The 57,671-nt window shown below is 53.4% G+C and carries 17 protein-coding genes and 1 tRNA gene (1 of these 18 running past the window's edge); 14 read left to right on the top strand and 4 right to left on the bottom strand.

Features of this window, described 5'->3' with window-relative positions; genetic code table 11:
• Positions 1–164: 164 nt before the first annotated feature.
• Together MMC1_RS11250 and ppdK are read left to right on the top strand one after the other, a co-directional pair.
• Entirely contained in the window at positions 165–530 is a 366-nt protein-coding gene (locus MMC1_RS11250; RefSeq protein WP_011713818.1) for a translation initiation factor Sui1, read from the top strand.
• Between the two features lie 386 nt (positions 531–916).
• Complete coding sequence (ppdK, locus tag MMC1_RS11245; protein WP_011713817.1) at positions 917–3,577, top strand: pyruvate, phosphate dikinase; 2,661 nt, start codon at positions 917–919, stop codon at positions 3,575–3,577.
• 507 nt (positions 3,578–4,084) lie between these two features.
• Here the strand turns inward: ppdK and MMC1_RS11240 are convergent.
• Positions 4,085–5,911 carry a SulP family inorganic anion transporter gene (locus MMC1_RS11240; protein WP_011713816.1) on the bottom strand — a complete coding sequence of 609 codons (1,827 nt, stop codon included), beginning with the start codon at positions 5,909–5,911 and terminating at the stop codon, positions 4,085–4,087.
• Between the two features lie 881 nt (positions 5,912–6,792).
• Here MMC1_RS11240 and tnpA (MMC1_RS11235) point away from each other — a divergent pair.
• The 3 genes from tnpA (MMC1_RS11235) to tnpC (MMC1_RS11225) are packed head-to-tail and all read left to right on the top strand — an operon-like array spanning position 6,793 to position 9,109.
• A complete protein-coding gene (tnpA, locus tag MMC1_RS11235; protein WP_011712018.1) occupies positions 6,793–7,134 on the top strand; it encodes an IS66 family insertion sequence element accessory protein TnpA in 342 nt (113 codons plus the stop codon).
• On the top strand, positions 7,134–7,493 hold the full coding sequence (gene tnpB / locus MMC1_RS11230) for an IS66 family insertion sequence element accessory protein TnpB (RefSeq protein ID WP_011712019.1): 360 nt from the start codon (positions 7,134–7,136) through the stop codon (positions 7,491–7,493). The genes tnpA (MMC1_RS11235) and tnpB (MMC1_RS11230) overlap by 1 nt, the downstream gene beginning before the upstream one ends.
• Positions 7,494–7,528: 35 nt before the next feature.
• On the top strand, positions 7,529–9,109 hold the full coding sequence (gene tnpC / locus MMC1_RS11225) for an IS66 family transposase (RefSeq protein ID WP_011712020.1): 1,581 nt from the start codon (positions 7,529–7,531) through the stop codon (positions 9,107–9,109).
• A gap of 499 nt (positions 9,110–9,608) precedes the next feature.
• On the opposite strand, the gene MMC1_RS11215 is transcribed toward tnpC (MMC1_RS11225), so the two are convergent.
• A complete protein-coding gene (locus MMC1_RS11215; protein ID WP_011713815.1) occupies positions 9,609–9,854 on the bottom strand; it encodes a FeoA family protein in 246 nt (81 codons plus the stop codon).
• Positions 9,855–10,557: 703 nt separating this feature from the next.
• Between MMC1_RS11215 and MMC1_RS11210 the strand changes: the two genes are divergently transcribed.
• The 5 genes from MMC1_RS11210 (at position 10,558) to tnpC (MMC1_RS11190) (ending at position 14,618) form a co-directional block, all read left to right on the top strand.
• Positions 10,558–10,866: an STAS domain-containing protein gene (locus MMC1_RS11210; protein WP_041641179.1), complete on the top strand. Its 309-nt coding sequence runs from the start codon at positions 10,558–10,560 to the stop codon at positions 10,864–10,866.
• Positions 10,867–11,190: 324 nt separating this feature from the next.
• Positions 11,191–12,198, top strand: coding sequence for a lysylphosphatidylglycerol synthase transmembrane domain-containing protein (locus MMC1_RS11205; RefSeq protein WP_011713813.1), 1,008 nt, complete (start codon positions 11,191–11,193; stop codon positions 12,196–12,198).
• A gap of 103 nt (positions 12,199–12,301) precedes the next feature.
• A complete protein-coding gene (gene tnpA / locus MMC1_RS11200; protein ID WP_011712018.1) occupies positions 12,302–12,643 on the top strand; it encodes an IS66 family insertion sequence element accessory protein TnpA in 342 nt (113 codons plus the stop codon).
• Positions 12,643–13,002: an IS66 family insertion sequence element accessory protein TnpB gene (tnpB, locus tag MMC1_RS11195; protein WP_011712019.1), complete on the top strand. Its 360-nt coding sequence runs from the start codon at positions 12,643–12,645 to the stop codon at positions 13,000–13,002. Before tnpA (MMC1_RS11200) ends, tnpB (MMC1_RS11195) begins: the two co-directional genes overlap by 1 nt.
• A 35-nt stretch (positions 13,003–13,037) precedes the next feature.
• A complete protein-coding gene (tnpC, locus tag MMC1_RS11190; protein WP_011713624.1) occupies positions 13,038–14,618 on the top strand; it encodes an IS66 family transposase in 1,581 nt (526 codons plus the stop codon).
• Between the two features lie 382 nt (positions 14,619–15,000).
• Here tnpC (MMC1_RS11190) and MMC1_RS11185 read toward each other — a convergent pair whose 3' ends face one another.
• Together MMC1_RS11185 and MMC1_RS11180 are read right to left on the bottom strand one after the other, a co-directional pair.
• Positions 15,001–15,387, bottom strand: a complete 387-nt coding sequence (locus tag MMC1_RS11185) for a sulfur globule family protein (RefSeq protein ID WP_041641178.1) — start codon at positions 15,385–15,387, stop codon at positions 15,001–15,003.
• Positions 15,388–16,273: 886 nt separating this feature from the next.
• Complete coding sequence (locus MMC1_RS11180) at positions 16,274–16,585, bottom strand: MTH1187 family thiamine-binding protein (protein ID WP_011713811.1); 312 nt, start codon at positions 16,583–16,585, stop codon at positions 16,274–16,276.
• Between the two features lie 384 nt (positions 16,586–16,969).
• Here MMC1_RS11180 and MMC1_RS11175 point away from each other — a divergent pair.
• The 4 genes from MMC1_RS11175 to MMC1_RS11160 form a co-directional block, all read left to right on the top strand.
• Positions 16,970–17,045 (top strand) — tRNA-Glu (locus MMC1_RS11175).
• A gap of 481 nt (positions 17,046–17,526) precedes the next feature.
• On the top strand, positions 17,527–18,249 hold the full coding sequence (locus MMC1_RS11170; protein ID WP_011713810.1) for a SapC family protein: 723 nt from the start codon (positions 17,527–17,529) through the stop codon (positions 18,247–18,249).
• Positions 18,250–18,565: 316 nt separating this feature from the next.
• Positions 18,566–21,190 carry a TolC family outer membrane protein gene (locus MMC1_RS11165; RefSeq protein WP_011713809.1) on the top strand — a complete coding sequence of 875 codons (2,625 nt, stop codon included), beginning with the start codon at positions 18,566–18,568 and terminating at the stop codon, positions 21,188–21,190.
• Positions 21,191–21,545: 355 nt separating this feature from the next.
• Positions 21,546–57,671, top strand: partial view of a pentapeptide repeat-containing protein gene (locus MMC1_RS11160; protein ID WP_041641177.1) — the 5' portion only. It continues 8,607 nt past the right edge of the window; 36,126 of the gene's 44,733 nt are visible here — the first part of the coding sequence; its start codon is at positions 21,546–21,548; its stop codon lies beyond the right edge, outside the window.

Raw genomic sequence — 57,671 nt, 5'->3', positions numbered from 1 at the left:
GCGGATGGCTGCGTGGTAGGGTCAAGCCCATCACGGTGGATAAGGTTTTTGCCTTTGGCCAAGGCAAAAAAAAGGGGTCTGTGCTGCGTGGTGGGGCTTTCAAGCCTGTTACTGCGGGCATACTGTCTTTAGTGGTTTCGATGGATGGTAAGGGCGTTTTTTCTATGTCTTCCAAATACCGAGCTGAGGATAGGGTTGTCTATTCTACGGAGCAGGGGCGGCTTTGCCCGCAGTGTCATCAGACGGTGGCGGCCTGTTGCTGCCGTCAAGCGCGTAGCCCTGTTACCAGTGATGGGGTGGTGCGGGTCTCCCGCGAGACGAAAGGGCGCAAGGGTAGGGGGGTGACCCTGATTAAAGGGTTGCCCTTGAGCGCAGAGGCATTAATGACACAGGCTAAACATCTTAAAACCCTCTGCGGCTCGGGTGGCACCGTGAAGGATGGGGTTGTTGAGATTCAGGGGGATCATGTGGAACAGATTATGGATCTATTAAAAAAACAAAATTATACAGTAAAACGGGCAGGGGGGTGATCATACTCTACCCGTTTGGAGCCCGTGTTCCATAAACGCAGGGGGATCCGTTTAAACCCCGTGAATGACGGTTCACCCCGCCCGCCCCAGACCGATAAAATCCACATAAATTTTTTGTCCTTTTGTGGGCAGCCAGGGTAGGGAAAAGTGGATTATCAAAGGGTTTTGGTTGTTGAGAGTAGGTCGGCCCTCTGGGGTTGGTGCGCCTGCGGCAGTGAATTTTTTTTCACAAATCGGCTGTGGATGTTAGTAACCTTTCTATTGTCATGAGGCGGGTTAAGGCGCACATTACACGGTTGAGCCTCCTTGCATATCAAAATATACATTTATCTGTAACTGCATGGGGTGCGACGTCCATTCTGGGATGACCACAGGAGATAAAATCCATGTCTACAGAGAAGTTTGTCTATGTTTTTGGTAACGGCCAAGCCGAGGGCGACGCTGGAATGAGTCACTTACTGGGCGGAAAGGGCGCCAACTTGGCAGAGATGACCCGTTTGGGGATTCCTGTTCCTGCTGGGTTCACCCTATGCACCGAGGTTTGCGGACTCTATTTACAGAAACGTCGCTATCCCGAACTTCTCAAAGAACAGGTGAACGAGGCGCTGCTCAAGGTGCAAAGTGCCATGGGGGCCGGTTTTGGCAGTGGGGATGATCCACTGTTGGTTTCGGTTCGCTCTGGGGCGCGGGTCTCTATGCCGGGTATGATGGATACCGTGCTCAACCTAGGGCTTAACGATCATACCGTGCAAGGATTGATTAAGCGTACCGGTGATGCTCGCTTTGCTTATGACTCCTACCGGCGGTTTGTGCAGATGTACGCCGATGTGGTGTTGGGGGTGGATCATCACCATTTTGAGGCCATGCTCAACGCCTTAAAACAGCAGACCGGTAAAGTGCAGGATACCGATATTACGGCAGATGAGTGGAAAAGTCTGGTTGCCCAATATAAAAACAAAGTGCTGGAAGTGACCCAAAAACCCTTTCCAGAAGAGCCTCAAGACCAACTATGGGGTGCCATTGGCGCTGTGTTTGACTCTTGGACCATCCCCCGCGCCATTACCTATCGGCGCTTGAATGAGATTCCTGAATCCTGGGGAACCGCTGTTACCGTGCAGGCCATGGTGTTTGGCAACATGGGGACAGATTGCGCCACCGGTGTGGCTTTTACCCGTGATCCCAGCACCGGCCATAACCGCTTTTTCGGTGAGTATCTGATTAATGCGCAGGGCGAGGATGTGGTGGCAGGCATTCGCACCCCGCAACAGATCACGCTGGAGGGTAAACGCCTCAATGGCTCCACGCTACCCGCCATGGAAGAGGCAATGCCGGAACTCTATAAAGAGTTGTATGCGGTGCAAAATCGCCTGGAGATGCACTATCGCGAGATGCAGGATATTGAGTTTACCATCCAGCGCAACAAACTTTGGCTGCTGCAAACCCGTACCGGAAAACGGACCGCCAAAGCCGCGCTGAAAATCGCCGTGAACATGGTACACGAAGGCTTAATCAATACCCGTGAAGCGGTCTCGCGGGTCTCGCCAGAATCCCTCAACCAACTGTTGCACCCGACTCTGGATCCAAAGGCCGACAAGCGGATTATCGCCAAGGGCTTGGCCGCTTCTCCTGGGGCTGCCACCGGGCGTGTGGTCTTTGAGGCCGACGAAGCCGAGCAGTGGGCCGCCACCGGTCAAATGGTGATCTTGGTGCGCGATGATACCAGTCCGGAGGATATTCACGGTATGCACTCCGCCAAAGGCATCATCACCGCGCGGGGAGGCATGACCTCCCACGCGGCGGTGGTGGCGAGGGGTATGGGGCGTCCGTGTGTCTCTGGCTGTGCGGGGCTCTCTATTAATATGGAAAATGAGCAGTTTAGCGTGGGTGGTGTGACGGTCGCCAAAGGGGATTGGGTCACGATTGATGGTTCTACCGGTGAGGTGATGTTGGGGCAGGTGCCCACCGTACCGCCAGAACTTTCTGGTGATTTTACCGCCTTTATGGAGTGGGTGGATGGCTTTACCCGCATGAAGGTGCGTGCCAATGCCGACACCCCCGACGATGCCCGCATGGCGCGCTCCTTTGGTGCTCAAGGGATTGGTCTGTGTCGTACGGAGCATATGTTTTTTGGGGCAGAACGCATCATCCATGTGCGGGGGTTGATTTTGGCACAAACCGAATCTGACCGCATGCGCGCCATTGATAAAATTCTGCCGCTTCAGCGTAGTGATTTTGCTGGACTGTTTCGCGAGATGAAGGGTTACCCAGTCATGATCCGACTGCTGGATCCACCGTTGCATGAGTTCATTCCCCATGATGAAGAGGGGCAAAATGAGGTCGCCTTGGTTTTTGGCATGCCCATTGACAAGGTGCGTGAGCGGGTGGCGAGTCTTAAAGAGTTCAACCCCATGCTGGGCCATCGGGGATGCCGATTGGGCATTAGCTTTCCAGAGATCTATGAGATGCAGGTACGGGCCATTATGGAGGCCGCCTGTCAATTGGTTAAAGAGGAAGGCTTTATCATTACCCCTGAGATTATGATTCCGCTGGTGGGCTTAGAGAGTGAGCTATCCTATCTACGGGAACGTGTGGTGGCTGTGTGTGAAACGGTGATGGGGGAGAACAGTGTACGTATTCCTTACATGATTGGTACCATGATTGAGCTACCACGGGCAGCTTTGATTGCCGATCAGTTGGCTAAGAGTGGTGAATTTTTCTCTTTTGGTACCAATGATCTGACCCAGACCACCATGGGTATCTCACGGGATGATGCCGGCCCCTTCTTGCAGGAGTATGTGCAGAAAAACTTGTTACCCAAAGATCCCTTTATCAGCATTGACCAAGATGGTGTTGGGCAGCTGGTACGGTTGGCGGCAGAAAAGGGGCGTTCCACCCGCCCAGAGATTAAGCTAGGTGTCTGTGGTGAGCACGGCGGTGACCCAGAGTCGATCCACTTCTTCGAAAAGGTAAAATTGGATTATGTCTCCTGTTCGCCGTTTCGGGTACCCATTGCGCGGTTGGCTGCGGCCCAGGCTGTGTTGGCATAAGTTAATATTCGTGGCGTAGGCTCGTCTGCTTAGCAGGCTGGAGTATGGCATAGGATAGGGGTACATAAGGGTTTTTCTCCTGATGGGCAGAGGGAGAAAAACCCTTTTTGCTTAATGCCACCGTAGATGTGCATCTGTGCTTAGCCATAACCCGCGTAAGCGAGCCTAAAGGCTGTCCTGTCATTGTACTCCCCCGCTTCTCCTCCAACTTGCCTGATGGGTCACACTCCTCCACCGCGGCCCTGTTATGTTGTCTCGTAGCTCGATGTGCGCCATGTTGTAAACCGGTGTCGCAGCAGCCCATCGCACGACCGTTGTGTTGTCTCGCGTCGCATTGTTCCCTTGGCACGAAGCCTGGTTAAATGAGGGTGCTTGGGGGTGGCTTTGTCTAACGCATACTCGTTTGTATGGTCCTGTCCCCCACCTAAAAAATAGGCAACATAAGTGCAAAAAGCGCGCTCAACATAAGCGCGCTTTTTGGTCAAAACAGGGGATCTTACAAACAGATTATTGAGGGTTGGTTACCGGCTTTTCGCGATAGAGGTCATCGAGAGAGTTAAGGCTATCGGTACTATGCTTGGACGGTTTACCACCACACTCCAAAAAGATATGAGACGAGCATTGGCTGCAAATATCCTTGTCAAGCAATTGGTAGACTTCGTGGATCGCCTCCCCTTTGCTTTCAAAAATATTCATCGCGCTAATCTCATCCAGATAAGGACCCTTGCTAATGGGTTCACACACACCGGGTTTAATACGTAGCAGGTAGAGCCCTCCCCCCATTTTGCGGCGCGTATGGGCCTCTTGAGCCAGCAGTTCCGCACCCGCAACATCCAAGAAATTAATGCCAGAGGCAACCAGCATGAGATGCTTTTGTTCAGGCGATTCCGTTCTGAGCCTGATAAAGGTCTCCTGAATATGGCTCACGGCACCAAAGAACAGCTCACCATCAATACGGATGATTTTCATCTGAGGGCAGGTGGGCAGATTGGGGTCAGTATTAAAGCGGCGCTTGGGCAGACGAGGATCCGGCACCCGCTCCAGCACACGGGGTTGGGAGGTCTTGAAGAGGAAGATAACCAAGGAGAGCAAAACCCCCAACAAAATGGCAAACTCTAATTCCAAGAACAGGGTGCCGCCAAAAGTTGTCACTAAAACGACACTATCGGAGTGACTGGTTTGGAAAATATTGCGGATATGGTGAAAGTCAATCAACCCCCAGGCCACCAAAAACAGGATAGCGGCCATCACAGCTTTGGGCATAAAGCTGGCCAAAGGTGCCGTGAGAGGGATGGTTGCCAGCAATACTAAGCCCCCAACGATAGCCGACAACTGGGTTTTAGCGCCGATCTGATAGTTTAAACCGCTACGGTTAAAGGAGCCCGTGGCAACGTAGGCAGAAAAGAAGCTGCCAACCAGATTAGAGAGCCCTTGGCCGATAAACTCTTGGTTACTATGCACATGCTGACCGCTTTTAATGGCCAGTGAGCGACCAATAGAGACCGCCTCCGTGAGCGCAAACAGGGTGGTCGCTAAGGCCAGTGGGGCAAGCTGTTTAAGGGTGTCCAGGCTCAATTGGGGCATGGCAAAGATGGGAAAATTGCCTGGGACATCCCCAGCCAAGATGATCTTAGCATTTTCGATATTGCTGTTAAAAAAGTAGGCCAATACCGAGCCAAACAGGATAGCCACGATCATATAGGGCACGCGGGGGAAGAATTTTTTGGTCAAAATACTGACCACAAGGGTGGATAAACCGACCACCAGGACGTAGAGATTGGTTTCATCCAAACGGGAGAAAATCTCTTTGAGCAGATCAAAAAAGTGGCCGCCGTGCTCCAGGTGAATCCCAAGAAAGTGCTTCAATTGGTGGCTGGCGATCAACAGTGCAGCCCCAGCGGTAAACCCAACCACCACCGAATGGGAGATAAAGTTAACCAGAGCCCCTAAGCGAGCAAAGCCCATAGCTAACTGAATGATACCAACCATAAAGGTCAAGGTTATGGCCAGTGCAACATACTGTTCCGATTCTGGCGTGGCAAAGCTGGAAAGTCCGGCAAAAATCACAATGGATGCTGCGGTTGTCGGTCCTGAGACCAAATGTTTGGAAGAGCCAAACAGGGCTGCAATAATGGCAGGGACCATACAGGTATAAAGACCATATTGGGGCGGTAGACCAGCGATGGCGGCAAAGGCCACCGCTTGGGGCAAGGTTACGATGGCACCAATCAAACCGGCTTGTAGGTCGGCATTGATGGTGGATCGGTTCATCTCCTTCATCCAGCTTAGGAAGGGGAATAGGAGGGTAAGAAAAGAAGCGCGAGAGGATTGCATGGCTAAGCCGTTCTGTTAATTTGATGCGAGGTTCGAGATAAAAAAACGGTTCGTAGGATGGTTAGGCCAGACACAGGGGTAAAGCCGCGTCATCCCCACAGCGTAGAAGCGCCTAAGTTACAAAGCGCGTGTACTTTTTTGCCATACTGTTTAAGAACCAGTGCAGCGATCTTAGGGGTTGCCATTGGTCGAACCGAAAAGATTTTCTCTATTTACAAGAGGGGACTGCCTAGTAGTCTTTGCAGTAAAAACGAGCATGTGTTGGTGTTTGTTGAAGAGCCAACTTGGTGCCCAAGCCTGGTCGGTTGGGGAAACTCGCTTCATATCACATCACCTTTGATAGGCGGATGCTTGGGTAGAATGTGTGGCGGGTGACAACATCGTTCACAAGCAGGTGTCAATTTATACGACGATTGAGCGTGCAAGTCAATAGTTGTAACGCACTGCGTATAATGACGAGGTTGGTATTTGAAAACCAGATAAAAACAATAAAAAGTGTAATTACACCAAAATATGGTGATAGTTTGGTTGTTTATGTGATTGTCTATGGGGGTTGCTATCACCCTTTTTGTTTCATTTGGCACCTTCTATAATTCAGGTAACTTTTAGGGGTAGGCTGTTTTGCTAAGCCCAGTTGAATCTTATTTATGGAGAGTGATCACCATGCCCTTATGGCGGCCATACCAGCGTGTTTGACGGTCGTAACCAGCCTGTGCGGCGTGTTACCAAGACGTTGTAAAGCCGTTTACAAGCGGTTCGTGATGCGGCTATTTCAGATAAAAGGGGGGTGGGCTGTTTGTAAGCGCCCATTTATCCCCAGGGTTCAGTTTGATCTGAAGGTATGTCACGCTTTCTGAAATTCAAAATTTTAGGAGGCGAACATGGAAGACAAATCAATTGAGGCGTCTGTGCTGAGTGAGAAGCAGCGGTACTGGCTGGATCATTTACGCAGTTGTCGTTCTGAGGTCGGCACCATTAAGGAGTACGCTGAAGTCCATAAGCTGAGCCTTCCATCGTTGTATTTTTGGAAGCGCAAGCTGACGCAAATGGGTTTTCTGGAAGAGTCAGGATCAGGCAAGCGACGTTTTCAGCGATTGGAATTGAGTTCAAAGTCTTCAGCAGGGGTCTGCCGGATTCAGTTCCCAAATGGTATGACGGTGGAGTGGTCAGGGAATGGTGGCGAGAGCTTGCTCTCTGTCCTGCGATCTGTGGCAGCCTTGTGATGATGCGCCCATCGCCGGATATTTCTGTCGTCCATCTTTGTTTGGAGCCGGTGGATTTCAGGAAGGGGATCAACGGACTGGCTGCATTGGTGGAGGCAGAACTGGAGTTGAATCCCTTTGATGAGGCTCTGTTCGTGTTTCGCAATCGATCATTGGACAAGGTGAAAATCCTTTACTGGGAACGTAATGGCTTCTGCCTGTGGCAAAAGCGGCTGGAAAAGGACCGATTTCACTGGTTGCGCCAGGGAGGTGCCGCAGAAATCCAAATCACGGGGCGGCAGCTGAATTGGCTACTTGATGGCTACAACCTGGCGGCAATGAAGGGTCACAATAAACTGCATTTTTCTTCGATTGTATAGAGTGTTAAGGCGGTTTTTTTGGTATAATTTCGGCTATGAAAACGCTACCAAAGACACTCCCTGATGACCCTGCCGCTTTGCGGGAAATAATACTTTCCTTGCAGGCTGAAAATGTCCTTTTACAGGACAAAAGCAAGCGTATGGAGCATGAAGCCCAGCTTCTGAGGGAGAAGCTGAATATTCTCATTGCCAAGCGGTTTGGGCGTTCCAGTGAGAAGAGCGATCCCCGTCAGTTGGGTCTGTTCGATGAGGCAGAAGTGACGGCTGCCGAGGAACCTGAAGAGGATGCCGAAGAGATCCAGGTTCCTGCCCATAGCCGCAAAGTGAAGTCCAAAGGGCGCAAGCCATTGCCAGAGTGGCTACCCCGGGTGGATATCATTCATGAGTTGCCTGAGTCGGCATTGGTTTGTGGCCTGGATGGTCACCATTTGGTCGAGATTGGCCGTGAGACCAGCGAGCAACTGGATATTATTCCGGCCAAGGTGCAGGTATTGCGGCACATCCAGATCAAATATGGCTGTCCTCATTGCAAACAGGGCGTGAAGACGGCCCCTACACCCAAACGTCCCATTCCCAAGGCGTTGGCTACAGCTGCTCTATTGGCCCATGTGGCGGTATCCAAGTATGCCGATGGGTTACCGCTCTATCGACAGGGCGCCATTCTGACCCGTGCAGGGATTGATGTCTGTCGAACCACGCTGGCCAATTGGATGATCCAGTGCGGCCAACTGGTGCAGCCGTTGATCAATCTGATGCGGGACAAGATGCTGGATTACGATATCCTGCAGATGGATGAAACTACGATTCAAGTGCTTAAGGAAAAAGATAAAGTTGCAGCCAGCAACTCCTATATGTGGGTACAGCGAGGTGGTCCCCCGGGTAGTCCGGTGATTTTGTTTGATTACGATCCCACACGCGGTGCCGAGGTTCCGAAACGGCTGTTGGCGGGCTATAAAGGCTGGTTGCAAACGGATGGGTATGCAGGTTATCTGGGTGTGGGTGCGCAGGAAGATGTGATCCTGATGGGGTGTTTTGCGCATGCCCGTCGTCAATTCGACGAGGCGATCAAAGCGTTGGGAAAATCCAAAAAAGGCAAGATAGGCAAGGCTGGGCAGGCACTGTCGCTGATCCGGAAACTGTACGCTGTGGAAAAGGATCTGCGTGAGGAAGAGGCTACTCCAGAGCGACGTTACAAGGTGCGCCAGGAGCGTTCCCGCCCCATTATCGATGAGTTGAAAACCTGGCTGGAAGATAATCGAGCAGGGGTGTTACCGAAAAGCAAACTCGGCGAAGCGATGGGATATCTGACCAATCAGTGGTCCTCTCTGATTCGATATCTTGATGATGGACGCCTGGAAATTGACAACAACAGAGCCGAGAACGCCATTCGCCCCTTTGTGATTGGCAGGAAAAATTGGCTCTTCAGCAACTCTGTTCGAGGTGCAAAGGCCTCGGCAAACCTCTACAGTTTGATTGAAACGGCCAAAGCCAATGGTTGGGAGCCCTTCGTCTATCTCACAAAGGTCTTTGAGGGCCTCGCCACAGCGCAAACCGTGGATGAGTTCGACTTGTTGCTCCCGTGGAATTTGAAATCTGCTGCTGAACCGGCAGGGTAGTTGATGGGGATAAATGGGCGCTTACGGCTGTTTTTGCCCTTAATACCAGTTTACGAGGTTTTTTTGGTGGGAGAGGGTAGGGGTTGAGGCGTGATTTTTTCAGGTTTTGCTACGCCACCGCATGATGCAAACGGGGCAGGCGTGCTACAGCTGCACCCACCTTTGCCGCACCCTTGCTGCTTGGGGTGCAAGGTGCGCTGTAGGCCACGCCAAAAATAGAAGAGTAGCCAGAGCCCAATGGGGATAAAAATGAACCATTCCCACCAACCGATCGAGTTCATGTCAAATCCCCCTAGTAAGCGTGCTACATTCTCTCCCCGAACACGGCAATCTATCGTCAAACCAGATAGAGTGGCGTGGCCCATCATTAATGCAACGCCATTCTTACACGTTCTCTTTAATTGGCGTGTGACGGGTCAAAGACCGATAGTATCCCGCAATAGATGTTCTGTAAAGTGCGGCGAAAATGTGCGCGATGGTGGGGTGCCGATTTTTAATGTCAGGGGTTAGGTGGCGTCAGCTCCAGGGGTTCGACCTTGATCTTTTCAGCGTCTTTATTGCGAAGGGAGAGCTCATACCCCATGATAACGTAGATGCGTGGGTCGCCAAAAGGGGCCTGATTGCGCAGCATGACCTGTTTGCCCGGAATGAGCCCCATGGAGGTAAAACGGTTACGCTCTTCTGCACTACCATGCACGCCAGAAATACGAGCGATATGACCTTTTTTTAACTCAAGCAGTGTCATGATTTACCCCAAAAAAAGTGATCATAGGTTGTTTATTCCACATCGTTTACCGCAAGAGTAAGGCATTGACTCAATAACAGCACTGCCTAGAGCTTGTGGTCGATGTAGCTTGGCCATTCTACAGAGCGAAGCACCTGCAAAGTCAGAAAAATAGACTGCTCAATATGATGTTTCAGAATACGGAAAAATGTATGATCCTTTCACAACAAAAAAATAGGAGATTGACCTTGTCAAAGCACATGGCAATAATTGAGAACGGTTTTCAATGTTGGGATTGGTTATGAATGGCACTCATTTGGCATAAAACACGCTTTTGTCCCTGTGCGCAAATGTTTATGGTCTCTATTGAGTGATGAGATTTTATAGGGAGACATTTCGGGACGGTTTGCCGACGCGAAACATAAAATGATCAGCACCTATCACTGAGTGGGCGAACTGGCCTAAAGTTGCACGGTTTCTGTCAAGAGGGTGAAAAAAATTTGGTTCCATAAAGTGTCCGTCTGGCAAATATGCATGGCGTTTAGATCTTTCATCGTGGCCACAGTAGCTGTGAAGAGTTGTTGGAAAAAGCGCTTGTAGCGTGCTAAGCTTCGGCCAATGGAGCATATAAAGGGAGCTGTGCGGGGGCGCCGGGTAAGATCCAAATATTGTTTGTTTCTTGAATGCGTGCGATCATTATACATATGGTATAAAGGATGCGGTGATGTTTTCATCCGAGGATATTGAAATTAATGAAGTTGGTTCGACAACCCACCTTAAATTAAACAAGCTGCTCTCTTTTGAGCACGCCGATCTGATGCGCCAGCTTGCTCTGAATGCTGCCAAACAGAGTTGTGTTCAAGTTGATTTTTCCAGGATCGCCATGCTGGATAGTGCCACCCTGGGTCTTCTGTTGATTTTAAAGAACAGTTTAAATAATGGCAGTTGTAACATCAGATTGGTCAATTTAAGCCCAGATCTTAAACGCATGATAAAAATCGCAGCTTTCGACAGTTTTTTTGAGTTAGGATGATGTTTTGAGTCGATAAAGTATTGTATTTTTGTTGTATTTTTTAGCGCGCAGTTTTTTATGCCGTTTGTGATCGTTTTATAAGCGCAACGTCGCCCACGGTGCCGTGATGGGGTAAATCAGGCCGATTTTTACCCCCCCCATGGTGTCGATTTAGCCGGTATGGATAACACCCTTAACTCTCGACGAGGCGCAGCCTCTGTGTGGTGTGATGCTTCTTACGACCGGCATCCCGTTTATATCCCCCGTTGTTTTGTCCAACCATTTGTACCCATCATTACGCAGGCCCATGTGGTGAAAATCGTCGTTCATGGTAAAGGGGCTGTAATGCTCAAGTTGATTTTGGTTACAACGCTGTTTTTAGCCCCTTTGCTGGTGTTTGTGGGGCTAGACTTGCAACAGGTTGCCCATTATTTTGAGCGGGTTGGGGTGGGGCATCTGCTGCTGTTTGTTTTGCTGGTCCTGCTCTCTACACTCATGCGTACCCTGCGTTATCGCTTGGTGCTGCGCATCCCTATCGCCTTCCGCACCCTATTGGGTATCCTGCTGCTGCACCAGTTCTATGTTACCTTTCTACCCATGCGTATAGGGGAAATAAGCATTCCGCTGCTCCTAAAACAGGAGGGGGTGCGCATTTCAAAATCAATCGGCCACGTCATTTTTTTACGCGTGGTTGATTTGATGAACATTTTGCTGTGGGTGGTGGTGCTAGGGCTGCTGTTTCGCAGCGAACTTTCTGCCCCATTGGCGCACGGTGTCGAGGTGTTGGTCTCGATTGGGGCGCTGCTGCTGTTGGTTATCCCGGTCTTTATCTTGTGCATGCCGCACATCAATAGGCGTATTGCTTGGCAAACATGGTTACCCATGGCCTTTAGGCAAAAACTCGCGCCGTTGCTCGTCTCCATGGGGCGCGTTTTTTACCGTCAGTCCCCCAGAACGCTTGTGTGGGTTATCGCGCTGACCACTGCTGCGACAGCGTTCAGTATCCTCTTCATCGTACTGCTGGCGCAGTTATGGATACCCGAAATAAGTTGGTCGCTGATCTCTATGGCCGCAAGCTTTGGTGCTTTAAGCTCGATTTTGCCAATCAATGGTCTGGCCGGGTTGGGTGGGCAGCAGGTGATTTCGGTGGCTATGTATAGTCAAATGGGCTTAAGCGCGCAGGAAGCGCTGGCTTTTACCATGGCGGCTTCTGTACTGGTTCTCTTTATTATTATGGGTACAGGCTTTTTGGGGGCGTTCTTGATCTATAAGCCAGGGCCGGGTAAAAGCATACTTGATCTGTTCAAACTCAGGCGTGCTTCTGTTTCTTCCAAAGATGGATCAACGGCCTAAGCTCTTTGGGTGCTTTTTATGTAAGCGCCCATTTATCCCCAGGGTTCAGTTTGATCTGAAGGTATGTCACGCTTTCTGAAATTCAAAATTTTAGGAGGCGAACATGGAAGACAAATCAATTGAGGCGTCTGTGCTGAGTGAGAAGCAGCGGTACTGGCTGGATCATTTACGCAGTTGTCGTTCTGAGGTCGGCACCATTAAGGAGTACGCTGAAGTCCATAAGCTGAGCCTTCCATCGTTGTATTTTTGGAAGCGCAAGCTGACGCAAATGGGTTTTCTGGAAGAGTCAGGATCAGGCAAGCGACGTTTTCAGCGATTGGAATTGAGTTCAAAGTCTTCAGCAGGGGTCTGCCGGATTCAGTTCCCAAATGGTATGACGGTGGAGTGGTCAGGGAATGGTGGCGAGAGCTTGCTCTCTGTCCTGCGATCTGTGGCAGCCTTGTGATGATGCGCCCATCGCCGGATATTTCTGTCGTCCATCTTTGTTTGGAGCCGGTGGATTTCAGGAAGGGGATCAACGGACTGGCTGCATTGGTGGAGGCAGAACTGGAGTTGAATCCCTTTGATGAGGCTCTGTTCGTGTTTCGCAATCGATCATTGGACAAGGTGAAAATCCTTTACTGGGAACGTAATGGCTTCTGCCTGTGGCAAAAGCGGCTGGAAAAGGACCGATTTCACTGGTTGCGCCAGGGAGGTGCCGCAGAAATCCAAATCACGGGGCGGCAGCTGAATTGGCTACTTGATGGCTACAACCTGGCGGCAATGAAGGGTCACAATAAACTGCATTTTTCTTCGATTGTATAGAGTGTTAAGGCGGTTTTTTTGGTATAATTTCGGCTATGAAAACGCTACCAAAGACACTCCCTGATGACCCTGCCGCTTTGCGGGAAATAATACTTTCCTTGCAGGCTGAAAATGTCCTTTTACAGGACAAAAGCAAGCGTATGGAGCATGAAGCCCAGCTTCTGAGGGAGAAGCTGAATATTCTCATTGCCAAGCGGTTTGGGCGTTCCAGTGAGAAGAGCGATCCCCGTCAGTTGGGTCTGTTCGATGAGGCAGAAGTGACGGCTGCCGAGGAACCTGAAGAGGATGCCGAAGAGATCCAGGTTCCTGCCCATAGCCGCAAAGTGAAGTCCAAAGGGCGCAAGCCATTGCCAGAGTGGCTACCCCGGGTGGATATCATTCATGAGTTGCCTGAGTCGGCATTGGTTTGTGGCCTGGATGGTCACCATTTGGTCGAGATTGGCCGTGAGACCAGCGAGCAACTGGATATTATTCCGGCCAAGGTGCAGGTATTGCGGCACATCCAGATCAAATATGGCTGTCCTCATTGCAAACAGGGCGTGAAGACGGCCCCTACACCCAAACGTCCCATTCCCAAGGCGTTGGCTACAGCTGCTCTATTGGCCCATGTGGCGGTATCCAAGTATGCCGATGGGTTACCGCTCTATCGACAGGGCGCCATTCTGACCCGTGCAGGGATTGATGTCTGTCGAACCACGCTGGCCAATTGGATGATCCAGTGCGGCCAACTGGTGCAGCCGTTGATCAATCTGATGCGGGACAAGATGCTGGATTACGATATCCTGCAGATGGATGAAACTACGATTCAAGTGCTTAAGGAAAAAGATAAAGTTGCATCCAGCAACTCCTATATGTGGGTACAGCGAGGTGGTCCCCCGGGTAGTCCGGTGATTTTGTTTGATTACGATCCCACACGCGGTGCCGAGGTTCCGAAACGGCTGTTGGCGGGCTATAAAGGCTGGTTGCAAACGGATGGGTATGCAGGTTATCTGGGTGTGGGTGCGCAGGAAGATGTGATCCTGATGGGGTGTTTTGCGCATGCCCGTCGTCAATTCGACGAGGCGATCAAAGCGTTGGGAAAATCCAAAAAAGGCAAGATAGGCAAGGCTGGGCAGGCACTGTCGCTGATCCGGAAACTGTACGCTGTGGAAAAGGATCTGCGTGAGGAAGAGGCTACTCCAGAGCGACGTTACAAGGTGCGCCAGGAGCGTTCCCGCCCCATTATCGATGAGTTGAAAACCTGGCTGGAAGATAATCGAGCAGGGGTGTTACCGAAAAGCAAACTCGGCGAAGCGATGGGATATCTGACCAATCAGTGGTCCTCTCTGATTCGATATCTTGATGATGGACGCCTGGAAATTGACAACAACAGAGCCGAGAACGCCATTCGCCCCTTTGTGATTGGCAGGAAAAATTGGCTCTTCAGCAACTCTGTTCGAGGTGCAAAGGCCTCGGCAAACCTCTACAGTTTGATTGAAACGGCCAAAGCCAATGGTTGGGAGCCCTTCGTCTATCTCACAAAGGTCTTTGAGGGCCTCGCCACAGCGCAAACCGTGGATGAGTTCGACTTGTTGCTCCCGTGGAATTTGAAATCTGCTGCTGAACCGGCAGGGTAGTTGATGGGGATAAATGGGCGCTTACCTTTTTATGACCTCGGTGAGCGGGGGGTGTGGTGTTTCCACGCTATCATTCCTTACTGTGCTAAGCGAATCGACTTCACACAATCACTCTGACAGGTGCTCTTTTCGGTGAACGGGTGATACGCCAAAGCCTAACCATTACGGCGTTGATGTGTGGCCCATTACGTGGGTTGGTAGGGGTGATGCCCATGGCTGGGCTTGCGGGGTTATTGTGGTGAAGTTGCGATAGGTGTTCCGCGCTTGCTCAAGCAGATGCCGGGTGTGGTCGCAAACAAAAACACGGGTGAGCGTAGAGCAAAAAAAAGCCCCCGCTTGCGCGGGGGCTTTTTAATTTAAACCCAAAAGGGTTCAGCAAACCTTACTTAGCAGCAGGTGCTGGTGCAGCAGGTGCTGTAGGCATGACGGGGTAGCCGCCCATGGGGTAACCGCCCATGGGGTAGCCGCCCATGGGGTAACCATAACCACCCATAGGATAGCCACCGTTGTAACCATTGTAGCCATTGTAACCGTTGTAGCCACTGCCGTTATAACCGTTGTAGCCGTTGCCGTTACCAGCAGCGTTGCCACTCATGTTAAAACCAAAATTACCAGAACCGGTGCCGTTACCAGCGCCATTGCCCCAACCGTTACCGTTATTGTTGCCCCAACCGCCATTGTTGCCCCAAAAAGCGTTGGCGTCAGAAGCTTGAGCCATGGAAAGAGCGCCAACCAGGGCAGCAACAGCCAGCATGTTAATTTTTTTCATGGTGATCTCCAGTATAAATAGGTCTGACAAACAGACCGAATTATGATCGTTAGGAGCCATGCTGGCTTGCAGTCATGACGACGATCAGAAAACGCTATATGGGTAGTGTTACCCTAAAAGCGTATAAAAACGTATAAAAAGCATTACGTTGTAGTGGATTAAGATCTGTAAGCTCGATCATTCACCACGGTTGATGCCGGGGCGAAGGGGGTATGGCGCACGTGTCTTAGTGTGCCAAGCGCACTTAGCATCATGCTAAGCGGTGTGCGGAAACGGGCTTGTGTTTGTGTGCTGCTTTTAGGCATGCCCGCCGTGAATAAGTGATATTTTAATAACAGATCGAATGTATGCTTGCAATCAAATTCCAAGATCTCATTGAAATTAATTGTAAAAATAGTGTTACAGATCCTGTCATTGTTGTAGCTTGTGTGTGATAACTTCCTATAATCCACATGTTTTTGTAAAAATAGCCCGAGAAAATCAAACAAAGTAGGTGGTGTGTCGAATTTATTTTGGATTTATAGAAAATACAAGGTTAAGCCTGAGACAGGTTAGACATCATGAATTGACCTGCCCTACCTCCCCAGCACTGAGGGTGTGCATGGACGATCTATGCTGTCGAGGCTCTTAACTAGGAAAGGGGGGCTCGGTTAGCTGTGAGCGCCCATGGAACCCATGAGCCAAGGGGGTGACGATCTAAGTTTGAGCCGTGTGGTGTGCTGGAGGAGCCCTTTGTTAAAAGCGTTGTTAGGGAGAACTTGGTCGGAGGGGCTGCCTACAAGCGCTTATGGCGTGGGGATCGCAGATGCGCCTGACACGTAAGACCATGCCTCAAGTGTAAGCGCTTGCGGCAGACAGCACTTAAAACGGGATGGTTGGGCGCGGTCTAGTGATTGACTGTACGGCCAAGTTTGGCCTCTACGGACTGAATTTTGCCCTCTAACCGGCCTGTTTTGCCGCTGCGAACATCCGCTTTTATTGAAATAGAGATGCGGTTACAATCGCTATTCATTTTTTCATAGCATTGTTTGATCACGGCCATAACCTCGTCCCACTCTCCTTCAATGCAAGTACCCATAGGGCCAAGCTTGTAGGGCAGGCCGCTGTTGCTAATGATCTCCAGAGAGCGTGCCACATAGGTGCTTACACTCTCGCCTTTATCTAATGGGGTCATGGAAAATTCCACCAAAACACTCATCGTTGGCTTCCTCGTTGGTTGCAGTTATCGAGACCCTGGATGATTGAACGCTATGGCAAGGTAAGGTGGCGTCTTCCTCTAGCCCAGAACGGCAAGTGCGGTTTGCTTAGGCTGCGCATCATCCAACATAGAGATCCATACTATAAGGAGCGCTGCAACCATGTAAAGTAAGGCTGAGCATGGTGGATTTCCTGGTCATGCTTGGCAGGGTTAACGGTGGAAAAAATTTAAAGCCCGTAGAAATGAGCATGGTTTGGACGTAGCGCGGGAAAATGCAGTGAACTTAAAATAAGCATTGCATTAAGGCGCTGATATGGATATTTTCTTGGTCTCGGTCACGCTGGGCCTGCGCTTAACAAGGGTTTGCATGGCCGAAAATACCACGTCCCGTTCGTCTAGAGGCCTAGGACACCGGCCTTTCACGTCGGTAACACGGGTTCGATTCCCGTACGGGACGCCATATTTGGAAGGGTGCGAAATTCAGCCTCGATTTTCGCCCGCTCAAAGTGTCCAGATAGGACAAATGAGATCCCAATCGGCCCGCTGATGCAAACGCGTCAGCGGGCCGATCCGTTTTATGCGCTTGCTGTTCCCCTGGATTTATATTTAGCCGAAAAATTATTCGCCATTAAAAGGCGAAATAGGCCTTTTTGAGGGAGCCGCCTAAGAGGGGAGGCACCGGGATCTCTAGTCAGTTGCCTACCGTCACCATGAGCCCTTTGCCGCTCAATTGTCGATATCTCTTGTGAAGAGCAGCGGGATAGAAAAGTCCATTTCCGGCTGTTGTCACAAGGAAAACGGAGGGTCGGAGCAAAGGGGTGGTGTTTTTTACGAATTATGCTTCGTGTCCCCCCGGGAGACGTGTTAACCTCATAGGACATTTCTGCGGCTTATCTGTAGAGTGGCCGTCGTGTCTCATTTACATCTGGAGTGTCTGAACAATGGCTCAAGCGCTTTATGCTAATGTCGCTGTGGTGAATAGCAAAGAACATAAAGATCTGAAGATCAAGCCCATCAACCATTTCCGTTATGCAGCCAAGATTCAGAGTTGCCCTATTTCTGATATCGAATTTTTTCCCTGTTCCCTCTCCCATCCCATTATGTTCGCCAAGGCGGAGGATGGTAAAATTGTCCCCTTAGCGCTCATGGGTCTGGAGCGTGAAACCAATCAATTTGTTTCATCGGAAGGGGTTTGGAAAGAGGGCGAATACATGCCTGCTTTCTTGCGTCGTTACCCCTTTATCATGGTTCGCGATCCTGAAAATACCCGCATGGTTGTTGGCTTGGATATGGATGCCGAAGGGGTTAACCGTGACGAGGGGCGTGAGCTTTTTGATGAAAAAAGCGAAGCCAGCGAGTTTGCCAAAAGCGCCATGAAATTCCTTACCGATTTTCAAGAAGCCTTTGACCGCACCCAAAATTTCTTGGCCAAAATGTCCGAGCTAGAGTTGTTTGACGATGCCGTGTTTAACTGGGAGTTTAAAGGGGTTACCAGCTCCTTTGGTGGTTTTATGCGCATTGATGAAAAGAAACTTGATGAGTTGGATGATGAAACCCTGCTCGCCCTGACCCGCAGTGGTCACTATAAACTGATTGTGGCGCATTTGGTCTCCCTGCGTCGGTTCCAGCGTTTGGTTGACTGGAAAATGCGTCCAGCCAGCTAAGGCAAAGCTGCCTAGGCGGTGTTTTAAAATCAGGCCCGTAGTCATTTCTGCGGGCCTGAATTTATGAGAAAAATAAAACAATAAATATATCAGCTAGATTTTATTCAAATAATGGGGCGAGAGAAAAGGTGCTAAAAGGGTGTTTTCCTCATTCTTGTCTTTGGAAATAGCATGGGTTGCATGGTAATATGGAGGGTGACCCAACAAGGGTTGTCGGGGTTGGCTGTTGTTGAAGGTGCTGAACCGTTGTGGCTTGAATAAAAGAGAATGGGTTGTCGAATCCTAAAGTTGTCATTTTTCACGTGAGATATCTATCATGCCCATGTTTATCTGTAGAGCGATCTTATTGTTATGTTTTTTTGGTTTGCTCTCGGTTGTGCAACCAAGTTGGGCAGAAAACCTGCCTGTTCGCAAATTGGCTTTACTGGGTGAGGCCAGCACCGTGCGGTTCCAGGTGGATGCCGGTATGGGGGTCATTACACAGGGTGAGTTGATCGACCATGGTTATGGTTTGCGGGTGCGCCTCAAAGGGGTTACGCAACCCATGTTGGAGCAACTGGTCGCGCGTTTAACCATGGATAACCCGCTGGTTAAGTCCATCGACATCGCGGTGGATGAGGCCGCAGACGAGGGGCTCCTTACCCTGGTGCTGATGGAAAAGGTGGCCGTGCTGGATGAAACCTTGGTGGCGCTGGATGATGAACTCTCCCGCTGGGAGGTTGTGCTTACCACTGACCTGCCCCAGGAGGTGCTCAATCTCGATGAAAAGCTGCCCGCTCCGGTTCTGCACAAAGTGAGGTTGCTTAATCGCAGTGGTTTGCTCACGGTGGTGTTGGAGGGCAATGCGGCCATTGTGGCAGAAGCCTCATTTCGTGCCGATCCTCCCCGACTGATCTTGGATCTGCCCAAAGTGCCTATGGGTGAGTTAGAGACGGCCATTCAAGCCTATAACCACAATCCAGATCAACCCTTGGTGCGCGCCATCCGCAGTAAACAAGACACCCCTGGTGTGGGACGCCTGGTATTTGACCTTAATCAGCCATTGGATTTGGTGGAGAGCCTTGGCCGTGTCGAGGGTGAGCGGGGCACCATTGTCATAGGCTTGGTGCCCGATGGTGGATCAGCGGGTGCTAGCCAAGCGCAAAGTGGCGCTGTGGGGGGTAAGTTGAGCAGTGTTGAACTGCGGCAGCAGGGGCGGCGTCTTTCGCTGTTTTTAAATGGTACCACCGGTACCGAAGTAAGCGCTTATGCGCTGCAAAATCCCCCCCGTATCCGTATGGATTTAATCGGCTGGCGTCCTGAACAGGTGGTGGATGCGGTGGCCGCTTTTCAAACCAACCACCCCTTAATTCGCGCCATCCGCTATGGTGAATCAAGGCTGGGTTCAGCCCGGGTAGAGTTTGAGCTGGCGCAGTCGGTGCAGTTGTTGGATGCCGCAGTACGCAAAAGCTTTGATAATATGCATGAAAATTTTGTCGTGTCGGTTTTATCGCCCAAAGATCTCCTGCCGGGCAGCGCGTTGACGGCGCTACCGTTGGATCGCCGCTTGGTGCCTGATTTTGACTTTACGGAAAACCCGGAAATCATGATCAGCCCGGTGCAGTTGAGTAAGAACTTGACAGGCCCTTCATTGGATTTGCAAGAGGCACCCGCCCCCGAAGAGCCTGGGGTCACACTCAATTTGTTGGATTTTTATCAACAAGCTCTGGTGCGGGATGCCCAGTACCAAGCGGCAACATCGCTTTACCGCTCTAAATTAGAGGCCTTCCCCAAAGCTCGCGCCGGCTACCTGCCCAGCGCTTCTCTTTCGATTGTGGCCAATCGGGTTCACTCCCTGATTAAACGTCAGCAGCTCAGTACCTCGCCCGTTGGACCCATTAATTATGACGACCGTAGTTACACCCTGACCATTACCCAGCCCATTATTCAAGTGCCGGTCATTGTGCAGATGAGCCAAGCCCGTGTTACGGAAGAGCAGGCTAAGGTGGACCTCATCAAAGAGGAGCAGGATCTTATTCTCAGGGTTGCGCAAAATTATCTAAATTTACTGGCTTCCAAGGACTCTTTGGAGATGTCCAAGGCGGAACATGAGACCACCAGCAAGCATCTTGAGCAGGCGCAAACCCAGGAGCGTAGCGGTTTGGCCACCCGTACCGATGTTGCAACGGCGGAGGGGCGTGCGGCGTTGGCCGAGGCTGAGGTGATTGCCGCACAAAATCGCATGGAAGACGCCAAATATGCCCTCAAGGAGATTGTGGGAGAAAAGGTGGACGCAGTGCACGGGTTCCAGGGGGATTTTGATCCTGCGCCACCCCAACCTGCCAACATGGACGCTTGGTTAGAGGCCGCGCTGAAACAAAATCTCACGTTACAATCGGTCCGTCTAGCCCAACGTATTCAGCAGTTGGAGGTCAAGCGCTTGCAGGCTGGCTACATCCCCACCTTGACCTTAAAAGGGGAGCATGTTGGTTCATCGGCCAGCGGTTCAATTTTTGGTCCTGGGGCTAAAACCTATGACAGCACCATCGGGGTCACCATGGATATGAACCTGCTGGAGGGGGGGTTAACCATGGCCCAGGTGCGCGAAGCTAAGGCATTGGAAGCCCAAGCCCGCCAGCAAGCCGAGCAAAATTTTCGCCAAGTTGAGCGTCAAACTCGTTCGGCTTATCGCCAGGTGGAGTCCAGTTCAAGGCTATTGGGGGCGCTGCGTAAACAGGTTATTGCCAATGCCACCTCGCTCCAGTCCAAGCTCGCGGGTTATGCGTCAGGGGTAGAAAATGTGTTGTCGGTATTGGATGCCTACAAACTCTACTACACCTCACGTCGGGAATATTTGGCTCAGCGTTATGAGTATTTGGTAAACCGTCTACGGTTAAAACAGGCGGTAGGGGCGTTAAGTCAGGATGATCTGGAGAGTTTGGCAGCCCTGCTGGACCGTTGATGGTGGGCTCTCCAAATATCGCATGCCCATTAACCCTCGTGGCCAATTGGGGTTGTGGGCGGGCGTATGTCCAGGTTGGTTTGTAAAATCAAGCGGGTAGAAAAGATCTCCTACTTGGCAATAAAGGCGGTAGCCCATAGGTGACCAAGTTGGTTTATACAAAAAGTGACAGAGAGATGAAATATGAAACTCTCTCTGGCAAAAAGGACACTTAGTTTGGATAAGTGTCACGGTTTGTGTAGAGTTTTAAAAATGTCTGTTTAGGCTTTAAAAATATAAAACTTTCAATTGGATATGGCGTCAAGTCGCTCATTATCCAATTTAAAATGTTCCACACTTGTGGGGAGAGACCATCATGGCGCTACTTAAACCTTCCAAGCACCATGTTCATCCAGCCCGGCTTGCGCAAAAAATGCGGGATTTTTTGGCGCGTACAGGCCGTGGGCGGCGTTATGCTCAAGGGCGGCAGCGGCGGCTGTTGGTGGAAAATTTGGAGCCGCGCTTTATGCTCTCGGGCGAGGGTTTGGTCTTGCCCCCGACCCCCGATGCTGAGGCAGATAAAGTTAGCCTGCCGATCGAGACCCCTGCGGATCTCATTGCTACCCAATTCAACAGCCTAAGCAGCAACGTTATGCCCACCTTGGCGCAGTTGCAGCATGAGCCAGAGGATCAAGAGCAGGCCCAAGAGGTTACGGCATTGCTGTTTGTTGACCCTACGGTGGAAGATGCGCAAGGTTTGGTCAACGAGGCGCTCTCCAACCACAATGATCGCTCTGAGGGTGGGGTCGAGGTGGTATGGTTGGATGCCTTGCAGGATGGGGTTAAGCAGATTAGCAGTTGGCTTAAACAGTATCAAAATCTGGATGCCATTCACCTCATTAGCCACGGTTTGGATGGTCAGATTAAATTGGGCAGTACAACCCTGGATCTTGAAGGGCTTGCCCAATATGAAGATCTGCTTAAAGGCTGGGGCAATGCTTTGGCCGATGAGGCCGATTTGCTGATTTATGGCTGCGATGTGGCGGCGGGTGCGGCGGGTAAAAGTTTGGTGACGCAACTGGCGAACCTAACTGGGGCCGATGTGGCGGCCAGTGAGAATTTGACTGGAGCGAGCAACCTGGGTGGGGATTGGACCCTGGAGTATCAACAGGGCATGATTGACACCTCGGCCCTCTCGCTCAGCGGTTATCAGCATACGCTCTCCACGGGTACCAGCTACGATTTTAATGATGGGTTTGCCAGTCAGACCCTCAGTGGCAGCGCTGGGGATGTGCTGGATTTTTCGGATGTCACCGGGGATCTGCACTTTACCATCGACAATAATGGCGTCACGGTGCGCTATGCCGATGAGGGGCGTAGTGAAACCATTGAAACCACAGGGGGCAGCTACACCCTAAAAGGGGGGCTGGGTAATGACCTGTTTGTCATCAACGATGCCAGTTTGTTGCAAGGTATTGATGGTGGTGCGGGTAAAGACCACGTTACCTTCAATAACAGTTCGGTAAGCCTGAGCCAGAGCAGCGCCACAACCACCCGTGTTGACGCGACCTATGATGTTGAAGGGGTTGAGGATTATAGCGGTCGTATCTCCCTGGGTGGCTCTTTGGTGGATGCCGCAAAGAGTGCCTTTGATAGCTGGTTTAATACGGCGGCGGCCTTTGTGCAGGATGGTTTGATCTCTACCACCCTGCCCATTTTGGACATGAGCTTGGGTGAGGTTATCCAAAGCGGCTTTGGTTTGGCCGGGGTGAACAGCCAGGATGAGCTAACCGACCTGCTGGGTATTGACAGTGGGGAGATGGACAGCGCCTTGGCTGCGGCGGATGCTGCCATTAGTGGTTCAACGGATATGGGGCTGTGGGCCGATGCCCTGACGGTGGAGTTGAACAATCTGGCTGGTAGTGACATGTTTGCTGTCACCGCAGGTCTCTATGACCAGTGGGGCGAGGTGCGTTTTGATCTGGATTTCACCAGCACCACCAGCTTTACCACTCCGGTTACGCTCTCTGACGCCATAACCCAAGCGCTCGCTCAAGCAGGGCTTGAACTGAACGTGAGCTCTGACTTGACGGTAGAGGCCAGTTTGGGTGGCGGGGTTGGGGTAGGGGTGATGTTGGCCGGTGTGACTGATCTGGATACGGCAACGTCTGGTTTTGACGGCTTTTTACGGGTTGATCCCATCACCCTTAATAGCACCATTGATCTGGCGGATTTGGTAGCCACGGTTGGGCTCTCTGAGAGCCTGTTTGGTCCAGGTGCGGCGGCGGTTTCGGTTACCAATGGGGTGGTGCAGTTGCAGGCCATGGCCCGTATGCAGTTGGATGATGCGGCGGCCGATGGGCAAGGGCGTATAAGCTTGGCTTCTGTTGGGGCCGATGTGGCCGCGATTGGGGAAAATCTAGAGCTTCAAGCCATGGGTTCGTTGCAGGCGGTGCTGCCGCTCTCAGCGACTTTGGGCAATCTTGATCTGACCAACTATGGGGTGCCCACCCTGCTGCTTTCCACAGACAATCTGTTTCATTATGATGCCAGTGGTTTTTCTGTCACAACCCCCCAGGTGGATCTGGATCTCCAAATTGGTCAAGAGCTTAAAGAGAGCCTCTTGGGTCTGTTGGGTCAATTGCAGGGGCTGGGTGAGAACCTGCCTTTTGGTCTGTTTGATCAAGAGATCCCCGGTTTGGGGCAGAGCCTTTCCCAACTGATCGGCAATGGCCAGAGTGCCACCCAAACGGTGGGGGGGACGTTCAGACTGGTGGATGCCGCCACCACCTATTTTGATGGATACAGCTTTAGTGGGACCGATTTTCCCTCGGTACGGGGTCTGTTGCAGACCCTAAACGATGCGATGGCGGCCTTGCTGGCGGTTAAGTTTAGTGGTGATACATTGGACTGGTCTGGGGCCAATTTGGCTGGGCTGGATTTCTCTGCCATGGGTTTTGACCTGCGTGGCATGGATTTCTCAGGGGCAAACCTGAAAGGGGCCGACTTCAGCGGGTTGGATCTGAGTGGGATAAATTTTGCTGGGGCGGATTTAAGCGGGGCAATCTTTAGCAATGGGGCGGATCGCGCCACCCTGCGCGGGGTCGATTTTAGTGCCGCCATTCTGGATGGCATTGATTTTAGCGGGCTGGATCTGCGGGGTATTAAGTTAGATGGCGCGTGGCTGAATGGTGTCAACTTTAGCGGGGCCTCTCTGTTGGATGTGGATTGGGGCCGGGTGCGTTTTGCTGGCGAGCAAAGCCCAACCCTTACCCACGCCCTGACCAATCGGGATTTGAGCGACCTGTTTGGCGGCGCTAGTGTGGATTGGCTCCGACTGGGCTATGGTCTGGACCTCTCTGGCGTGGGGCTCGACTTGAGTGGTTTTGATCTGTCGGGGTTGGATCTGTCAGGGATCAATTTTGCGGATATTTCGTTTGCGGGTGCCAATTTGCGGGGCAGCCGCTTTTTTGATGCCACCTTTAGTGCCCTGAATGATTTTAGCCATGCCTGGGCGCTGGATGTGCAGTGGGGCAATGTGGACCTGGGCGGGATTGGTGCCACACTGACTAATCTGGTGGTGGATAGTGGGTTTAGCCTGGGTTGGGGTGGCGTGCTGAATTTGAGCAGCGGCGGCAACTTCAGCGGTTTTGATTGGAGCGGCTTCGATCTTTCCGGGCTGGATTTGCGTGGCTTTGACCTGTCGGGTCTCACCCTGCGTGGTGCCAATATGAGCGGTGCCCGCTTGGATGATACCACCACCATGGATGCCACTACCGACTTCTCTTTTAGTGATTGGCAAGGGGTAGATCTAAGCGGTTTAAGCACGCTGTTGGGGCAGTTCCGTGGGGTTAATTTCGCGGGGATTGACTTTGCGGGTATTAGCTTTGACGTTGGCAGTCTGGACTTTACCGCAGTGAACTTCAGCGGGGCGGCTCATCTGGATGGGTTGTTTAACAACCTCTCTGCCAGTGTGCAGCGGTTGTTTGATGGGGCGCGTTTTGCGCAGGTGGATTTCTCAGCCTTAACCGCTTTGGACGGCCTTTTGCAGTGGGGAAGTTTTAAGGACAGCTCATTCGAAGGGTCGGATCTGTCGGGTCGGGATCTCTCGGGTGGTGATTTTAGCGGGGCCTCCTTCTTTGGTTCTTTGTTCGACGGGGTGCGTTTGGATGGAGCCAACCTCTCTGGGGTGGATCTCTCCGGTTTAAGTGGGGCGGTTGTGAGTGCGGCTGGGGCCTTTTATGACACCCTCAGTCGTTTGCCGGATGCGTGGGATAGTAGCTTTTTGGCCGATCTTAATCCGGTGGTGGTGGAGGAGATCTTTGCCCAAGGGGCCCCTGGGCCAGCCTTTGCCTTTGGTGGCGGGGTGGCGTTTAACGGCGATCGCGTCGAGTTAAAACTTAATTTACAGGCCAATGTGGATGAGCGTTTCAGTGCGGATTTTGCACTGAGCAGCGAAGATCTGCTGGCCGATTCGCTGGCGCTGTTGCCGAGCTTTGGGGTGAGTGGCCAAGCCCAGGGACGCGCCATTGTGGCGTTGGACCTAGAGCTGGGTACGGTGCTGGGCTTGCGGGATCGCAATTTGGGCGGGGTGTTGACCCTGCCCGTGCCAGCCAGTTTTGACCCCTATATGATCTTAAATCGCTTTGAGATTGGGGCCAGCCTGGGTGTTGGTGGCATTGAAGCGGATCTTACCCTGGCCAACTTTGGCGCGGTCACGGTGGAGTCGGCTTCGATTGATGCCCAAGTGGGTGCGCGCATCTCGTTGGCGGATCCCAATGGGGATGGCAAACTCTCTTTCAGTGAGCTGGCCGCATTGCAGGAGGCCGATCCGACCGCATGGTGGAAAAATATTGCCAGCATTACCCCTTCGACCAATCTGGACGCCAAGTTAGAGGTGTTGGTGGATAGTGGTATTACGGTTGGGGGTAGCACGGTTACGGATCTGCTGGGCAACCCCATTGTCACCATCGCCAGTAATACCCTGTTTAGCGTCAATGAGGCGGGTGATTTTATCTTTAACCAGCCAGACGTCACACTGGATGTGGCGCTTAATAACGAGCACAAAACCAAATTGTTGGAGCTTCTGGATACCCTAAAAAGTGCAGGGGATGGGGCGCTCAACTCCGCCTTTTTAACCACGGCCATACCGGGTATTGATCAATCTTTGGCAGAGATGTTTGCCAATAATCAGAGCGACGATACCATTATCCAACGCTTGTTTAATCTAACGAGCAGTGCCGAGGCCTATTTTGAAACCACTACCCTAGGTAGTGGTAGCGAGACGGCCACCATCAAGGGGTTGGTCGCCGCACTGAACAGCGCCTTACAAAAGGCGGTCGCGGTTACGTTTGACGCCCTTACCAGCGAATGGGCTGGGGCGCAGTTGGCCTATACCGATTTTACCGGCCAGTCATTGCGGGGGTTTGACTTTACCGGGGCCAACCTGACGGGGGCGGATTTCCGGGGTGCAGACCTAAGCGGGGCGAGCTTCGCTGGGGCAGATCTCAGCGGGGCGCTGTTTGTCGGTGACGATGGTAACGGGCAGAGCCTGAAAGCGATCTTGAACGATGTCAACTTGAGTGGGGCTACCTTAGGGGGCCTCTCACTGGCAGGTTTGGATCTGCGTGGTGCTAATCTTGCGCACACCGATCTCTCTGGGGTCGATCTCTCCAACGCTTTGGTGGTGGATGCCCGTTTTGAGGGGGCCTTGGTTGATGCGGCGACCACCATTAGCGGTCTGCTCTACACAGGCGGGTTGGATGCTGAACTGCTTAGCAGTGTAACGGGCCAAGGGGTGGCTTTGGCGGCTGGGGCTGATTTGAGCGGGTATGACCTAAGCGGCTTTAATCTCTCTGGTTTGCGCTTGGATGGCATTGACCTGAGCGGGGCTAACCTAACCCGCGCCAACCTGCGCGATGCCGGTTTAGCCGGGGCGACCTTGGCGGGTGCCGATTTGAGCGGGGCTTTTGCGTGGGGCGTCGATTTTAGTGGGGTTGTGGGCAGTGATAGTGCCACCGTAACCGATATGGTGGTGGAAAATCTCTCCGCCATTGTCGAAACTTTTGCCTCTGGTATTAAAGATTTCGCCACCGATAACAACTTCGCCGGGTTTAGTTTTGATGGCTTTGACCTTTCCCAGCTAGATTTTAGCGGTAAGGATCTGGCGGGGGCCTCTCTCAAAGGGGTTACGCTGCACGAGGCCATTCTATCCACCGCCTCATTCAGTGCGCTTACCGACTTTACCCATGCCGATCTGTCGGGTCTGACCACTCTCAACCCTGGCGAGAATTTGCTGCCTAGCGTGGTGACAGGGCTGTTCCAGGGGGCCAATCTGGCAGGTTTGGACCTCTCCAATCTAAGTTTTAGTGGGGTCAATCTGGCGGGGGCCAATCTTGCTGGGGTCTCTTTGAGTGGAACCCATCTGGACATGGCCAACCTGCGCGGTGCAGTGTTGGTCGGCATTGAGGATTTGGCCAATGTTGCCACCTTGCAAGGGGCGCTTTACGACGCCGCAACCAACTTTGCTGGGGTGGATGCTGGGGATTTAGCAACCTTAAAGTCCAGCATGCTGCAATCACTGATTGGTGAGGGTGCAGGGGTTGCCATGGGTGGCCCTCAGTTTGCCTTTGATGGCGGGCTGAACCTGCGTGGCGACGAGTTGGTCATTGATCTCAATATGCGGGTCAACTTGGCTCGTGAGATCGGCGTGAACTTCTCTCTAGGAACGGCGGATCTGGATGAGGCAGCCCAGGCTGTGCTGCCCGATCTGGCGATTTCCGGGGATGCCTCGGCCAATATCTACACCTTGGCAAATGTGGATTTAGGCTTGGTCATCGGTACGGCTGGATCAGGCGGGGTGTTTTCAGCCCCCACCCTGGACCCCTATTTTTATGTGAACCAGTTGGAGGTTGGGGCGACGGTCGAGTTGGGCAATGTAGCGGCGCAGCTGGATGTTGCGGGCATTGGAGGGCTCTCCATTGAGCAAGGGGAGATGAGCCTATCGGCCAAGCTGAGTGCGGCGGTGGCAGATCCAGATGCCAGCGATGGTGAAAAGCGCATTACCAGTGCCGAGGTGAGCGCAGCGGGTGGGGTAGGCACGCTGATAACGCTGACGCCAGAGGCAGAACTGGCGGGGATGTTTGTCTTTGATGCGTCGGCGGGTGGTTTTAATGTTTCCGATTATGGGCTGATGGAGGTCCATTTTCAGCAGGATAATCTGCTGAGCTACGACGGGGCCGCCTGGAGTGTGCAGAGCCCCGATGTGTGGGTGGATCTGCAAATCAGCGAAGCGCTGAAGGCGAAGATTCTGGATCTGCTGGGGCAGGTTGAGGATGTGATTGCGGGATTGCCGCTGGATCTGTTGGATGAGGAGATTCCTGGTCTTGGTAAGAGCTTGGGGCAGCTTATTGGGGGTACCGACAGTGCCGCCAGTGACATAACCGACTATCTTAAATTGCGGGATGCCGCCAACGCCTACTTTACCACCTACACCTTTACGGGCAGCGATTTTCCCTCGGTGCGGGGTTTCTTAAATGCGCTGAATGATGCCTTGGCGGCCTTAACTTCGGTGGATTTTTCCCTGAGTGAGGGGCTGGATTGGTCGGGTGCCAATCTGGCAGGGGTGGATTTTTCCAGCCTGGGTTTGGATCTGCGTGGGGTGGATTTTTCAGGGGCGCTTTTGAAGGGGGCCAACTTTACGGGTCTGGATCTGACCGGGGTGAATTTTGCTGGTGCGGATTTAAGCGGGGCGATTTTCCAAGGGGTGGGTCTGCCCTCGGCGATTTTGCGTAAGGTTGACTTTAGCGATGCGATTTTGGATGGCATCGACTTTAGTGGGTTGGATCTGCGCTGGGCGAATATGAGCAATGCGCATATGGATGGGGTGAACTTCTCGTATGCCGGGTTGTTTGATGTGACGTGGGGTAGCCCCAGCTGGAACCGAGGCAAATTGCCGGATCTAAGCCATGCCTTGAGCAATATTGATCTGAGCGGTCTGTTTGGCAGTCAATCCAGCAGCGGTTGGCAGCTATGGGGGCGTGGGTTGGATCTGGCCTTGCTCAATTATGATTTTAGCGGCTTTGACCTTTCAGGTTTGCGTTTTGATGGCATTGATCTTTCGGGGCTTAAACTGATTGGCGCCAATCTGCGCAATGCCATCTTTAGCGACAGCAGCACCCTAAACAACACCGATTTTAGTGGCTCTTTTGCGCTGGATGTGGATTGGGGTGACTTTAATCTGTCGGGGCGCATGGTAGATATGATCACCACCGATATGGTGGTGGAGGGCAGCTTTGCCGAGGCGTGGGCGGGCATTAAAAAGCTGGTGAGCGGGGCGGATTTTAGTGGCTTTGATTTTAGCAACTGGGATCTGTCGACGCTGGACTTTAGCGGCATCAATATCAGTGGTGCCAAGCTTAGCGGGGCCAATTTAAAAGATAGCACCCTTGGTGGGGCCACCATTAGCTTGGATACCGACTTCTCCTTTTCTGACTGGCGCGGGGTGGATTTAAGCGGGTTGAGCACGCTGTTGGGTCACTTCCGAGGGGTTAATTTTGCGGGGTTGGACTTTGACGGCATCAATTTTGATCCTGGTGTGCTGGAGTTTAGCGGGGCCGATTTTAGCGGAGCGCTCCATTTAAGCGGTCTGTTTAGCGATCTATCGGCCAGCGTTAAGCGGCTGTTTGATGGGGCCAGCTTTAAAGGGGTGGATCTCTCTGGTGAGACGAGCCAAAACGGCAAGTTTAAGTGGGGCAGTTTTAAAGGGGTAGACTTTAGCGGGGTAGATTTCAGCGGGATAGATCTGTCTGGGGTCGATCTTTCGTTGTCGGTGTTTGAGGGTGCGGTGTTGGAGTCCACCCTATTTGATGGAGCGCTGCTGGGCGGTGTCGATTTTAGTGGGGTAAGCGGCAGTATCGCCAGTGCGGCCAATGCATTTTACGATGCCACCACCAAGTTGGTGGGAAGCTGGAGTGAGAGCCTGACAGCGACCATGAACGCGGTGGCGGTGGAGGATGTGTTTAGCCGGGGAGCGCCTGGGCCGAGTTTTGCTTTTAGTGGTGGGGTGGATTTTGGTAGCGACCAAATTGACCTGAGCATGAATCTACAGGTCAATGTGGATAAGAGCTTTCATGAGGCGTTTGCGTTTAGCAGCGATGATTTGCTGCCGGAGGCGCTGGCACAGGTGGGTGGATTGGATCTATCGGGCAGCGCCTATGGTCGGGCGATTGTGGCGTTGGATTTTGATATGGGTACGGTGATCGGTTTGGCAGCGACCGATGTTGGTGGGTTATTGACGGTGCCGTTGCCCAGCAGCTACGACCCCTATTTTAAGCTGAACCGGTTTGATGTTGGGGCGTCGCTGGGTGTGCAGGATATTAGCGCGAGTCTGGATCTGGCCAACATTGCGGGTGTGACGGTGGAGTCAGCCTCTATTGCGGCGCGGGTTGCGGCCAGTGTGGATATGCAGGATGTGGATGGGGATGGGCGTCTCTACTATTCGGAGCTGCAAGCGCTCAAGGATGCCGACCCGACCAACTGGATGAACCACCTGGTCACCGTGACCCCTGGCGCGACCTTTGAAGCGGAGCTGCAAACCGCCGTCAATGTGGGTGGGGATGCCGACTTGGGGGCGCTGTTGGGTAGCCCCATTGTGACGATTGTCAGCGACCAGTTGTTTACCACCGATGCCAATGGCAAGGTTCAGTTTAACGCACCAGAGTTCTATCTGGATATCGCGCTGACGGCGGATCAGAAAGATAAGTTGCTGGAGGTTTTGGATACCCTCAAGAGCGCCGGTGACGGTGCGCTGAACAGCGATTTCTTAAACACCAAAATCCCTGGTATTGATCAATCTCTGGCGGATATGTTTGCCAGCCAAGGCAGCGACAAGAGCATCATTCAGCGCATATTTGATCTGAAAACCGATGCGGAGAGCTATTTTGAGAACAGCACCTTGGGCAGTGGCAGCGAGACGGCGACCATCCGTGGTTTGGTGGATGTTTTAAACAACGCACTCACCAAAGCGGTTACGGTTGATTTTGATGCCGCAGTGACCACTCGCTGGGCTGGGCAGGCGTTGGCCTATACCAGTTTTGTGGGGCAATCGCTGCGTAATTTTGACTTTAGTGGTGCCGACCTGCGTGGTGCCGACTTTAGCGGTGCCGATCTAAGCGGGGTAGACTTCTCTGGGGCCAATCTGGCCGGGGCCATCTTTAGCACCACCAGCGGTGGTAACAGCAGCCGCGCCAAGTTGGGCGGGGTGAACCTGCAAGGGGCAATCCTGGATGGGGTGAGCCTGAGTGGTTTGGATCTGCGTGGTGCGGATCTCTCCAACACCGATCTGTCGGGTGTGGATCTCTCCTATGCGCTGGTGGTTGGGGCGCGGTTTGCCAATATTTTGAGTGATGCCCAAACCGATATCAGCGGCATGCTCTACGATGCCGGCCATGCGGATCTGTTTACGGCGGAGGCGGTGGGCAGTGCGCTGCACCTAGCCGCAGGGGTAGACCTTAGCGGCTATGATCTGGCGGGTTTCGACCTCTCTGGTTTGGATTTGAGCGGCGTTAATCTGACCGGGGCCAACCTGACCGGGGCCAACCTGCGGGATGTGCTGTTGAGCAGTGCCAATCTGGCGGGTGCTGACTTTAGTGGTGCCTTTGCGTGGGGTGTGGACTTTACCGGCAGCAGCGGTGGGGATTCTGCCACGCTCACCAACATGTTGGTGGAGAGTGCGGCCAACCTCACCTTTGGTTTCGGTGGGGGGATCAAGGATTTTGCCACGGATAAAGATTTAAGCGGCTTTGATCTATCGGGCTTGGATCTTTCTGGCATGGATTTTAGCGGGGTTAATCTGAGCGATGCGCTGCTCTGTGGTACGGATTTGAGTGGAGCCGATTTAACCACGGCAACCTTGTCCAAGCTGACCGATTTTACAGGTGCGGATCTGTCGGGTTTGGCGGTGCAAGGGGATGGCCGGGCGGCGCTGGCAGATCAGGTGCAGGGGATTTTTGCGCGGGCCAATCTGGCGGGTTTGGATCTTTCCGACTTGAGTTTGAGTGGGCTGGATTTGGCGGGGGCCAATCTGGCGGGTGTGGTGCTAAACGGTACCGCATTGGATATGAGCAACCTACGGGGTGCTGTGCTGGCGGGTGTGCAGGAGATCGCCCAAGTGGGCAGCCTGCAAGGGGCGCTTTACGATGCGGCGACCAACTTTAGTGGGATTGACGCTGGGGCATTGAGCACGCTGAAGTCGGGTATGCTGGAGTCGCTGGCGGGTGTGGGCGTGCAGGCGGGTGGCCCCAGTGTGCAGTTTACGGGCGGTTTGGATCTCTCGGGTGACGAGGTGGTCATTGCGCTGAATCTGCGGGTGAACTTGGCTCGTGAAGTGGGCTTGGAGTTTTCGCTGGGTACGGCGGATCTGGATGAGGCGGCGCAAGCGGTGCTGCCTGATCTATCCATTGCCGGGCATGCGGCGGGTTCGATTTATGCCCTTGCCGATATGGATTTGGGCTTGGTGATTGGTACCAAGAGCAGTGGTGGTAGCTTTGATCTACCGGTGCCCAGCAGTTTGGACCCCTATTTTTATGTGAACCAGTTGGAGGTTGGGGCGACGGTCGAGTTGGGCAATGTAGCGGCGCAGCTGGATGTTGCGGGCATTGGAGGGCTCTCCATTGAGCAAGGGGAGATGAGCCTGTCGGCCAAGCTGAGTGCGGCGGTGGCAGATCCAGATGCCAGCGATGGTGAAAAGCGCATTACCAGTGCCGAGGTGAGCGCAGCGGGTGGGGTAGGCACGCTGATAACGCTGACACCAGAGGCAGAACTGGCGGGGATGTTTGTCTTTGATGCGTCGGCGGGTGGTTTTAATGTTTCCGATTATGGGCTGATGGAGGTCCATTTTCAGCAGGATAATCTGCTGAGCTACGACGGGGCCGCCTGGAGTGTGCAGAGCCCCGATGTGTGGGTGGATCTGCAAATCAGCGAAGCGCTGAAGGCGAAGATTCTGGATCTGCTGGGGCAGGTTGAGGATGTGATTGCGGGATTGCCGCTGGATCTGTTGGATGAGGAGATTCCTGGTCTTGGTAAGAGCTTGGGGCAGCTTATTGGGGGTACTGACAGTGCCGCCAGTGACATAACCGACTATCTTAAATTGCGGGATGCCGCCAACGCCTACTTTACCACCTACACCTTTACGGGCAGCGATTTTCCCTCGGTGCGGGGTTTCTTAAATGCGCTGAATGATGCCTTGGCGGCCTTAACTTCGGTGGATTTTTCCCTGAGTGAGGGGCTGGATTGGTCGGGTGCCAATCTGGCAGGGGTGGATTTTTCCAGCCTGGGTTTGGATCTGCGTGGGGTGGATTTTTCAGGGGCGCTTTTGAAGGGGGCCAACTTTACGGGTCTGGATCTGACCGGGGTGAATTTTGCTGGTGCGGATTTAAGCGGGGCGATTTTCCAAGGGGTGGGTCTGCCCTCGGCGATTTTGCGTAAGGTTGACTTTAGCGATGCGATTTTGGATGGCATCGACTTTAGTGGGTTGGATCTGCGCTGGGCGAATATGAGCAATGCGCATATGGATGGGGTGAACTTCTCGTATGCCGGGTTGTTTGATGTGACGTGGGGTAGCCCCAGCTGGAACCGAGGCAAATTGCCGGATCTAAGCCATGCCTTGAGCAATATTGATCTGAGCGGTCTGTTTGGTAGTCAATCCAGCAGCGGTTGGCAGCTATGGGGGCGTGGGTTGGATCTGGCCTCGCTCAATTATGATTTTAGCGGCTTTGACCTTTCAGGTTTGCGTTTTGATGGCATTGATCTTTCGGGGCTTAAACTGATTGGCGCCAATCTGCGCAATGCCATCTTTAGCGACAGCAGCACCCTAAACAACACCGATTTTAGTGGCTCTTTTGCGCTGGATGTGGATTGGGGTGACTTTAATCTGTCGGGGCGCATGGTAGATATGATCACCACCGATATGGTGGTGGAGGGCAGCTTTGCCGAGGCGTGGGCGGGCATTAAAAAGCTGGTGAGCGGGGCGGATTTTAGTGGCTTTGATTTTAGCAACTGGGATCTGTCGACGCTGGACTTTAGCGGCATCAATATCAGTGGTGCCAAGCTTAGCGGGGCCAATTTAAAAGATAGCACCCTTGGTGGGGCCACCATTAGCTTGGATACCGACTTCTCCTTTTCTGACTGGCGCGGGGTGGATTTAAGCGGGTTGAGCACGCTGTTGGGTCACTTCCGAGGGGTTAATTTTGCGGGGTTGGACTTTGACGGCATCAATTTTGATCCTGGTGTGCTGGAGTTTAGCGGGGCCGATTTTAGCGGAGCGCTCCATTTAAGCGGTCTGTTTAGCGATCTATCGGCCAGCGTTAAGCGGCTGTTTGATGGGGCCAGCTTTAAAGGGGTGGATCTCTCTGGTGAGACGAGCCAAAACGGCAAGTTTAAGTGGGGCAGTTTTAAAGGGGTAGACTTTAGCGGGGTAGATTTCAGCGGGATAGATCTGTCTGGGGTCGATCTTTCGTTGTCGGTGTTTGAGGGTGCGGTGTTGGAGTCCACCCTATTTGATGGAGCGCTGCTGGGCGGTGTCGATTTTAGTGGGGTAAGCGGCAGTATCGCCAGTGCGGCCAATGCATTTTACGATGCCACCACCAAGTTGGTGGGAAGCTGGAGTGAGAGCCTGACAGCGACCATGAACGCGGTGGCGGTGGAGGATGTGTTTAGCCGGGGAGCGCCTGGGCCGAGTTTTGCTTTTAGTGGTGGGGTGGATTTTGGTAGCGACCAAATTGACCTGAGCATGAATCTACAGGTCAATGTGGATAAGAGCTTTCATGAGGCGTTTGCGTTTAGCAGCGACGATTTGCTGCCGGAGGCGCTGGCACAGGTGGGTGGATTGGATCTATCGGGCAGCGCCTATGGTCGGGCGATTGTGGCGTTGGATTTTGATATGGGTACGGTGATCGGTTTGGCAGCGACCGATGTTGGTGGGCTATTGACGGTGCCGTTGCCCAGCAGCTACGACCCCTATTTTAAGCTGAACCGGTTTGATGTTGGGGCGTCGCTGGGTGTGCAGGATATTAGCGCGAGTCTGGATCTGGCCAACATTGCGGGTGTGACGGTGGAGTCAGCCTCTATTGCGGCGCGGGTTGCGGCCAGTGTGGATATGCAGGATGTGGATGGGGATGGGCGTCTCTACTATTCGGAGCTGCAAGCGCTCAAGGATGCCGACCCGACCAACTGGATGAACCACCTGGTCACCGTGACCCCTGGCGCGACCTTTGAAGCGGAGCTGCAAACCGCCGTCAATGTGGGTGGGGATGCCGACTTGGGGGCGCTGTTGGGTAGCCCCATTGTGACGATTGTCAGCGACCAGTTGTTTACCACCGATGCCAATGGCAAGGTTCAGTTTAACGCACCAGAGTTCTATCTGGATATCGCGCTGACGGCGGATCAGAAAGATAAGTTGCTGGAGGTTTTGGATACCCTCAAGAGCGCCGGTGACGGTGCGCTGAACAGCGATTTTATAAACACCAAAATCCCCGGTATTGATCAATCTCTGGCGGATATGTTTGCCAGCCAAGGCAGCGACAAGAGCATCATTCAGCGCATATTTGATCTGAAAACCGATGCGGAGAGCTATTTTGAGAACAGCACCTTGGGCAGTGGCAGCGAGACGGCGACCATCCGTGGTTTGGTGGATGTTTTAAACAACGCACTCACCAAAGCGGTTACGGTTGATTTTGATGCCGCAGTGACCACTCGCTGGGCTGGGCAGGCGTTGGCCTATACCAGTTTTGTGGGGCAATCGCTGCGTAATTTTGACTTTAGTGGTGCCGACCTGCGTGGTGCCGACTTTAGCGGTGCCGATCTAAGCGGGGTAGACTTCTCTGGGGCCAATCTGGCCGGGGCCATCTTTAGCACCACCAGCGGTGGTAACAGCAGCCGCGCCAAGTTGGGCGGGGTGAACCTGCAAGGGGCAATCCTGGATGGGGTGAGCCTGAGTGGTTTGGATCTGCGTGGTGCGGATCTCTCCAACACCGATCTGTCGGGTGTGGATCTCTCCTATGCGCTGGTGGTTGGGGCGCGGTTTGCCAATATTTTGAGTGATGCCCAAACCGATATCAGCGGCATGCTCTACGATGCCGGCCATGCGGATCTGTTTACGGCGGAGGCGGTGGGCAGTGCGCTGCACCTAGCCGCAGGGGTAGACCTTAGCGGCTATGATCTGGCGGGTTTCGACCTCTCTGGTTTGGATTTGAGCGGCGTTAATCTGACCGGGGCCAACCTGACCGGGGCCAACCTGCGGGATGTGCTGTTGAGCAGTGCCAATCTGGCGGGTGCTGACTTTAGTGGTGCCTTTGCGTGGGGTGTGGACTTTACCGGCAGCAGCGGTGGGGATTCTGCCACGCTCACCAACATGTTGGTGGAGAGTGCGGCCAACCTCACCTTTGGTTTCGGTGGGGGGATCAAGGATTTTGCCACGGATAAAGATTTAAGCGGCTTTGATCTATCGGGCTTGGATCTTTCTGGCATGGATTTTAGCGGGGTTAATCTGAGCGATGCGCTGCTCTGTGGTACGGATTTGAGTGGAGCCGATTTAACCACGGCAACCTTGTCCAAGCTGACCGATTTTACAGGTGCGGATCTGTCGGGTTTGGCGGTGCAAGGGGATGGCCGGGCGGCGCTGGCAGATCAGGTGCAGGGGATTTTTGCGCGGGCCAATCTGGCGGGTTTGGATCTTTCCGACTTGAGTTTGAGTGGGCTGGATTTGGCGGGGGCCAATCTGGCGGGTGTGGTGCTAAACGGTACCGCATTGGATATGAGCAACCTACGGGGTGCTGTGCTGGCGGGTGTGCAGGAGATCGCCCAAGTGGGCAGCCTGCAAGGGGCGCTTTACGATGCGGCGACCAACTTTAGTGGGATTGACGCTGGGGCATTGAGCACGCTGAAGTCGGGTATGCTGGAGTCGCTGGCGGGTGTGGGCGTGCAGGCGGGTGGCCCCAGTGTGCAGTTTACGGGCGGTTTGGATCTCTCGGGTGACGAGGTGGTCATTGCGCTGAATCTGCGGGTGAACTTGGCTCGTGAAGTGGGCTTGGAGTTTTCGCTGGGTACGGCGGATCTGGATGAGGCGGCGCAAGCGGTGCTGCCTGATCTATCCATTGCCGGGCATGCGGCGGGTTCGATTTATGCCCTTGCCGATATGGATTTGGGCTTGGTGATTGGTACCAAGAGCAGTGGTGGTAGCTTTGATCTACCGGTGCCCAGCAGTTTGGACCCCTATTTTTATGTGAACCAGTTGGAGGTTGGGGCGACGGTCGAGTTGGGCAATGTAGCGGCGCAGCTGGATGTTGCGGGCATTGGAGGGCTCTCCATTGAGCAAGGGGAGATGAGCCTGTCGGCCAAGCTGAGTGCGGCGGTGGCAGATCCAGATGCCAGCGATGGTGAAAAGCGCATTACCAGTGCCGAGGTGAGCGCAGCGGGTGGGGTAGGCACGCTGATAACGCTGACACCAGAGGCAGAACTGGCGGGGATGTTTGTCTTTGATGCGTCGGCGGGTGGTTTTAATGTTTCCGATTATGGGCTGATGGAGGTCCATTTTCAGCAGGATAATCTGCTGAGCTACGACGGGGCCGCCTGGAGTGTGCAGAGCCCCGATGTGTGGGTGGATCTGCAAATCAGCGAAGCGCTGAAGGCGAAGATTCTGGATCTGCTGGGGCAGGTTGAGGATGTGATTGCGGGATTGCCGCTGGATCTGTTGGATGAGGAGATTCCTGGTCTTGGTAAGAGCTTGGGGCAGCTTATTGGGGGTACCGACAGTGCCGCCAGTGACATAACCGACTATCTTAAATTGCGGGATGCCGCCAACGCCTACTTTACCACCTACACCTTTACGGGCAGCGATTTTCCCTCGGTGCGGGGTTTCTTAAATGCGCTGAATGATGCCTTGGCGGCCTTAACTTCGGTGGATTTTTCCCTGAGTGAGGGGCTGGATTGGTCGGGTGCCAATCTGGCAGGGGTGGATTTTTCCAGCCTGGGTTTGGATCTGCGTGGGGTGGATTTTTCAGGGGCGCTTTTGAAGGGGGCCAACTTTACGGGTCTGGATCTGACCGGGGTGAATTTTGCTGGTGCGGATTTAAGCGGGGCGATTTTCCAAGGGGTGGGTCTGCCCTCGGCGATTTTGCGTAAGGTTGACTTTAGCGATGCGATTTTGGATGGCATCGACTTTAGTGGGTTGGATCTGCGCTGGGCGAATATGAGCAATGCGCATATGGATGGGGTGAACTTCTCGTATGCCGGGTTGTTTGATGTGACGTGGGGTAGCCCCAGCTGGAACCGAGGCAAATTGCCGGATCTAAGCCATGCCTTGAGCAATATTGATCTGAGCGGTCTGTTTGGCAGTCAATCCAGCAGCGGTTGGCAGCTATGGGGGCGTGGGTTGGATCTGGCCTCGCTCAATTATGATTTTAGCGGCTTTGACCTTTCAGGTTTGCGTTTTGATGGCATTGATCTTTCGGGGCTTAAACTGATTGGCGCCAATCTGCGCAATGCCATCTTTAGCGACAGCAGCACCCTAAACAACACCGATTTTAGTGGCTCTTTTGCGCTGGATGTGGATTGGGGTGACTTTAATCTGTCGGGGCGCATGGTAGATATGATCACCACCGATATGGTGGTGGAGGGCAGCTTTGCCGAGGCGTGGGCGGGCATTAAAAAGCTGGTGAGCGGGGCGGATTTTAGTGGCTTTGATTTTAGCAACTGGGATCTGTCGACGCTGGACTTTAGCGGCATCAATATCAGTGGTGCCAAGCTTAGCGGGGCCAATTTAAAAGATAGCACCCTTGGTGGGGCCACCATTAGCTTGGATACCGACTTCTCCTTTTCTGACTGGCGCGGGGTGGATTTAAGCGGGTTGAGCACGCTGTTGGGTCACTTCCGAGGGGTTAATTTTGCGGGGTTGGACTTTGACGGCATCAATTTTGATCCTGGTGTGCTGGAGTTTAGCGGGGCCGATTTTAGCGGAGCGCTCCATTTAAGCGGTCTGTTTAGCGATCTATCGGCCAGCGTTAAGCGGCTGTTTGATGGGGCCAGCTTTAAAGGGGTGGATCTCTCTGGTGAGACGAGCCAAAACGGCAAGTTTAAGTGGGGCAGTTTTAAAGGGGTAGACTTTAGCGGGGTAGATTTCAGCGGGATAGATCTGTCTGGGGTCGATCTTTCGTTGTCGGTGTTTGAGGGTGCGGTGTTGGAGTCCACCCTATTTGATGGAGCGCTGCTGGGCGGTGTCGATTTTAGTGGGGTAAGCGGCAGCATCGCCAGTGCGGCCAACGCATTTTACGATGCCACCACCAAGTTGGTGGGAAGCTGGAGTGAGAGCCTGACAGCGACCATGAACGCGGTGGCGGTGGAGGATGTGTTTAGCCGGGGAGCGCCTGGGCCGAGTTTTGCTTTTAGTGGTGGGGTGGATTTTGGTAGCGACCAAATTGACCTGAGCATGAATCTACAGGTCAATGTGGATAAGAGCTTTCATGAGGCGTTTGCGTTTAGCAGCGATGATTTGCTGCCGGAGGCGCTGGCACAGGTGGGTGGATTGGATCTATCGGGCAGCGCCTATGGTCGGGCGATTGTGGCGTTGGATTTTGATATGGGTACGGTGATCGGTTTGGCAGCGACCGATGTTGGTGGGCTATTGACGGTGCCGTTGCCCAGCAGCTACGACCCCTATTTTAAGCTGAACCGGTTTGATGTTGGGGCGTCGCTGGGTGTGCAGGATATTAGCGCGAGTCTGGATCTGGCCAACATTGCGGGTGTGACGGTGGAGTCAGCCTCTATTGCGGCGCGGGTTGCGGCCAGTGTGGATATGCAGGATGTGGATGGGGATGGGCGTCTCTACTATTCGGAGCTGCAAGCGCTCAAGGATGCCGACCCGACCAACTGGATGAACCACCTGGTCACCGTGACCCCTGGCGCGACCTTTGAAGCGGAGCTGCAAACCGCCGTCAATGTGGGTGGGGATGCCGACTTGGGGGCGCTGTTGGGTAGCCCCATTGTGACGATTGTCAGCGACCAGTTGTTTACCACCGATGCCAATGGCAAGGTTCAGTTTAACGCACCAGAGTTCTATCTGGATATCGCGCTGACGGCGGATCAGAAAGATAAGTTGCTGGAGGTTTTGGATACCCTCAAGAGCGCCGGTGACGGTGCGCTGAACAGCGATTTTATAAACACCAAAATCCCTGGTTTGGATCAATCCCTGGCCGAGATCTTTGGGGCGGCAGAGGGCGAGCAGACCTTTATTCAAAAGCTGTTTAACCTTACGAGTGATGCCACCGCCTATTTCAATACCACCCATCTGGCTGATAGCCCGGTTGGGAGTGAGCCTAAGGCGACCATTCGCGGCTTGGCCGATGCCTTAAACAGTGCCTTGACTGAGGCCATGGCACTACCCTTTACCCCCTCCACAACCCAGTGGGCGGGTGCCATGTTGGCCCATACCGATTTTACCGGCCAGTCGCTGCGTAATTTTGACTTTAGTGGTGCCGACCTGCGTGGTGCCGACTTTAGCGGTGCCGATCTAAGCGGGGTAGACTTCTCTGGGGCCAATCTGGCCGGGGCCATCTTTAGCACCACCAGCGGTGGTAACAGCAGCCGCGCCAAGTTGGGCGGGGTGAACCTGCAAGGGGCAATCCTGGATGGGGTGAGCCTGAGTGGTTTGGATCTGCGTGGTGCGGATCTCTCCAACACCGATCTGTCGGGTGTGGATCTCTCCTATGCGCTGGTGGTTGGGGCGCGGTTTGCCAATATTTTGAGTGATGCCCAAACCGACATCAGCGGCATGCTCTACGATGCCGGCCATGCGGATCTGTTTACGGCGGAGGCGGTGGGCAGTGCGCTGCACCTAGCCGCAGGGGTAGACCTTAGCGGCTATGATCTGGCGGGTTTCGACCTCTCTGGTTTGGATTTGAGCGGCGTTAATCTGACCGGGGCCAACCTGACCGGGGCCAACCTGCGGGATGTGCTGTTGAGCAGTGCCAATCTGGCGGGTGCTGACTTTAGTGGTGCCTTTGCGTGGGGTGTGGACTTTACCGGCAGCAGCGGTGGGGATTCTGCCACCGTGAGCAACATGTTGGTGGAAAAAGCGGCCAATATATCGGCTGGTTTTGCGAGCGATCTTAAAGATTTTGCCACCAGCAACAATTTTAAGGGCTTCGACTTTTCGGGTTGGGATCTCTCGGGCATTGACTTTAGCGGCAAGGATCTCTCAGCGGCACTGCTGCGTGGTGTCAACCTTGAGGGGGCTATCCTTTCTACGGCCATTTTGAGCCAAGCCAGCGACTTTAGCGGTGCTGATTTAAGCGGTTTGAAGGCGTTGGATGCCAGCTATAGTGTCCTGCCTACGGCGGTGACGGGTATCTTTGCCCAGACCAATCTAGCGGGCTTGGATCTCTCTGGATTAAGCTTTTTGGGCGTCAATCTTGCCGGGGCTAATTTGGCCGATGTGAATGTGGATGAGGCCTCCTTTGACCAAGCCAACCTCAAGGGGGCGATCCTCTCTGGCGTAAGCAACATTGCCAGCGGTGCGGCTTTCCAAGGTGCGCTCTACGATGGCTTAACCAAATTTACCGGCAGCGATGCCGAGACCCTTAAAGCCAAGATGGTTGAATCGCTCTTAGAAAACAGCCGGTTTAACCACAATGGCCCTATGATCAGCTTTACTGGTGGTTTGGATATGAGCGGCGATGAGGTCGTGATTGACCTTAACATGCAGCTCAATCTTAGTCGTGAGATGGCGCTGGATTTTAATCTTGGTGTGGCAGACCTGCCCGATGAGGCCGCCGCTCTGGTGCCGGACTTCTCGCTCTCCGGCAGTGCCAATGCCATGATCTATGCCATTGCCGATGTGGATATGGGGGTGGTGCTGGGGACAAAGGATGTGGGCGGGCTCTTCTCGTTGCCCGATCCAAGCACGGCAGATCCCTACTTTTACATCCATCAGTTAGAGGCTGGTGCGCAGTTGGAACTGGGCAACCTGCATGCCGCCGTGGATGTGGCGGGTTTGGTGCAGGTTGAGGTGGTGGATAGCTACCTGGATCTCACCGCCAAGGTGACGGTTGAGGTGGCAGACCCCGACGATAGCGATGGCACCTTACGCATTCTTAAAAGTGAGTTGGATGCGGTTGATGATTTTGCCCAATTGGTGACGGTAACGCCATCGGGCACGCTGGATGCTGAATTTGTACTCAATGCAACGGGTGACGGTTTTAACCTGAATGATTTTGGCAATCCAACCTTGCGGATGCATGCCGATCAACTGTTTGAATTTAATGATCTGGACTTAAATTGGCAGGTGCTCAAGCCTGACCTCTATCTGGACGTGCAGATCACCTCAACCCTGAAAGATCGTATTCTTAGCCTGCTCAATACCATTGATACCACCGGCAACGGTTGGCTGGGTTTTGACCTGCTGAATATGGATATTCCCGGTCTGCAAAAGAGCATCAATGAGTTGCTCACCATTGATAGCGACCTGAGTGATGCTGAAAATATCAACGTGTTTGCCCTGGAAGCTGCGGCCAACAGCTACTTTGCTGAGTTTGATTTCAGCACGGTGTTCCCCACTTTACGGGGCATGGTGAATGCGCTCAAAGCGGCGTTGATGGCCAATTTAAACCTGCCCTTTGATGGCAGCACGGTAGATTGGGCCTTTGCCAAACTCTCGGGTACAGATTTTAGTGGGGTTGCGGATCTACGCAACTTTATCTTCCGTGGGGCGCAGTTGGATGGGGCCAACTTCTCGGGATTGGATCTGTCGGGTGTGAACTTCCTGGGGGCCATGCTGGATGGAGCCCGCTTTGATGCCGGTTCCCTCTTACGCTTGGCGGATTTTAAAGGGGCCTCGCTGCTTAATATTGATTGGAGCGCTCTTGATCTTTCAGGGGTCAACTTCAGTGGGGTGAACCTGGAAGGGGCAGACTTTAGCGGTCTGGACTTGTCGGGTGTCAACTTTAGCGGAGCCAACCTGCGCGGTGTGGACTTTAGCGGGGCCAACCTGCGGGGTGTCAACTTTAGCGGGGCAGATCTGCGTGGGGCCACGCTGGATATGGCGTTGGCGATTGGGGTTACGTGGAGCAATATTGAATTTGGTAGCTTTATCAATGCCGCTGGGCTGCGCCTATCCACCAGCTTGACCGGCTTGGTGACAGATATCTCCCTCAAGAGCATCTTTGGTTCATCGCTTGTGGCGGATGTCAAACGTCTGCTGAGCGGGCAGGGTGCTGGTTATCTTAGTCTGGATGGTTATAGCTGGGATGGCTTTGATCTCTCTGGTTTGGATTTCAGCGGGGTGGATTTTTCGAACCTTTCGCTGATTGGTGCCAACCTGCGGGGGGTAAGCTTTGCCAACGCCCTGTTTGATACGGTGGATCTCTCTGGTGCGTTTGCCTACAGGGTGGATTGGAGCGGCCTGACCGATGGTGACGGTGTGGCCATTGATGCGGGGAACCATAGCAGCATTAACATTAGCAGTGTGTTGGCGTTTGTGTTGGATGGCTTAAGCAGTGGGGCGGACTGGCTTAATGCGGATGGGGCTAAATTCTCCCTCATGAGTGGTGCCACCGACTGGAGTGGGTTTAACTTCCGGGGTTGGGACTTGAGCGGGGTGGACTTTGCAGCCCTGGGGGATATGGACTTTTCTGGGGTGGATTTTGGCTTTGCCCGGTTGCTCAATGTCAACTTTGGGAATGCCAGCTTTGATGGTGCTACCCGTTGGACCGGTTCCCAGTGGAAAGGAGCCTCATTTGGGGCAACCGCGCTGCTGGACGGTCTGTTTGGTGGGGTTGATTTCTCCGGGTTTGACTTTAGCGGAACCAGCGGTCTGGACTTTACCGATACGAGCAAGTGGGGCTTTGACCTCAATGGCCTGTTGGATTTTGGCGGGGCCAAGTTTGATGGGGCCATCCAGATTGAAAAGCTGCTGGCGGGGCTCTATCTCAAGTTTAATAGTCTGGGGCCAGCGGCGACCCAGCATCTAAACTTTGGCTGGGCTGACTTTGGTTCGTTGGATATTTCGGGTCTCTTTGATGGCAGTACGCTGGTGGGCTGGTTAACCGGGCTTGGTTTTGCCCACGATGATAGCGCAACCCACAATTTTGGTGATCTGTTTAAGATGGGCTCCTTCAAAGGGGTGGATTTCTCCGACTTTGAATTGCCCGACTTAAACTTTGACTTTAGTGGCATCGACCTCTCTTTCGGTGCCTTCTTTAGTGATAACGATAACAGCAATAGCGCCACCTTTACCTTGGATGGGGCCAATCTGCGGGGCTTGGATCTGTCGGGTATCGGGGATGTGGATGTGCTCTCCGCAGCCAGTGCGTTTTTTGATGCCCTAACCACCTTCAGCGTGGCCGACTCTGGCAGCTTGACCTTTACCGCCAATATGGATGAGGCGGTGTTGGAAGATGTGTTTGCCAATCTGGGTGGGCCAGAGTTCGCCTTTACCCCCTCCTTTGATACCGCCGATTCTGAGGTGACATTAGGCTTTAATATCGCCATTAACATTGACCGATCCGCGCTCTTTGAGTTTGCCTTGGATGCCAGTGAGCTAACGGGTGATGCGGTAGCCGATATTGGTAACTTTACCGCTTCTGGTTCGGCCCTGGGGCGTTTTGTGTTCGCTTTGGATCTGGATGCCGGTATTGCTGTCACCACCCGTAGCACCGACAGCGGCTTTGCAGGGCCACTGCCTGTTCCGTCGGATGCGGAACTCTATTTCCGTCTCAACCGGTTTGATACCGGTGCGGCCCTCGATGTGATGGGGCTTAATGTCACCGCTTCGCTGTTGGGGGATCTGGCCACCGCAGAGATTGCACCGGGCAGTTCGTTCAAGGCCAAAGTCGCCGCCAGCATTGACATGGCCGATCCCGATAATAGTGATGGCAAGGCGCGTATTACGGTGGCCGATCTGAGTGGGGTCACGATCGCCGACTATGTGACCTTTACCCCAGCGGTGGCCTTTGAGGGGGCGTTGCTGTTTGATGCCAGTGTGGCGGGCTTTAATGTCAGTGATTGGGGCAATCCTACCCTGACCATCCGCTCGGAGATTGTGGCGGGCAATCTGGTGACCTCCTACTTCTTTGACGTGAACATTGACAGTGCGACGGTGCAATCCAATCTGGAGAGCATCTTCGATACTGCGGCGGATGTGGGTAAATCCATTGATGAATTGGGTATCCTGAATGCCAGTCTGCCCTTTGTCGATAGCACCCTCGGCGGGCTGCTGGCCAGCGATGATGGGCGCACCCTGGGGGACTATTTCAGCTTTCAGTACACCAAAGCAGATGGTACCGAGAGCAATGTGCTGATGGACTACTACGCCAGCAGTGGTACCCATACCTATGCAGGCTTGATTGAGTGGTTACGCGCCTACCTGGGGGCGACAGGGGTCTATGAGGATCTCACGGCGCTGTTCCCAGATACCTATGGTTCTACCACGGTTGGTCCTTTCCAAGTCAGTGGCGGTTTAGACCTCAATAACCGCGAACTGCGCCTGGATCTTACCATGAACTTGGAGCAGCTTTTTGACCTGCCCTTGGTCATGGATAGCTCGTTGGACGCCCTTGGGCTTGGTTTTGATGCCAGTGGTAACATGCAACTTAGTGCAGATCTGGCAATGGATCTAAGCTTTGGCATGGCCTTTACCGACTTGGCGGATCTCTCCAGCGTTGGCGACAATGTGTTTGTGCAGATCAACCAGATGGATGCCAACGTATCGGCGGCCATGAACAATTTTAATGCCGGGGTTACGGTGGGCGTGTTGGAAGGCAAGGTGGATAATGGCTCCATTATCTTTGCAGCCGATGCTACCCTAGCGCTCAATCCCGATGGGGATAGCAATAATAATGGTCAACGGGTTACTTTGACCGATCTTGGCGCGGCCTCTTCGATCTCTGATCTTATTGATGCTTCGGCCACCGTTTATGCCACCGCCGATCTGCCCATCAAGGTTAATCTGTTTGGGGCCGATACCGCCGCCCTGACCGGGGGCCAGCCGCGTATTACGGTGGATTGGGGCTCTGCGGGTGCGCCGATCTCCATTGAAAATGTGGCGACCACTTCACCCGTCATCACCAAATCTAACTTTACGGATCTGGCCAGTTTCTCCTCCATGACCCCGGCTCAAATCATTAACATGATGAAAAAAGTTGGGGATTTCCTCGCTCAGTTCCGCGATTCCGAAGTGTTTGATGTGGGCATTCCCTTTACCAATACCGAGTTGGGGGATGTGTTTGATTTCACCTATGGCTTTGTGCAAGCGTTGGATGAAAATCTGTCGGGCATTTTGGCCATGGATATTACGGCGGGTGAGAGCATCTCACCGGTGTTGACCGATGATGTGGCTTTTGATCTGGTGCTGCGCCGTGCTGGGGATATGCAGCCAGAAGTGTTTAGCATCATGGTATTGGCATCGGAGACCAGCGGATTTACCTCTATTGATGAACTGGCGGAGTTGATTAATCAAAAGGTCGCAGCAGTTGCCTATGGTGCCTTGCTGGTTCAGACCGATCTGCCCGCTTGGGTCAGTCAGAGTGATGAAGTCACCGCCAGCTTGGATGCCCAAGTGGGGGCCAGTGCCACGGTAGAAGAGTCCACGGTGGGTGGGCAAGCCTATGCCACGCAACAGGTGCTCAATCTTGGCATCGCCAGTGGTACCCTCAGCTTCAAACTGGCGGGTAAAACCGATCAATCCTTTGTGGTGTCGGGTAGTGATTCTGACGCAGATATTAAGGATAAGATTAAAACCGCACTGACCGGTTTGATCTTCGATAATTTGGTGCAGGCCAATGATATTGAGACCGCCAAGGGCAATTTTGAGGTGGCGGGCAATCGGGATGAAGGTTTCCGCATAAGCTATGCTGGTGGCTTGGCGGGTAAGGATTATAGCGGTGTTACCATCGGCTTTAGCGCCTCGGCTCCAGAAGGGGTAATCTCTGCGGTGCAGGATGGTGCGGCGGGCCTGGGTGAAGAGCAAATTCTTAGCATTGCCGGGGCCAAGAGTGGTCGGTTTACCCTGACCTATGGCAAAGAGACCACCGACCCCATCCGTTTCTTGCTCAATGATATTTCCCATTCTCCTTCGCAGATTCAGCAGGCTTTGGAAAAACTTCCCTCGATTGGGGAAGGCAATGTGCGGGTCACTTTCCTTAACAGCTATGTGGACCCCGTTACCGGAAAAACCATCAATACTCCTGGTACAGCACCTAAGTATAAGATTGAATTTATCGGCGATCTGGCGGGTAAAAACGTCTCTCAATTAAAGGTCAACAGCGGTGCTATCAAGTGGGGCACCACCGTGCCCAGCGGGCGTACCAGTGGTTTTGTGGTGGAGACAGTCGCCGGTACGGGCATTAATGATGTCGCGGAAAAACAGAGTGTTAAGGTCTATGTTGAACCGGGTCAAAGCGCCAGCTTTGACCTGAGTGTGGTGTTTAATGGGCAGACCTATACCACCGCTTCCATTGCCCATGACGCGACGGCAACCCAGGTGCGTCAAGCGCTGGAGAGTGCCAGCAACGGCAGCAGCAGCCTAGGGGCTGTTTCGGTTGATGGAGAAACAGCCAATATTAAAGTGACCGGTACCGGCAATGGTTTTTGGACCATTACCTTCGATGGCGCCCTGGCTGGGGTGGATATTGACTTGATGAGTGGTAACTGGACCGGCATGGATAGCCCGGATGTGAGCTTAAACACCTCCAAAGTGGGGGGCTACACCAGCGAAACCCAGCAGGTGGTATTCAGTTCAGGTACCGGTAGCTTTAAGGTGCAGTTGGGCAGCAGTGGTAGCATTTCTGATACACTGGCGGCTGCCTCAACGCCGCAAGCGTTGCAGGCTGCCCTGGAGGGCATGACAGAAATTGGCAAGGGCAATGTGCAGGTTTCGGGTTATGAGGGTAACTGGACCATAGACTTTATCGGTGATCTGGCCGGGCAAAATATGGAGCGGCTCTCTTTCTTGCCGGTGCAAACAATCGCCTTTGACAGCAGCACCCAAGAGAGCTTTAAGGTTAAATTTGCCGGTAGCAGCAGCAGCTTTGCTACGCTAACCGCCGTGGATATTGCGGGTAAGTCGGCCCAAGAGGTGCGTTTGCTACTGCAAAGTGCCATCGAAGGGTTGGATGATGGGCTGGATTGGAGCAATGTCAAAGTTCTGCAAGGGGATGCCGTTGCGGGTGAGCCTCAGGCTTGGGAGATTATCTTTACCGGCGATTTAGCGGGTAAGACCATGGAGGCGCTCTCCTTTGAGTTTAGCAAAGGTAGCACCACCACCAGCGTTGAGGCCGAAGCGGTGGTAAGCAGCCTGATCCAGGTGGTCGCTACGGAGAAGAGTACCAGCGGCGGTATAACCAGCGGTAAATTACAGATTAAACCCACCAACGTAGATGATTTTGTGGGGATGGCGATGACTCCCGGTGCTGGGGTGGCATTGGATGTGGTTAGTTACGGCTCCCCCGCCGGGGATACCGCTGTGCAGCGTTTGTTTGTGGTGGATGCCGGTAGTGATGCAGGTAAAGTTTCGCAATATCGCTTGCAGTTTGAAGATAATAGCGGTACCAGCTATGAAACCGCCGCCATTGATTGGGATGCCACCGCTGGCGAGGTGCAGACCGCGCTTAATAACGCTTTGGGTGCGGCTGGTTCGGTCACGGTGGTCGATACCAATCCAGAGGAGGTCAATCTTTCTCCCTCGACCATCGCCTTTGATATTACGTTTGGTGGTGCTTTGGCCAATCGTTCTATCAACACATTAACGGCTAGTTTTGATACTCTGCGGGCCAATCCCGGTGTCATGGCCGACGCCTACACTCTGCGCCAAGGCGCCGCTGCCACCGACCTGACCGATGCGGTGAACGAGGTGCAGCGGGTCTGGTTTGACGATGTGGTGGGGGGCGCGTTTGGTATCTCTGTATACTATGACGGTACCTACTATAATCCAGAGCAGGCGTGGAGTTGGGGGACGTCGGTGGCGGATATGGAGAGCGAGTTGGAGAGCTCTCTGGCCGAGGCCTTTGGTGGTTTAAGTGCCGATGAGGTGAGCCAACTGCTCACCTTTACCGAGGTGCCCGATGGTGGTGGTGCCATTGATATTGAGTTTGGTGGTCTGCTGGCGGGTAAGGATATGGCCACCGTGTTGGTCACGGATACCTGGTTGACCGCTGAAAGTCGCAGCGCTTCTTATGCCGATCCTTCGGCGCTGGGTTTTGCGGCGGGTGGGCAGGATGCTTATGCCATCACCGGTCCCAAATTCAACACCATGGATAAGTTTGCCGAGGTGTTTGCCAAGGCGGTCAATGATCTGCTGCCCGAGGGTGAGAGTTTTGATCTCGCGGCCCGTTTTGACGCAGTGAATATGGACTTTTTGTTTGACATCAAGTTCACCCCCGCACTGCCCACGATTGAAGAAGCCATTGATCTTGGTTTCGATTCGGACATCATCTCTTTGAATGCGGATGGCACCTTTGTCATCACCCCGGGAATCACCTTTGAGACCACCATCGGTATTGATTTCGACCGTCCCGATGATTTTAACCTGGATAGTGCTGGGGTAGCCCGTGCGGTGGTCAATGGGGCCAGTTTCAATGGTGCGCAACCCCCCATCATGTTGTTGGAAGACCCCTCATCACCCTTTGATGGGGCGACAGGTGGCAGTACCAACCTGACGGTGGATGGGCACTTTACCTTGGTTTTCAACGATCAAGAGCGCTACAACGTAACCATTGCCGCCGCTGATCAAGAGGATAACACCAGCTACCAGGATCTGTTGCTGGACATTCAGAACGCGCTGGATGGGGTGGCGGTCAAAGCCAATGGCCTGTTGGCGGCGGGGGGCTTTAGCAACCTGGGTGAGGCGGTCAAAATTAACTGGGATACCTCCGCGCAACAGCAGCGTTTTCAATTTGAATCCCGCACCTCACTCACCAGCATGGGGGTTCAGGTTGCCAGCGGTGATCCCGCGGTCAGTCAGTTGAAATTGGTCACCCAGAGTGCCAATAGCGTGTCGGAGCGTGGCATCCCCAGCAATGGCAAAGTCTATAACGATTTTTCCGATAGCAGCAGTGGTACGGCTGGAATCGCGTTTGATCTGGTGGTGGATGGGGATAGTAGCAACCCCTTTACCATCGCTGTCTCGGCAGCGGAGATTGCCAATAATAGTTCGGTGGAGGATCTGCTGGCCGATCTGCAAGATGCCATTGATGCCCAAACCAGCCACGATTGGTTGACCAAAAAGGGGTTAAGCTCGCTGGGTGATGTGGTGCAGATTGTACAGGAGAATGATTATCTCTCCTTTGCCGTCAGCGGTGGGCAGATCAGCAATCTTGAGCTACGGGCGCTGGATAGTGACCCCATCATCAACCAGTTGGGTTTCCTGAATGGCACCCTGGCCAAAACCAGCGGCTTGTCGCTGTTCCTGCAAGATGCCTTTTTGGGCGGCAATATGGTGTTGGGTGTGCAAGATTTCGCCGCCACCGGTAGCATTGGTGAGATGCTGCAAGCCACCATGGGGCAGATGGAAGCGGTGTTTGACGCAGGGGTTTCGGTGCAGTTGAAAAACGGCAGCGATGCCGAGCCCGGCAGCCGTGTCTACATCTCCGACCTCTTGCAGGGGGCGCGGGACCAAAGTGGCCAGCTTGGCCTGTTGGGAGACATTAGCATTGATAGCGCTGGGGGTTCTAGTGTGGGCCATGCGGCCCCCTTGGAGAGCCTGGGAGTCGGCGTTATGGCCCGCGACTTGGGCTTGCGTCTGGAGATCACCGAGGCGGCCCCCGCAGCGGGTGCTGAAGCGATCACCCACACCGTAGATGTGACCCTGCGTGCTGTGGATACGCTGGATAATAACTCGGTTGCGGCTCTTGCCAGCGATTTGAACAGCGCCATTCAAAGCGCCTTGTCCGACGCAGGGCTTAGCCAGTTTAGTGGGCACACCTTTATCAGCACCGGCAACCCCTATGCCGATGATGGCACGGTCAATAGCAGTGTCACGGCACTTAAGTTTACGGCACCTGCGAGCCATCTACTGACCCTCGCTGGGCGCTCATTGATCAGCGATTTTATAACGCCGCTCACCTTTACCGACTCCAGCTATACCGAGGGTACGGAACCGGTGGCCCGATTGCTGATCAGCGACATTTCGGTAGAGGCCGGGGGCTTAAATCTCTTCCCAGCGGAGAGTGCGCCGAGCATTGCCATCACCGTGCCGGTGATGGAGCTGTTCCGGGGTGAGATCACCCTGAGCGACGCCATTGATGTAGAAATTCTTGGTCTGGACGCTCTCTCTGGGTTTAAGAACCTCTCTTGGTCCTCCATCATTGATGGCATCAAGATGGTGACTCAATTGTTGTCACAGATGGAGTCTTTTGAATTTTTGGATCAAAAGCTGCCCGTCATCGACAAGAGTGTGGTGGATATGCTGGATATTGCCAGCCAATTTGCCCATGCGATTGAAGAAATTGAGAATAATCCTGCTGCGGGGATTGATTCCCTACAGACCGCGCTGGCCGATGGTTTTGGCATCAGCGATGATGAGGTGCAACTCAACTATGACGTGTTGGGACATGCCATCTCCATTAACTTGCCCTACACCTTCCAGTTGGCCGACCAGGATTTCCCCATCAGCATCAGCTTTGACGATCTGCGTGCATTGGTGGGGCCGGGTACCATCGATCAACTTATCGGTACCGTGCAGTCGTTGGTGGATGTGGGGGCCGCTGCCCAAGTAAGGCTTAAATCCTCTGCCCAGATCAACCTTTCCATGGGTATTGATCTAGATTCGGGCGAGATGTTCCTCTACGACTACAACGATGGGGGCACCAGCGATGACTATAGCGATGATACCGGTCTCTATACCCGCTTGACGGCTGAGATCGAAGGTACAGCGCTGGAGTTCAATGCCAACCTTGGGCCTGTGGTGCTCCAGGTTAATGATGGTACAGCCAATATTGACGCGCAAGCTGGGCTCTACCTTTATGATGACCCTGCGGGTGCTCCTGGGGCCGGGGATGGTCGTCACTACCTCAGTTCGGCGGTATCGGTACGGCAGGTTGCCGAAGGGGAGTCGCAAGGGCTGGTTTGGGGAGCCTCGGATGCGCTGGTTCAGTCGGTCAGTGGCAATCTCTACACCCTTAACTACGCAGCGGATGATGCTTTCCGTTTCTTGATGGAGGTGGAGGGTAAAACCTACACCACAAGTCTGTGTAACCGCTATATGACGGCGGACGAAGTGGCCGTGGCGTTGCAGGATGCCTTTAACTTCGAGGGGCTCTCTGGCAGCGTTGTGACCGGTACCGATTTGGCGCTGGATGGGGATGGTTTGCCCACCGGTTGGAGCTTTACCTTTGGCGGCCAATTGGCGGGGCAAACCGTCACGATCACCTCGGAAAAAGTTATCGACATCGCCCCCACCGATGAGGTGCAGTGGGTCAAAGTGGCTTCGGGTAGCGGTGGCACTTTCACCCTGTCGGTGGATTATGACGGTACCACCTATACCACGGCGGCCATCGGTTGGAACGCCGACAGCAGCGCGGTAGCGAGTGCTCTAAACACCGTTTTGGCCCCCATCGCAGGTACGGTGAGTGTGGCGGCCCATGATGCGAGCAATAGCTCGCTGGGCTGGGATGTCACCTTTGGTGGCGCGCTGGCTGGGGTGGCGCTGGAAAATATGCGTGGCCATGGTGACAACCTGAGCCACCAAGGTGCCATTGCGGTGCAGGTGGATGAGTTGGGCAGTACGGCGGGCAGTGTGACCACCAACACCAAACAGTGGCTCAATGTGGTGGCGGGCACCGGCGGCAGCTTTACCCTGAGCTATCAAGAGGGCAGCACCACCTATAGCTCGGCGGCCATCGCCTATAGTGAAGATAGCGCGACCCTGGCCGCCAACATTCAGCAAGCGCTGCAAAACGCCTATAACGCCGGTATGAGCAACACAGTCAGTGTCACGGCCAACAGCAGCCGGGGCGGCTTTAATATCGAGTTTGCCGGGGATCTGGCAGGTAAGGCCATCACCCAGTTGGTGGCGGATACCACCAACCTGAGTGCGGGCATCTTTGGCAGCATTTTCCGGGATGTGGATGCCGATTTCTCTGGTACGGCATCGGTGGTTTTGCCTACCACCCTGGGGCTCGAAGGGGAGGTGTTTGACGAAATTATCGATCTGGGCTTGATCCCAGGTCTGACCAACCCCATGGATATGGGCAATGTCGAGATCCGCATCACCGATCTCAAATCTATGTTCCAGGCTTTGGTCGATCCAAATCTCACCGTGACCAGCACCGTGATCACGCAAACCGGTGTGTATGACGACGCTTACATCGTCAACTACCAGTTGCCCAATATTAGCGATCTGCTGGACGCGTTCAAGCTGATGGAAAACCCCTTCCTGCGTCTGCTGCGAGACCCTTCCATTATCGTGGATGGTATCGACTACGTGCTCAAGGGTATGCAGACCGGGTTGGATGTGGCCGCTTCACTGCCACTACCCTTTATTGGCGACCAGTTGGCACAGGGCGCTCAGTTTATTGGGGATTTCCGTGGTTCCGTGGTGCAGGGTATCCGGGATGCCTTGGACAGCGCTCTGGATGAATATCGCGGCATGGAGAACGCGCTGCGTTTCTTCCTGTTTGACGTGTTTACCGACGATACCGATGGGGATGGGGTTATTGATCCCGCCTCAATGGTGGAGTGGGCGGCGGGTACCACCAGTAAGGATAACCCCTTCCTGAACTATCTGTCGGACTATGACGGGGATGGCATTGTCAGCGTTGACGATATCGTGGTGGAATTTTTGGCGGCGGCCCAAGGCGGTTATGCCGCCGGTACCCGGGTGGGTTACACCGAAGCGACACGTAAGAGTGACGGCGATGATACCCCGGGTGACGTGATTCCCACCGGCGGTGCGAGCGACCCCTTTGATGTGGCCAAATCGCTGCAAATTCGTATGCACCTTGGGCAGTCGATCCTATCGAAAGATGTCGATATTGGCTTTGACATTGGCTTCCCTGGGCTCTCACTGGATCTGGATGGCGGCATTCAGTTGGATCTGGGCTGGGATATGTATTTTGGCTTTGGTGTCAACCTGGATGATGGTCTCTATGTGGTCTCCGATGCCATTAATGTGGCAGGTTTGGGGCTCAAAGCCAGTGATGTGCTGGTGGAAAATCCCTGGGCACCCGACGCGGCCTATACCACCGAGGAGATCAAGCTGACCTTTGATGCCTATCTGGTCAACGAGCTTCCCTCTGCGGCCACGGTTACAGCGGGTACCGAGGGTGGTTCTGGCTCGAATGAAAGCCAGACCATCGCCATTACAGCGGCAACCCAAGGCAGCTTTACCCTGAAGTTCAATGATGGGTCGCGCAACTTTAAGACGCTGGATATTAACTACAGCGACGATGGTAATACACAGGCTAGTAATATTCAGAAAGCGCTGAACAAAGCCTTTAGCCGTGACCTTAATGGCAGTGACATCAGTGTGACCAATAATGGGGATGGCACCTATGGTGTGACCTTTGCGGGCGGTTTGGCCAATACCAATGTCTCGTTGATGGAAATTGACATTGATAACCTGAAAAATCTGGATCCTTTAAATCCGGCGGAGATGAACGCGCAACTCTTCTTCCTGCGCGGCATCATGAAAGATGATGTAACGGGTAGCATTGTTGGTAAAAGTGGTGAGACGCTGGATCTTGGTGGTGCCGATGGCTCCCGTACCCGCTTTACGGGCACCTTGGGTATTGATATTGATGACCCCAATGATGACGGACGCCTAACCTTTAAGGAGATGACCCGCAATAAGTTTAGCAGCCTGTTTGTCACCGTGGTGGAGGCTAAGGCCCAAGCCAATCTGCAACTGGAGCTGACCATTGATGCGGAGTTCTCTTTCCCCTCCTTGCTCACAGAGTTCCATATGGCCTGGAGTTATGCTGGGCCAGCTGCCGGGGCCAGCGGTTATGATGCCTATTTCACCAGCAGCCCCAGCATCTGGATTACCGATCTGCGCTTGGATATGGGCAGTTTCTTCAGTGACTTCCTGGGTCCCATTGTCTCGCAAATTCAGCAAGTAACCGGGCCGATGCAGCCCATTATTGATACCCTTAAAAAAGATCTGGGTATTGGCAAAATTGTGGGACAAAATTTCTCGCTCTTGTCTCTGGCGGAGTGGACCGCCAAAAACTTTGGCGGCACAGCCAAGCTGAAATTTATCATCACCATGGTCAAGTTGGTGGATCTGATCAACAGCATTCCCACCGATGCCGATTTGATCATTCCCATTGGTGATGTGTTTAGCTTTGCCGGGGATGCCAAGAGCAGCAGCTCCAAGAAGGGCGCCAGCCTAGAAGGGGATGTTGGGGATGTGGATAGTGCCATTGATAATGGCAGCACCAGCGGTGGGGGGGATGCCACCGCCAGTCAAGCTAAATCTAAGAGCTTCTTGGAAAAGCTTAATGATCCGAACAGCGCCTTTAAAATTCCACTGTTGTCGGACTTTAGCAACATTATCAACCTGTTGACGGGTAAGACCGCCGACCTGGTGACCTTTACCCCTCCTGGTTTGGAGATCGGTACAGGCTTTAGCAAGTCTTTCCCCATCTACTCGGCCCCCACGGTGAGCATGGGCTTTAGCGCAAGCTTTAAGGTCAAGATCAACCTGACCCTGGGTTTTGATACCTACGGCTTGAACAGCTACTTCAGCAGCGGCAATTTCCTGGACATCTTCGATGGTTTCTATGTCAGTGATAACTGGACTAAAGATGGCCGGGATCTGCCTGAGATCGAGTTAGAAGCCACCATTGGTGTGCGGGTCTCCTTCAGCGCCGTTATTGTACGCGCTGGGGTTGAGGGCGGTATTAAGTTTAAAGGGGATCTGGATCTTTGGGAGGACCCCGAGGAGGCCGATGGTAAGCTACGGGTATCCGAGATTATTGCGGCGCTGGAGTGTAACCCCCTTAACATTTTCTCCATCCATATACGGGTGAGTCTGTACATCAAGGCCTATGTGGACATCAACTCCATCATAGCGGGTTGGAAAGAGGTTTGGTCCAAGACCTTTGTGGATATAACCCTCTATGAAAAACAGTGGGACCCCGTACCTTGTGTGCCGATTTTAGCCAGCGTCAACGATGGTGTGTTGGATCTACATATGGGTTCGGACGGTACACCGGTCACCGTGGATGGTTACACGGCGGGTGAAAAATATGCCAAGGACCGCCGCCATATTGATACCGAGGATGGCAACGAATACTACACCTTGGTGCAAACCGGTGCGGATACCATTGAGATCACTGCGGTGCTGCCCAAGGGTAATACCTACAAAAAGAGCTTCCGTGGGGTTACCAGCATCCGTGCCTATACCGGCAGTGGTGACGATACCATCGACGCATCTGGGGTGGATAACATCAACATGCTGGTGATTGCCGGTGAGGGTAACAACACCATCATTGGTGGCGGTGGTGATGATGTTCTTATTGGTGGGACAGAGCTGACCATTTTGGAAGGCGGTAAAGGGGATGACCTGCTCATTGCGCGGGCTGGTGAAACCACCCTGCGGGGTGATTTGGGGGCGGATACCTACCGCTTCTTAGAAGATTGGGATACCGCCTACATCGAAGATAATGATGGTTCGGCGGTCCCTGAGAGCAACACCGTGGACTTTAGCGATATTGCCCTGGATCTGGTGGTGGATGATGCCAACCATCAGGGCTTTGATGCGAACAATAACCGGGTTCTCTGGGACGATCCTTCCGAGTTGGGGCTCTTTTTAGGGGGCTCAGGCAACGACTTTATGGATATGTCCGGGGATCAGGAGCGTCTCACGGTCAACCTGACTGGCTTAAACCAAGGTTCTGTGCTCAATGGCACCAGTGGGGCCACGCCAGAGGGGGATCGCTACTTTGAGTTCGTCGATTTTGAAAACCTGGTGGGCGGTCTGCACAGCGATGCCTTTGTGATTGATGCGGGCGCGGCGGTAAGCGGCAAGATCTATGGTGCGCCAACCTCCAGTGTGGGTGAGAACAAGGGCACCGAGCGGGCCGGTTCGCGCAATACCCTAGATTTTGCCCAGTGGAGCAGTGGGGTAACGGTTAATCAAGAGGGCACCAGCAGCTTCGGCGGCGAGAGTGCTATGGAGATCCGCGAATTCCACAATATGATCGGCGGTGGTGGTGATGATCTGCTCATTGGTAACTACATGCAGAACATCATCATAGGTAATGCGGGCAGTGATACCCTAGAGGGACGTGATGCCGATGATCTGATTGTCGCTTATAATTTTAGCTCCGATGGTAGTCAGGACATCAAGAGTTGGAACACGCTTCCCTCCAGGGAGTGGACTTGGTATGAGCATGAGGTGAAAAACTTCTCCGAGGCTTCGGCGGGGGTGCAAACCCTTAAAGGGGATGAGGGGAATGATATCCTGATGGGTGAAAACGGCAACGACCGTTTTTACACAGGTAATGGCAATGATACG

Origin of the sequence: Magnetococcus marinus MC-1 (assembly GCF_000014865.1) — a bacterium.
GTDB lineage: Bacteria > Pseudomonadota > Magnetococcia > Magnetococcales > Magnetococcaceae > Magnetococcus > Magnetococcus marinus.
Note: the sequence above shows the minus strand (reverse complement) of the source record. Positions and strands in the feature narration are given on the sequence as shown.

What these genes read in the sequence shown, in the direction of transcription:
- MMC1_RS11210 (WP_041641179.1), top strand. Translation starts at nt 10,558, where the DNA reads ATGTTTTCATCCGAGGATATTGAAATTAATGAAGTTGGTTCGACAACC.
- MMC1_RS11205 (WP_011713813.1), top strand. Translation starts at nt 11,191, where the DNA reads ATGCTCAAGTTGATTTTGGTTACAACGCTGTTTTTAGCCCCTTTGCTG.
- MMC1_RS11170 (WP_011713810.1), top strand. Translation starts at nt 17,527, where the DNA reads ATGGCTCAAGCGCTTTATGCTAATGTCGCTGTGGTGAATAGCAAAGAA.
- MMC1_RS11165 (WP_011713809.1), top strand. Translation starts at nt 18,566, where the DNA reads ATGCCCATGTTTATCTGTAGAGCGATCTTATTGTTATGTTTTTTTGGT.
- tnpC (WP_011712020.1), top strand. Translation starts at nt 7,529, where the DNA reads ATGAAAACGCTACCAAAGACACTCCCTGATGACCCTGCCGCTTTGCGG.
- tnpA (WP_011712018.1), top strand. Translation starts at nt 12,302, where the DNA reads ATGGAAGACAAATCAATTGAGGCGTCTGTGCTGAGTGAGAAGCAGCGG.
- MMC1_RS11240 (WP_011713816.1), bottom strand. Translation starts at nt 5,911, where the DNA reads ATGCAATCCTCTCGCGCTTCTTTTCTTACCCTCCTATTCCCCTTCCTA.
- tnpB (WP_011712019.1), top strand. Translation starts at nt 12,643, where the DNA reads ATGATGCGCCCATCGCCGGATATTTCTGTCGTCCATCTTTGTTTGGAG.
- MMC1_RS11250 (WP_011713818.1), top strand. Translation starts at nt 165, where the DNA reads ATGTCTTCCAAATACCGAGCTGAGGATAGGGTTGTCTATTCTACGGAG.
- MMC1_RS11215 (WP_011713815.1), bottom strand. Translation starts at nt 9,854, where the DNA reads ATGACACTGCTTGAGTTAAAAAAAGGTCATATCGCTCGTATTTCTGGC.
- MMC1_RS11180 (WP_011713811.1), bottom strand. Translation starts at nt 16,585, where the DNA reads ATGAGTGTTTTGGTGGAATTTTCCATGACCCCATTAGATAAAGGCGAG.
- tnpB (WP_011712019.1), top strand. Translation starts at nt 7,134, where the DNA reads ATGATGCGCCCATCGCCGGATATTTCTGTCGTCCATCTTTGTTTGGAG.
- tnpA (WP_011712018.1), top strand. Translation starts at nt 6,793, where the DNA reads ATGGAAGACAAATCAATTGAGGCGTCTGTGCTGAGTGAGAAGCAGCGG.
- ppdK (WP_011713817.1), top strand. Translation starts at nt 917, where the DNA reads ATGTCTACAGAGAAGTTTGTCTATGTTTTTGGTAACGGCCAAGCCGAG.
- tnpC (WP_011713624.1), top strand. Translation starts at nt 13,038, where the DNA reads ATGAAAACGCTACCAAAGACACTCCCTGATGACCCTGCCGCTTTGCGG.
- MMC1_RS11185 (WP_041641178.1), bottom strand. Translation starts at nt 15,387, where the DNA reads ATGAAAAAAATTAACATGCTGGCTGTTGCTGCCCTGGTTGGCGCTCTT.